This is a genomic window from Streptomyces sp. Wb2n-11, from assembly GCF_001049855.1.
Classification (GTDB): Bacteria; Actinomycetota; Actinomycetes; order Streptomycetales; family Streptomycetaceae; genus Streptomyces; species Streptomyces altiplanensis.
On sequence record NZ_CVPB01000001.1, the window covers coordinates 674,428 to 732,098 of the forward strand.

At 71.9% G+C, this 57,671-nt stretch carries 43 protein-coding genes, 4 pseudogenes and 1 riboswitch (1 of these 48 running past the window's edge); of the genes and pseudogenes, 23 read left to right on the forward strand and 24 right to left on the reverse strand.

Features of this window, described 5'->3' with window-relative positions:
• The 4 genes in view from BN1555_RS02950 to BN1555_RS02965 are tightly spaced (at most 44 nt apart) and all read left to right on the forward strand, a layout consistent with a single transcriptional unit that may run on beyond the window.
• A protein-coding gene (locus BN1555_RS02950) for a YndJ family protein (RefSeq protein WP_093797587.1) crosses the window boundary here: on the forward strand, positions 1–110 show its end. It extends 733 nt beyond the left edge of the window; 110 of the gene's 843 nt are visible here — the last part of the coding sequence; its start codon lies beyond the left edge, outside the window; the stop codon is at positions 108–110.
• Positions 107–637 carry a DUF1990 domain-containing protein gene (locus BN1555_RS02955; protein WP_093797589.1) on the forward strand — a complete coding sequence of 177 codons (531 nt, stop codon included), beginning with the start codon at positions 107–109 and terminating at the stop codon, positions 635–637. The genes BN1555_RS02950 and BN1555_RS02955 overlap by 4 nt, the downstream gene beginning before the upstream one ends.
• Positions 637–2,058 carry a lipase maturation factor family protein gene (locus BN1555_RS02960; protein ID WP_093803133.1) on the forward strand — a complete coding sequence of 474 codons (1,422 nt, stop codon included), beginning with the start codon at positions 637–639 and terminating at the stop codon, positions 2,056–2,058. Before BN1555_RS02955 ends, BN1555_RS02960 begins: the two co-directional genes overlap by 1 nt.
• 44 nt (positions 2,059–2,102) lie before the next feature.
• The gene (locus tag BN1555_RS02965; RefSeq protein ID WP_093797591.1) at positions 2,103–2,576 is read left to right on the forward strand and encodes a hypothetical protein; all 474 of its coding nucleotides are present in this window, start codon (positions 2,103–2,105) and stop codon (positions 2,574–2,576) included.
• 224 nt (positions 2,577–2,800) lie between these two features.
• Here BN1555_RS02965 and BN1555_RS38810 read toward each other — a convergent pair whose 3' ends face one another.
• From BN1555_RS38810 to BN1555_RS02985, 5 genes are all read right to left on the reverse strand, one after another.
• On the reverse strand, positions 2,801–2,986 hold the full coding sequence (locus tag BN1555_RS38810) for a hypothetical protein (RefSeq protein ID WP_176709932.1): 186 nt from the start codon (positions 2,984–2,986) through the stop codon (positions 2,801–2,803).
• A gap of 365 nt (positions 2,987–3,351) precedes the next feature.
• A complete protein-coding gene (locus BN1555_RS02970; protein ID WP_093797593.1) occupies positions 3,352–4,848 on the reverse strand; it encodes an SDR family oxidoreductase in 1,497 nt (498 codons plus the stop codon).
• Positions 4,849–5,014: 166 nt separating this feature from the next.
• Positions 5,015–6,232 carry a glucose-1-phosphate adenylyltransferase gene (gene glgC, locus BN1555_RS02975; protein ID WP_093797595.1) on the reverse strand — a complete coding sequence of 406 codons (1,218 nt, stop codon included), beginning with the start codon at positions 6,230–6,232 and terminating at the stop codon, positions 5,015–5,017.
• Positions 6,233–6,252: 20 nt separating this feature from the next.
• Complete coding sequence (glgA, locus tag BN1555_RS02980; RefSeq protein WP_093797597.1) at positions 6,253–7,452, reverse strand: glycogen synthase; 1,200 nt, start codon at positions 7,450–7,452, stop codon at positions 6,253–6,255.
• Positions 7,453–7,504: 52 nt separating this feature from the next.
• Positions 7,505–8,227, reverse strand: a complete 723-nt coding sequence (locus tag BN1555_RS02985) for a (2Fe-2S)-binding protein (protein WP_093797599.1) — start codon at positions 8,225–8,227, stop codon at positions 7,505–7,507.
• Between the two features lie 167 nt (positions 8,228–8,394).
• Here BN1555_RS02985 and BN1555_RS02990 point away from each other — a divergent pair, with 167 nt between their 5' ends.
• The gene (locus BN1555_RS02990; protein ID WP_176709933.1) at positions 8,395–9,348 is read left to right on the forward strand and encodes a DMT family transporter; all 954 of its coding nucleotides are present in this window, start codon (positions 8,395–8,397) and stop codon (positions 9,346–9,348) included.
• Here the strand turns inward: BN1555_RS02990 and BN1555_RS02995 are convergent.
• Positions 9,318–10,517 carry a transglycosylase family protein gene (locus BN1555_RS02995; RefSeq protein WP_093797601.1) on the reverse strand — a complete coding sequence of 400 codons (1,200 nt, stop codon included), beginning with the start codon at positions 10,515–10,517 and terminating at the stop codon, positions 9,318–9,320. The two genes, BN1555_RS02990 and BN1555_RS02995, sit on opposite strands and share 31 nt — an antisense overlap.
• Positions 10,518–11,872: 1,355 nt before the next feature.
• Here BN1555_RS02995 and BN1555_RS03005 point away from each other — a divergent pair.
• From BN1555_RS03005 to BN1555_RS38410, 3 genes and pseudogenes are all read left to right on the forward strand, one after another.
• The gene (locus BN1555_RS03005; RefSeq protein WP_093797605.1) at positions 11,873–12,580 is read left to right on the forward strand and encodes a DUF4232 domain-containing protein; all 708 of its coding nucleotides are present in this window, start codon (positions 11,873–11,875) and stop codon (positions 12,578–12,580) included.
• Positions 12,581–12,647: 67 nt separating this feature from the next.
• Positions 12,648–12,791: pseudogene (locus tag BN1555_RS40035) on the forward strand (ABC transporter ATP-binding protein); the annotation flags it as partial.
• Between the two features lie 296 nt (positions 12,792–13,087).
• Positions 13,088–13,315 (forward strand): hypothetical protein, encoded by a 228-nt coding sequence (locus tag BN1555_RS38410; RefSeq protein WP_141662803.1) that lies wholly within the window; start codon positions 13,088–13,090, stop codon positions 13,313–13,315.
• An 81-nt stretch (positions 13,316–13,396) separates the two neighbouring features.
• Here BN1555_RS38410 and BN1555_RS40040 read toward each other — a convergent pair whose 3' ends face one another.
• The gene (locus BN1555_RS40040; RefSeq protein ID WP_255305845.1) at positions 13,397–13,522 is read right to left on the reverse strand and encodes a hypothetical protein; all 126 of its coding nucleotides are present in this window, start codon (positions 13,520–13,522) and stop codon (positions 13,397–13,399) included.
• A 149-nt stretch (positions 13,523–13,671) separates the two neighbouring features.
• Here BN1555_RS40040 and BN1555_RS03015 point away from each other — a divergent pair, with 149 nt between their 5' ends.
• Positions 13,672–14,538 (forward strand): AraC family transcriptional regulator, encoded by an 867-nt coding sequence (locus BN1555_RS03015; RefSeq protein ID WP_093797609.1) that lies wholly within the window; start codon positions 13,672–13,674, stop codon positions 14,536–14,538.
• 68 nt (positions 14,539–14,606) lie between these two features.
• Positions 14,607–14,947, forward strand: a pseudogene (locus BN1555_RS40045) (hypothetical protein); the annotation flags it as partial.
• Between the two features lie 330 nt (positions 14,948–15,277).
• Here the strand turns inward: BN1555_RS40045 and BN1555_RS03030 are convergent.
• Complete coding sequence (locus tag BN1555_RS03030; RefSeq protein ID WP_093797613.1) at positions 15,278–15,943, reverse strand: arylsulfatase; 666 nt, start codon at positions 15,941–15,943, stop codon at positions 15,278–15,280.
• Positions 15,944–17,188: 1,245 nt separating this feature from the next.
• Positions 17,189–17,349, forward strand: a riboswitch (cyclic di-AMP (ydaO/yuaA leader).
• 2 nt (positions 17,350–17,351) lie between these two features.
• Here BN1555_RS03030 and BN1555_RS03040 point away from each other — a divergent pair.
• Entirely contained in the window at positions 17,352–18,113 is a 762-nt protein-coding gene (locus BN1555_RS03040; protein WP_093797617.1) for a transglycosylase SLT domain-containing protein, read from the forward strand.
• 772 nt (positions 18,114–18,885) lie between these two features.
• Here BN1555_RS03040 and BN1555_RS03045 read toward each other — a convergent pair.
• Both BN1555_RS03045 and BN1555_RS03050 read right to left on the reverse strand, forming a co-directional pair.
• On the reverse strand, positions 18,886–19,869 hold the full coding sequence (locus tag BN1555_RS03045) for a pectate lyase family protein (RefSeq protein WP_093797619.1): 984 nt from the start codon (positions 19,867–19,869) through the stop codon (positions 18,886–18,888).
• 113 nt (positions 19,870–19,982) lie between these two features.
• Positions 19,983–20,906, reverse strand: coding sequence for an arabinan endo-1,5-alpha-L-arabinosidase (locus BN1555_RS03050; protein ID WP_093803134.1), 924 nt, complete (start codon positions 20,904–20,906; stop codon positions 19,983–19,985).
• Positions 20,907–21,479: 573 nt separating this feature from the next.
• Between BN1555_RS03050 and BN1555_RS03055 the strand changes: the two genes are divergently transcribed.
• Positions 21,480–22,277 carry a pectate lyase gene (locus BN1555_RS03055; protein ID WP_218058172.1) on the forward strand — a complete coding sequence of 266 codons (798 nt, stop codon included), beginning with the start codon at positions 21,480–21,482 and terminating at the stop codon, positions 22,275–22,277.
• 43 nt (positions 22,278–22,320) lie between these two features.
• A complete protein-coding gene (locus BN1555_RS03060) occupies positions 22,321–22,641 on the forward strand; it encodes a hypothetical protein (protein ID WP_093797623.1) in 321 nt (106 codons plus the stop codon).
• Positions 22,642–22,727: 86 nt separating this feature from the next.
• On the opposite strand, the gene BN1555_RS03065 is transcribed toward BN1555_RS03060, so the two are convergent.
• From BN1555_RS03065 to BN1555_RS40050, 4 genes are all read right to left on the reverse strand, one after another.
• On the reverse strand, positions 22,728–24,653 hold the full coding sequence (locus tag BN1555_RS03065; RefSeq protein ID WP_176709934.1) for a rhamnogalacturonan lyase: 1,926 nt from the start codon (positions 24,651–24,653) through the stop codon (positions 22,728–22,730).
• 427 nt (positions 24,654–25,080) lie between these two features.
• Positions 25,081–25,608, reverse strand: a complete 528-nt coding sequence (locus tag BN1555_RS03070; RefSeq protein ID WP_093797627.1) for a DoxX family protein — start codon at positions 25,606–25,608, stop codon at positions 25,081–25,083.
• 113 nt (positions 25,609–25,721) lie between these two features.
• Positions 25,722–26,510 (reverse strand): sulfite exporter TauE/SafE family protein, encoded by a 789-nt coding sequence (locus BN1555_RS03075; RefSeq protein WP_093797629.1) that lies wholly within the window; start codon positions 26,508–26,510, stop codon positions 25,722–25,724.
• 13 nt (positions 26,511–26,523) lie between these two features.
• Positions 26,524–27,186 carry a recombinase family protein gene (locus tag BN1555_RS40050; RefSeq protein ID WP_255305846.1) on the reverse strand — a complete coding sequence of 221 codons (663 nt, stop codon included), beginning with the start codon at positions 27,184–27,186 and terminating at the stop codon, positions 26,524–26,526.
• A 733-nt stretch (positions 27,187–27,919) separates the two neighbouring features.
• Between BN1555_RS40050 and BN1555_RS03090 the strand changes: the two genes are divergently transcribed.
• From BN1555_RS03090 to BN1555_RS03115, 5 genes and pseudogenes are all read left to right on the forward strand, one after another.
• A complete protein-coding gene (locus tag BN1555_RS03090) occupies positions 27,920–29,947 on the forward strand; it encodes a HelD family protein (RefSeq protein WP_176709935.1) in 2,028 nt (675 codons plus the stop codon).
• A gap of 566 nt (positions 29,948–30,513) precedes the next feature.
• Positions 30,514–32,357 (forward strand): annotated as a pseudogene (locus BN1555_RS03100) (S8 family serine peptidase).
• A gap of 178 nt (positions 32,358–32,535) precedes the next feature.
• A complete protein-coding gene (locus tag BN1555_RS03105; protein WP_255305847.1) occupies positions 32,536–35,499 on the forward strand; it encodes a helix-turn-helix transcriptional regulator in 2,964 nt (987 codons plus the stop codon).
• 31 nt (positions 35,500–35,530) lie between these two features.
• Entirely contained in the window at positions 35,531–38,092 is a 2,562-nt protein-coding gene (locus BN1555_RS03110; protein WP_093797634.1) for a SpoIIE family protein phosphatase, read from the forward strand.
• Positions 38,089–40,554 (forward strand): SpoIIE family protein phosphatase, encoded by a 2,466-nt coding sequence (locus BN1555_RS03115; RefSeq protein WP_093797636.1) that lies wholly within the window; start codon positions 38,089–38,091, stop codon positions 40,552–40,554. Before BN1555_RS03110 ends, BN1555_RS03115 begins: the two co-directional genes overlap by 4 nt.
• A 499-nt stretch (positions 40,555–41,053) precedes the next feature.
• On the opposite strand, the gene BN1555_RS03120 is transcribed toward BN1555_RS03115, so the two are convergent.
• Positions 41,054–42,589, reverse strand: a complete 1,536-nt coding sequence (locus tag BN1555_RS03120; RefSeq protein WP_093797638.1) for an alanine/glycine:cation symporter family protein — start codon at positions 42,587–42,589, stop codon at positions 41,054–41,056.
• Positions 42,590–43,005: 416 nt separating this feature from the next.
• Between BN1555_RS03120 and BN1555_RS41530 the strand changes: the two genes are divergently transcribed.
• Together BN1555_RS41530 and BN1555_RS03130 are read left to right on the forward strand one after the other, a co-directional pair.
• Positions 43,006–43,638 (forward strand): Na+/H+ antiporter NhaA, encoded by a 633-nt coding sequence (locus tag BN1555_RS41530; RefSeq protein WP_369688935.1) that lies wholly within the window; start codon positions 43,006–43,008, stop codon positions 43,636–43,638.
• Positions 43,639–43,737: 99 nt separating this feature from the next.
• Complete coding sequence (locus BN1555_RS03130) at positions 43,738–44,316, forward strand: Dps family protein (RefSeq protein ID WP_093797640.1); 579 nt, start codon at positions 43,738–43,740, stop codon at positions 44,314–44,316.
• Between the two features lie 296 nt (positions 44,317–44,612).
• Here the strand turns inward: BN1555_RS03130 and BN1555_RS03135 are convergent, their stop codons facing one another.
• The 7 genes and pseudogenes from BN1555_RS03135 to BN1555_RS03165 all read right to left on the reverse strand — a co-directional run bounded on the left by BN1555_RS03135 (position 44,613) and on the right by BN1555_RS03165 (position 52,403).
• Complete coding sequence (locus tag BN1555_RS03135; protein WP_093797642.1) at positions 44,613–44,870, reverse strand: HU family DNA-binding protein; 258 nt, start codon at positions 44,868–44,870, stop codon at positions 44,613–44,615.
• A gap of 389 nt (positions 44,871–45,259) precedes the next feature.
• Positions 45,260–46,533 (reverse strand): annotated as a pseudogene (locus BN1555_RS03140) (cation:proton antiporter).
• 371 nt (positions 46,534–46,904) lie between these two features.
• Entirely contained in the window at positions 46,905–47,909 is a 1,005-nt protein-coding gene (locus BN1555_RS03145) for an acyl-ACP desaturase (RefSeq protein WP_093797644.1), read from the reverse strand.
• 107 nt (positions 47,910–48,016) lie between these two features.
• Positions 48,017–49,207, reverse strand: coding sequence for an acyl-CoA dehydrogenase family protein (locus BN1555_RS03150; protein WP_093797646.1), 1,191 nt, complete (start codon positions 49,205–49,207; stop codon positions 48,017–48,019).
• Positions 49,204–50,106, reverse strand: coding sequence for an acyl-CoA dehydrogenase family protein (locus tag BN1555_RS03155; protein ID WP_176709936.1), 903 nt, complete (start codon positions 50,104–50,106; stop codon positions 49,204–49,206). The genes BN1555_RS03150 and BN1555_RS03155 overlap by 4 nt, the downstream gene beginning before the upstream one ends.
• A gap of 113 nt (positions 50,107–50,219) precedes the next feature.
• Positions 50,220–51,227 carry an NAD-dependent epimerase/dehydratase family protein gene (locus BN1555_RS03160; protein WP_093797650.1) on the reverse strand — a complete coding sequence of 336 codons (1,008 nt, stop codon included), beginning with the start codon at positions 51,225–51,227 and terminating at the stop codon, positions 50,220–50,222.
• Positions 51,228–51,236: 9 nt separating this feature from the next.
• Positions 51,237–52,403, reverse strand: coding sequence for a GNAT family N-acetyltransferase (locus tag BN1555_RS03165; protein ID WP_218058173.1), 1,167 nt, complete (start codon positions 52,401–52,403; stop codon positions 51,237–51,239).
• 114 nt (positions 52,404–52,517) lie between these two features.
• Here BN1555_RS03165 and BN1555_RS03170 point away from each other — a divergent pair, with 114 nt between their 5' ends.
• The 3 genes from BN1555_RS03170 (at position 52,518) to BN1555_RS03180 (ending at position 55,947) form a co-directional block, all read left to right on the forward strand.
• Entirely contained in the window at positions 52,518–54,335 is a 1,818-nt protein-coding gene (locus BN1555_RS03170; RefSeq protein ID WP_093797652.1) for an AMP-binding protein, read from the forward strand.
• Between the two features lie 107 nt (positions 54,336–54,442).
• Complete coding sequence (locus BN1555_RS03175) at positions 54,443–54,757, forward strand: acyl carrier protein (RefSeq protein WP_176709937.1); 315 nt, start codon at positions 54,443–54,445, stop codon at positions 54,755–54,757.
• Positions 54,754–55,947, forward strand: a complete 1,194-nt coding sequence (locus BN1555_RS03180) for an aminotransferase class I/II-fold pyridoxal phosphate-dependent enzyme (RefSeq protein WP_141662804.1) — start codon at positions 54,754–54,756, stop codon at positions 55,945–55,947. Before BN1555_RS03175 ends, BN1555_RS03180 begins: the two co-directional genes overlap by 4 nt.
• A 79-nt stretch (positions 55,948–56,026) precedes the next feature.
• On the opposite strand, the gene BN1555_RS03185 is transcribed toward BN1555_RS03180, so the two are convergent.
• Both BN1555_RS03185 and BN1555_RS03190 read right to left on the reverse strand, forming a co-directional pair.
• On the reverse strand, positions 56,027–57,253 hold the full coding sequence (locus tag BN1555_RS03185; protein WP_093797658.1) for a beta-ketoacyl-[acyl-carrier-protein] synthase family protein: 1,227 nt from the start codon (positions 57,251–57,253) through the stop codon (positions 56,027–56,029).
• On the reverse strand, positions 57,246–57,581 hold the full coding sequence (locus tag BN1555_RS03190) for an acyl carrier protein (RefSeq protein WP_093797660.1): 336 nt from the start codon (positions 57,579–57,581) through the stop codon (positions 57,246–57,248). The genes BN1555_RS03185 and BN1555_RS03190 overlap by 8 nt, the downstream gene beginning before the upstream one ends.
• Between the last annotated feature and the right edge of the window lie 90 nt (positions 57,582–57,671).

Sequence of the window (57,671 nt, forward strand, 5' to 3'; positions counted from 1 at the left end):
TGGCCGCCACCCACGGCCTCGGCAACGCGCTGGGCTTCGCGCTCTGCGCGGTGCTGGCCTGGCGACGAATCCAACGACTCGAACGACTCGATGAGGGGACCACCGCATGAGCACCTTCACCTACCCCGAGGTCGGCGCCACCCGGCAGGACGCCCTGCCCCCCGGCTACCACCATCTCCGCCACCGCATGCCCGTCGGCACGGGCCGCGCCGCCTTCGACGCGGCGGGCGCCGCGGTGACCACCTGGCGGCTGCACCGGAAGTCGGGCGTACGGGTACGGACGGACGCGGCGCGGGCCGAGCCCGGCGCGGCCGTCGAGTGCGCGATCGGCGTCGGACCGCTGCGGGTGGCCGCGCCGTGCGAGGTGGTCTGGACGGCATACGAGAAGGACAGGACCGGTTTCGCGTACGGCACGACCGGCCGGCACCCGGAGTGCGGCGAGGAGTCGTTCGTCGTGGAGCTGGCGGACGACGGGACCGTGTGGTTCGCCGTCACCGCCTTCAGCCGCCCGGCCCGCTGGTACACCCGGCTCGCCGGGCCCGTCGTGCCCGTCTGCCAGCTCTGGTACGCCCGCCACCTCGGCAGGACCCTCCGGCGGATCGCCACCGGGGCGCGCCCGCGCCGACAATGGGTGTGATGGAGTGGTTCACCGCACCCGACTACTGGCTGAGCCGACTGGTCTTCCAGCGGGCTCTGGCCGCCGTCTACCTGGTCGCCTTCCTCGGGGCGGCGCTGCAGTTCCGTGCGCTGATCGGCTCCCGCGGCATGCTGCCGGTGCCCGCGTACCTGCGGCGCGTACCGTGGCGTCACTCGCCCACCCTCTTCCGGCTCCACTACTCGGACCGCTTCTTCGCGGGGTGCGCCTGGGCGGGCGCCGCGCTCGCGGCGGCGCTGGCCGCGGGCGCCGCCGACCGGCTGCCGCTGTGGGCCGCGATGCTGATGTGGGCGGCGCTGTGGGTGCTGTACCTGTCGATCGTCAACGTCGGGCAGATCTGGTACGGCTTCGGCTGGGAGTCCCTGCTCCTGGAGGCCGGTTTCCTCGCGGTCTTCCTCGGCAACGAGCGCACCGCCCCGCCCGTGCTGGTGCTGTGGCTGCTGCGCTGGGTGCTCTTCCGGGTGGAGTTCGGCGCCGGGCTGATCAAACTCCGCGGCGACCTGTGCTGGCGGAAGCTGACCTGCCTGGACTTCCACCACGAGACGCAGCCGATGCCGGGCCCGCTGAGCTGGTTCTTCCACCACCTCCCGAAGCCGCTGCACCGGGTGGAGGTGGCGGCCAACCACGTGACCCAGCTCCTGGTTCCCGTGCTGCTCCTCACCCCGCAGCCGGTCGCGGGCGCGGCCGCCGGCGTGATGGTCCTGACCCAGCTGTGGCTGGTGCTCTCCGGCAATTTCGCCTGGCTGAACTGGCTGACGATCGCCCTCGCGCTGTCGGTGATCGACTTCTCGCCCTGGGTCACCGCGCCCGCCCTGCCCGCTCCCCCGCTCTGGTACGAGGTGCTGGTCGTCGCCGTCACCGCGCTGCTGCTGGCCCTCAGCTACCGGCCCGCGCGCAACCTGTTCTCACGGCGCCAGGCGATGAACCGTTCGTACGACCCGCTCCATCTGGTCAACGCGTACGGCGCGTTCGGGAGCATCAGCCGCGTCCGCCAGGAGATCGTCGTCGAGGGGACGGACGAACCCGTGGTGCACCGGGGCACGGTGTGGCGCGCGTACGAGTTCAAGGGCAAGCCCGGTGACCCGCGGAGACTGCCGCGCCAGTTCGCGCCGTACCACCTGCGCCTCGACTGGATGATGTGGTTCGCGGCGCTCTCCCCCGCCTACGCGCGCGCCTGGTTCGACCCGTTCGTCGAGCGGCTGCTCACCGGCGACCCGGCGACGCTGCGGCTGCTGCGCGTCAATCCCTTCCCCGACGCCCCGCCCATCCACGTCCGGGCCCGCGTCTACCGCTACCGCTTCACCACCTGGCGCGAACTGCGGGCCACGCACGCCTGGTGGCACCGTACGCTCGTGCGCGACTTCCGGCCGCCGACGGCCCTCGCCCGCAGAGCCTCGCCCTGACAGAATCGGCCGTCCGGAATGCTGGACGGCGGAGGGCGGGGACGATGGCGGTGGGAACGTTCGAGGCGGCCACCGGTGACGGGCCCGCACCGGCCGGGCCGGACGGGCGGCGGGCCGCCGAGGTACGGGTCGCGTTCGAGGGACTGATGCAGATCAGGCGCCTGACGAACACGGAGGCCGACGATCCCGGGGCCGCCCCCGCCGCCTGGGAGGTCAACCAGGCCGTGCGGTCGGTGGCCCTGGCCCTGGAGGCGGCGGGCATCGCCCCCTCCGCCGTCGACGAGGCCGGTGCGCGCACCGCGACCGGCTACCGCGTCGGCCCCGGCGAGCGTCCGGGGACGGTCCGGGTGGAATGGCTCGGCCCGCCGGGCAGCGGCGCCGCCCAGGAGGAGCAGGAGGCACTGACCGGGTGCGCCGCCGAGCTCGGCCGCCTCGGCTGGACGGCCCTGCTGTACCGGGGGCCGCGGCGGCGGCGCTTCCTCGAGGTCGAGCCCCCGGCCGCCGGCCGCCCGCGCTGAGCCGCCCGGCCGACGGCCGGAGCGGGCAGAGCAGCGGGGGAACACGTGATCATCCGGGGGAACGGCGACTTCGGGAACGGAACGACGACGTTCGACGGCGAGCTGCCCTCATGACAGCCGACCGACGAGGTGCCGGCGCACGTCGCCGGTGCGGGGTCCGCGCGCCGACAACCGCCGTACCCCTGCCGGGCCGGCTTGGGCCCGGCAGGGGGACGGCGTACCGCTCAGTCGATTCCCGGGAGGATGTGCGGCTCCGCCAGGTCCTCCTCGTACCCCGCCAGCCTGATCGGGGCCGACCGGGACCACACTTCGAGGCTGCCGAGTTCGTCGGGCCGGCGGCGTCGGACCTGACCGGCCCCTTCGCCACGTTCGTGCAGACGTTTTTCCTGCTTTGTCATCTCTGGTGTCACCGCGCACTCCTTTGTGTCGCGTAACCCGTCGGACGTAGTGCCACGGCCTCGGCCGGGCGGCTACCGGTGACGACCGGACGCCCGACGGGTCAGGAAAATTGGGGCAGTTCGGTCGCGGTGGCGCCGGTTGTTCACACTGGAGTGGCCTTGGTGGGGCTGTCCGTGACCAACAGAGTACCCATATGAGCGCGCTTCCGCTCGATGGATTCCGCCACCTTTGGGCCTGTCGCCCCGCCGCACGGGCGGGCCGGGGCCGGCGGCCGGTACCGGAGAAGGCGGCCCCGACGCGGAAGTCCGGTGGGCGAAGGCGCACATGACGCGCCATCACCCACCGGACCTCCGGGCACCGGGCCGCTGCCCGCTTCCTACCAGTTGGCGGGGGCGTAGTCCTTGAGGAAGACGCCGAAGAGGTCTTCGCGGTCCTCGCCCCGTACGATCGGGTCGTAGACGCGGGCCGCGCCGTCGATCAGGTCGAGCGGGGCGTGGAAGCCCTCCTGGGCGAGCCGCATCTTGTCCGGGTGCGGGCGCTCGTCGGTGATCCAGCCGGTGTCGACGGCGGTCATCAGGATGCCGTCGGCCTCCAGCATCTCCTGGGCGCTGGTGCGGGTGAGCATGTTCAGCGCGGCCTTGGCCATGTTGGTGTGCGGGTGGCCGGCACCCTTGTAGCCGCGGCTGAAGACGCCCTCCATCGCGGAGACGTTCACGACGTACTTGCGCCGGGCGGCGGACGCGGCCATCGCCGGGCGCAGCCGGCTGATCAGGATGAACGGCGCCGTCGAGTTGCACAGCTGCACTTCGAGCAGCTCGACCGGGTCGACCTCGGAAACTGTCTGGATCCAGCTGTTGGTGTCGTCCAGGTCGGGTACGAGCCCGCCCGCGTCGATCGCCGTGCCCGCCTCGATCCGGGCGAGGGACGTCGAGCCCGTGACCAGCGCCAGGTCGGTGACCTGCTGGGCCGTGAGCCCCTCGGGGCGGGCCGTGGGCAGGGAGAGCTGGGCACCGGAGCCGAAGGCGCCGATGACCTGGGAGGCGGGCAGCTCACCGGCGGGCAGCGGGGCGGACTCGGCGCCGATCAGCTCGCTGTACGCGCGCGGGGAGCGGCGTACCGTCTGCGCGGCGTTGTTGATCAGGATGTCGAGCGGGCCCTCGGCCGCGACCGAGTCGGCGAGCGCCACGACCTGGGCCGGGTCGCGCAGGTCGATGCCGACGATCTTGAGGCGGTGGATCCACTCGTCGCTGTCCGGCATCGCCTTGAAGCGGCGGATCGCGTCGTTGGGGAAGCGCGTGGTGATGGTGGTGTGCGCGCCGTCGCGCAGCAGCCGCAGCGCGATGTACATGCCGATCTTGGCGCGGCCGCCGGTGAGCAGGGCGCGCCGCCCGGTCAGGTCGGTGCGGGCGTCGCGGCGGGCGCGGTTCTCGGCGGCGCACTTCTGGCACAGCTGGTGGTAGAAGGCGTCGACCTCGACGTACCGGGTCTTGCAGATGTAGCAGGACCTGGGGCGCTGGAGTATGCCCGCGATCTCGGCGGTGGCCGAGGAGGACGGCAGGAGCCCCTGCGTCTCGTCGTCGATGCGCTCGGCGGAGCCGGTGGCGGTGGCGTGGGTGACGGCCCGGTCGTGGGCGGTCTTGGCGGCGCGGCGCTCCTGGCGGCGGCGCTGCTTCACGGTCCGGTAGATGCCGGCGGTGGCGCGGCGTACCGCGATGGCGTCGGGGTGGTCGACGTCCAGCTTGTCGAGCTCGTCGAGCACGCTCAGACAGACGGCCATACGGTCCGGGTCGATGCCGGGGCCGAACACCGGGCTGTCCTGGTCGCCGTCCGGGGTGTCGCCGAACGCCGCCGGACTGTCCTCTGTCACCGTCATCGCCGCTGCTGTCCTCGTGTCGCTCGTGCTGGGAAGTACAAAATCCGAACTTTACGTAAGCGCGGTGCCCGGCGCCAAACCCTCCGCCCCCGCAGAGGGCGCGCAGCGACGTATCTCACACACCGGGGGCGGGGGCGGAGAGGAGGGGCGCGGGGGGCCGGTCCGGCTACGACACCGCCTGTCCCTTGCCGAGCGCGATGACGCCGTTCCTGGAGACGGTGTAGAGCTGCTGGTCACGCTCGGGGTTGACGCCGATCGTCGCCCCGGGCGGCACGTCGACGTTCTTGTCGAGTATCGCGCCCCTGACAACCGCTCCCCGGCCGACGCGGACGTTGTCGTGCAGCACGGAGCCCTGCACCACGGCACCCTCCTCCACCACCACGCCCGGCGACAGCACGGAGCGGGTGACCTGGCCGCGGATGAGGCACCCCGCGCTGACGATCGACTCGCCCGCTATGCCGCCGGCCACGAAGCGGGCGGGCGGCAGCTGGCCGGGGTGGGTGTAGACGGGCCAGCGGCGGTTGTGCAGGCTGAACTGCGGCTGCTCCGAGATGAGGTCCATGTGGGCGTCGTAGTACGTGTCGAGAGTGCCGACGTCACGCCAGTAGCCGTGCTCGTGCGGCGTCTCCCCGGGAACGTGGTTGTCGTCGAAGTCGTACACCTGGGCCACGCCGCGCTCGGTGAGCATGGGCACGATGGATCCGCCCATGTCGTGCACCGAGCTTTCGTCCTCGGCGTCCCGGTGCAGGGCGTCGACGAGCACCTTGGCGGTGAACATGTAGTTGCCCATGGAAGCGAAGACACGGCCCGGGTCGCCCGGCAGGCCGGGCGGGTCGGCGGGCTTCTCCAGGAACCGTTCGATCCTGGTCCCGTCGGACGCGGGCGTGATGACGCCGAAGGACGACGCCTGGCCGCGCGGTACGCGGATCCCCGCGACGGTGACGCCCGCGCCGCTCTCGATATGGTGCTGCAGCATCTGCCGGGGGTCCATGCGGTAGACGTGGTCGGCCCCGAACACCGCGATGTAGTCGGGCTGTTCGTCGTGCACGAGGTTGAGCGACTGGAGGATCGCGTCGGCGCTCCCCAGGTACCAGCGCGGACCGAGCCGCTGCTGGGCGGGGACCGGGGTGACGTAGTTGCCGAGGAGGCTGGACATCCGCCAGGTGGTGGTCACATGCCGGTCCAACGAGTGCGACTTGTACTGCGTCAGGACGCAGTTGCGCAGGATGTCGCCGTTCACCAGGTTCGACAGGACGAAGTCGACGAGCCGGTACGTGCCGCCGAACGTCACCGCCGGTTTGGCCCGGTCGGCGGTCAGCGGCATCAGCCGTTTGCCCTCCCCGCCCGCCAGGACGATCCCGAGCACCGAAGGTCCACCACGCATCTGCCGCCTCCTGCTCGCCGCTATCCGGACTTGAGAATCTCCTCGTACACCTCGGCCGTGCGACGTGCCACGGCCTCCCAGCCGAACTCCCTCACGGCCCGCCGGCGGCCCTCCTCACCCATCCGCAGCGCTGTCCGCCGCTCGCCGGTCAGCCGGTTGATGCCGTCGGCCAGGCCCGCCTCGAAGGCCTCGGGGTCCGGCTCCGCGTACGGGACGAGAAGCCCGGTGCCGCCGTCCTCGACGACCTCGGGGATGCCGCCGACCGCCGAGGCGACGACGGGTGTGCCGCACGCCATCGCCTCCAGGTTGACGATGCCCAGCGGCTCGTACACCGAGGGGCAGACGAACACCGCGGCATGGGTGAGGAGTTGGACCACGTCCGGGCGCGGCAGCATCTCGGGGATCCAGTGCACGCCGTCGCGGGTGCGGCGCAGCTCGTCGACGAGCTCGCGGAACTCCCGCTCGATCTCCGGGGTGTCGGGGGCTCCGGCGCACAGGACGAGCTGTGTCGACGGATCCAGGAGCCGGGCCGCGCGCAGCAGGTGCGGGACGCCCTTCTGGCGGGTGATGCGGCCGACGAAGAGGACGTACGGGCGCTGCCGGTCGATCCCGGTGCGCCGCAGTACGTCCGTGGCGGGGTCGGGGCGGTAGAGCGAGGTGTCGATGCCGTTGTGCACGACCCGTACGCGGGCCGGGTCGAGCGCCGGATAGCTGCGGAGGATGTCGGCGCGCATGCCGTGCGAGACGGCGACGACGGCGTCGGCCGACTCGATCGCGGTGCGCTCGGCCCAGCCGGACAGGGCGTAGCCGCCGCCCAGCTGCTCGGCCTTCCAGGGGCGCAGGGGCTCCAGCGAGTGCGCGGTCATGACGTGCGGGATGCCGTGCAGCAGCTTCCCGAAGTGGCCCGCGAGGTTGGCGTACCAGGTGTGGGAGTGGACCAGGTCGCACCCTTCCAGGGCCGCCGCCATCGACAGGTCGACGGAGAAGGTGCGCAGTGCGTCGTTCGCACGGTCCAGGGCGGGGTCGGGGCGGTGGCGCAGTACGCCGTCGTCTTCCGCGGTGCCGGTGCCGGTGCCTGTACCTGTACCGGTGCTTGTGCCCCAGCAGTGCACTTCCACGTCGACGAGGGACCGTAACTCGCGGGCCAGGAACTCCACATGGACCCCGGCTCCGCCGTAGACGTCCGGCGGATACTCACGGGTGAGCAGTCCCACCTTCACCGCGGCCCCCCGTCCTCGCCCTCCCCGATGGTCACTCGGGTGCCCTCGATGGTCACTCAGAAACGAGCCGTGCGGAAGACCGCCTCGGAGGGCGGTCGAACACGCAGTCGCCGCACAGGCCGCCGGACGGGCAGCGGTAGTAGAGGCAGCAGCTGCGGCGGCGGAAGGACGCGTCGTCCCGGGACAGGGCGCCGGCGGTCCGCAGGCCGGGGTGGCGGAAGAGCTCGGCGGTCAGCGCCAGGGCCCGCTCCCCCGCTTCGGGGCGCCCGTTCTTCCGCGCCCAGGCGTGGAGTTCGCGGGCGGCACCGGCCAGCGCCGATCCCGCGTTGCCCCACAGCAGCGGGGACGAGATGCTGCCGCCTCGGCGCAGCGCGGCCGCGAGCGGTACGAGATGTCCGTACTGGACCACCTCGCGGATGCGGTCGGCGGTGGCGGGCAGCATGCGCGGCGGCTCCGCCAGCCACAGGTCGTCCGGCGACGACAGGCCGGCGTCCCACCGCAGTGCGTCCGGCGGGAGGTCGGGGAACTCGCCGTACAGCGCGGCCGGGCCCAGGGCGAGCGACCACAGCCGGGCGGCGAGGCCGAGGTGCGCGATCGAGGCGGCGACTCTGCGCTCGGGGGCGCGCAGCCGCGCGGCGACCCTGTCGACGCGGAACGTCAGCGGGGCCGCCTCGCCCGCGTAGATCCGCGCGAGCGGGACGTGGCCGCCGCCGTCCGGTGCCCGGGTGCGCAACGCGAAGAACCCTCCTATCGACGCCACTTCCGCAAGATCCATGTCCCCGCTCCTGTGTGTTCGTACGGATGGACGGCTTCCACCCCGCGGCATGCCGGACACCCCCGGGAGGAGGACCTTGGGCGTACGCCCGTACTACGTGAGCAGTACGTACGAATGCCTGCTCAAGGACGACGACACGAACGCTCCGGGAAGACATCGTGGAGTCCATGAGTGCTCTCGCGCTGTCCGTGCTCCTGGCGCTGGTCTCCGCTGTCGCCTATGCGGCAGGGGCCATTGTCCAGGAACGCGTCGCGTCCACGGCCCCGGCCCGTCCGTACGCCCCGCTGCGCCACGGCGGGTGGTGGGCCGCCGTGGCGCTCAACGGGCTCGGCGCGCTGCTGCACGTGGGGGCGCTGGCGTACGGGCCGCTGAGCCTGGTCCAGCCGCTGGGCGCGCTGACCATCGTCTTCGCGCTGCCGATGGCGGCCGTGTTCGTGGGACGCCGGGCGGGCGCCGTCGCCTGGCGCGGCGCGATCATGGCGTCGGCCGGTCTGGCGGGGCTCCTGTCGCTGACCGGCACGGCCGACGCGCAGTCGCTGGACGGCGGCGAACGGCTGATGACGGCGCTGGTGACGTTCGGCGGGGTGGTGGTGGTGTTCCTCGTCGCACAGCGGGTGCACCATGCGGTCGTGCGCAGCGTCCTGCTGGCGACGGCGGCGGGCACCGCGTTCGGTATCGCCTCGGTGTTCACCAAGACGGTGGCCGTCGACTGGACGGCATCGGACGGACTGGACGGACTGGACGGACTGCTGCCGAGCCTGCTGGCCGTCGCGGGGCTCGCGGCCGCGGGCATGCTGCTCTCCCAGGCCGCCTACCGGGGCGCCGGGCTGGCCGCCCCGCTCGCCACGGTCACCGTGGTCAACCCGGTGGTCTCGGCCGCGGTGGGCATCGCGCTCTTCGGCGAGCACTTCAGGTACGGTGCGACCGGCACCGCCCTGGCGCTGGGCTGCGGGGTCGTCGCGGCGGGCGGGCTGATACTGCTGACGACGGAGCGGCTCGGGGGCCGCACCGGCACGACACACGGGCGCCCGCCGGCCGCAGGGCCGCAGGTACGTGTTCCGAGGCAGCGGTCGCGGACCCGGGAGGCGGCTCAGACGGTGACACCGCCCGCCCTGAGGTAGGCCAGCGGGTCGATGTCCGAGCCGTAGCCCGGCCCGGTACGCACCTCGAAGTGGAGGTGCGGGCCCGTGCTGTTGCCGGTGGAACCGGAGCGGCCGATGCGCTGGCCGACGCCCACCTTCTGGCCCTCGCGCACGGTGAGCGCCGAGAGGTGCCCGTACTGGCTGTACTTGCCGTCGGTGTGCTGGACGACGACCTGGTAGCCGTACGCACCGCCCCAGCCGGCCGAGACGACCCTGCCGGAAGCGACGGACTTCACGGCGGTGCCGGTGGGCACCGGGAAGTCGACCCCGGTGTGGTAGCCCTTGGACCAGGAGGAACCGGCCGCGCGGTAGGGCGTACTGGGGCCGGTGTCCACCGGGGCGGAGAGCCCCGATGTCCTGCCGGCCCTGCTCACCTTGCTGTCCTTCTTCTCCTGGCCGGCCTTGCTGTCCCGCTTGGGTGGTGCGGTGGCCGGGGCGCGCTCGGCTTCGGCCCGTCCGCCGGTTCCCGTGCCCGTGCCCGGCGCGGCTTTCTGCGCACCGCGCAGGACCAGCCGCTGCCCCGGATGGATCAGGTCGGGGTCGCTGCCGACGACCTTGCGGTTCGCGGCGTACAGACCCTCCCAACCGCCCTTGACGTTCTCGGTGTCCGCGATGGTCGAGAGGGTGTCACCGTGGTCGACGGTGTACGTCCTGTCCTTCGCCGAGCCCTTCGTTTCGGGCGCGTTGGGGGCCGACGTCTTCCTGGCCTCCGTCCTGGACCGCTCGGGCTTTTCCGTCTTCGGCCCCGTGCTGATGTCCGGCGCGCCGCCGCCGCGGGTCAGGCCCGCCCGCACCGAGCACAGCGGCCAGGCCGTCGGCCCCTGCCCCTTGAGCACCTTCTCCGCGACGGCGATCTGCTGGTCCTTGGTCGCGAGGTCGGCGCGCGGGGCGTAGGCCGTACCGCCGTACGCCTGCCAGGTGGACTGCTTGAACTGAAGCCCGCCGTAATAGCCGTTGCCCGTGTTGATCTTCCAGTTGTCGGTCGACTCGCAGGCCGCGACCTTCTCCCAGACGTCCACCGACGCCGCCTCCGCCGATGCCGGTGCGACCAGCGGCAGGGCTATCCCGGCTCCGCCGGCCGTGACCGTCAGCGACGCACGGTTGATACGGCTCGGCTGGTACCGGCGGTGTCGACCGGATGCGGCCATGGCTCAGTTCCCCCCACTCACACGACGGACACGTGGCAATCGGCAAAAGTACGGCCCCCCGTGGGCCGTGACAAGGGCCAGTAAGCCGAACTCTCCCCTGCCGGTGGCATATTGACCACCCCTCTGCCGGTCTGCCGCCAGCTTCCCACCACGCCGGGCAGGAGCGGGCCGGAATCCGGAAACCGCCGCGCGGCTCGAAGAACCGCGGACAGCCGCGTCTGCCGATACGTACATACCTCCACGGACGCGGACGCAGGCGTTCCAGGAGCTCGCGCAGGAGTGGAAGGCCCAGGCCGGTGCAACGGGGCTGGCGGCCGACGGGCACGGGGGGCGTGGTCCGGCGAGCACGGCACGCGCAGCATGGCTCACACGGGTCACCGCCGGGCCCGGTAGAGGCCGGGAGTGTTTCAGGGAAGCCACAGCGTTTGACCGGTACCACCTGTCGCAGGTCGGGTCGTCGGCGAACGCGACGAGGAGTTCGACGCCTTCGGCGCGGTGTCTGTCCAGCTCCGCCAGGGCACGGGCGGCTACGACACGGGCGTCCCCCGGCGGGGCGGGGTCTGCGGCGAACGCAGTGGGGAGGGCCGCCGAGCCTCGCTCTCCGGGTTTGGCCAGGGCCGCGGCCGCCGGCGTCCGGACCCAGCCGTCCACGGGGGTGTCGTCGGCGAAGGGGACGAGGAGGGCGATGCCCTCCTCACGGTGCCCGTCCAGCGAGGCCGGCTCCTGAGCGGCTTCCACACGATGGTTCGTGTCCATGGTGGTGTCCGCCGCCAGTGCGGTGAGCGTCTCGACGGCCTCGTCCCGGCGCGCGGCGGAGCGTGCCAGGGCTGTCAGCGCGCGCACGCGGTCGTCACCTCCGAAGCCGCCGGTGAGGGCGGCGGGCAGGACATGTTGCCGTTCGCCGGCCTGACCGAGATCCCGACTGACCCGGTCGGCACCGGCGTTGGAGCGGTAAGCGGCGCTCCTGTCCCGTTGTCCGCACCTGCCGGGTTCCGGCACCGGCCGGGTCCGGGCTGGTACGCCACCACGACCAGTCCCGCCACCGGGCCGAGCACCACTCCGGCCGTCGCCCGCACGGTGAACAGACCCGCCCATGGCCTTCGTCCCCCCTCTCTCGTCCCTCGTCGCTCGCTCCACCTGTGCGACGAGCACGAAGACGGAGAGGTCCAGTCGCAGGGCGCGCTGTGCCGAACCGTACGAAGGAGCCGGGCTTCGTTTGTCACAGCGTCGTGACGAGGGTGTCTTGATCAGGTCCATGATCGAACCTGTCGGCGGAGCGAGCCGTCGTACTGGTGGAGAACGCGCAACCGCAGAACACGCTGCGGTCCGCTCACCGACCGGGAGGAACACCCGTCATGAACCGCCGCCTGCGCACCGCCCTCGCCGTCTCCGCCGCCCTGAGCGCCGGACTGTTCATGACCGCCTGCGGAGGCGGTTCGACCGAGGCCGCCGACAAGACCGGGACGGCCTCCTCCGGCACTCCCGCAGCCACGGCCACCGCTGCCACGAGCACGCCGAGCGCCGCACAGGACGGCGGCAACGGCGACAAGGACAACAGCGCCGCGAGGACCAGCCTGTCGACGGCCGGCAACGGCGGCAGGACCAAGGACAAGTCCTCGTCGTCCGCGGGCGGCTCCGGCACCGGCGACAAGTCCGGCTACGGCCAGAGCTGCGGCACCAACGACCTCCAGTGGTCCGCCAAGCCCATGACCCAGGCCGGCGGCTACTACCAGGTCAGCGTCAAGGCCAAGTCCGGCATCACCTGTGTGCTGCCCGCCGGTCTGCCCGTCTTCGCCTTCGGCTCCGGCGGCACCCAGGCCGGCCCCGCCGAGCAGGTCGCGGGCGAGGAGATCACCCTCACCGGCGGCAAGACGGTGTACGCGGGTGTCACACCGAAGAGCACCAACAGCGACACCGGCACGGAGTACGGCACGATCATCGCCTCCGTCAGCGAGGCCGACCCCAACCCCATCTCTCTGAAGGTCGGCAGCATCCTCGTCGACAAGCCCCTCACGACCAACTGGCACACCAACCCGGCCGACGCCGTCCCGTTCACCTCCTGAACCGTGACGGCACCGATGCCCGCCCTGCACACGATGCGGGCGGGCGGGCAGGCGGCAAGGAGAGACCGTGGACAACGACAGGCACTCCGGGGAGCCGGTGACCGAGGCGTACGGCCTCCGCGGGAAGCACCGGCGGGGGCAGGCGCTGCGTGACTGCTCGCCGCGGCTGCCGGCCGGCCGGACATGCGGGCCGACCGGCCCGAACGGCTCTCACTGTCACCCTCGGCCGGGTACCGGGCCCCAGTGGTGACAACGGCCGTGGAGCCGCCCGGCCGAAACGGGCGGCCGAACGGGCCGAGAACAGCGCGTCGTCGCGCAGGACGTCGGGCCGGTGCAGGTCGTGCAGCGCCTGGCGCACGGTCTCGTCGCACTCCTCCCGGTCGATCTCCTTGAAGTACGGCTCCATCGGCCCGTAGCGCTTGAGGTGGGTGAGCGCCCTGATCGCGCCCACCGTCTCCGCCTCGGGGCGGACTTGGCGCGTTCGAGCAGGCAGTGGCCGGTGCGGACGTGCACGCACTCGTCGTGGTCCAGGACCTCACCGACCCGACCGTGCGGGGACGGGCCCTGCCTTCCGTACTGGCTGAACGGCGGCTCCCGCAGCCACTCGCACATCCCGGCGGCCCGGTCGTCGCCTACCACTTCGCCCAGCAGGATCTCGGTCGTCGTCAGGGCGCGGGACACGGTCTCCAGGACCGACCGACGGCCCTGGGGGCAGTTCACCGACGAGCGCGGTGAGCGGGGTGGCGATCACGTCGGGGCCGGGTACCCACTGCGCGGTGTCCGGCGAACCCGGTGGTTCGGCGGAGGCCGCCAGGTTCAGGGCGAGCGAGTGGGACGCGCGCGGCGATCCGGGGGAGAGAGCTCGCCGTCGGCGAGCAGCGTGAAGACCTGGGCCGGGCCGGCGTGCGGCCCGGCGCGGAAGGCGTCGAGTGCATTGATCACGGCGCCCGTGTCCCTCGTCGTGGTGGACGCGGGTGTGGGGTGCGCGGGCCGTCGGGGGCCGGCGTACCCGACCGGGCCGGGCACAGGATGTCGGGTCCGGCAGGGTGGGTCCTTCCTAGCGTGAGTGACCGGGAGGGAAGGAGGCCGGGGTGCTGGAGCGGCTGAACCAGGCCATGGAGCACATCGAGTGCCACCTTGATCAGCGGATCGAGGTGGCCGACCTGGCGCGGATCGCGGTGACGTCGGAGTACCACTTCCGGCGGCTGTTCTCCGCGCTGGCGGGGATCCCGCTCTCGGAGTACGTCCGGCGCAGGCGGCTGACGGTCGCGGGTGCCGAGGTGCTGGGCGGGGAGCGGACGCTGCTGGAGGTCGCGGTGCGTTACGGCTACACCTCGGGGGAGGCGTTCGCGCGTGCGTTCCGCGTCATGCACGGCGTCGGTCCCGGCGAGGCCAGGCGGACCGGTGCGCGCCTGCAGTCCCAGCCACGGATGTCCTTCCGCCTCATCGTCGAAGGGAGCAGCAGCATGCAGTACAAGATCGTGGAGAAGGACGAGTTCCGTGTGGTCGGCAGGAAGGCGCGTGTCCCGCTCGTGCATGAGGGGGCGAACCCTGCCATCGCCGCCTTCATCCGGGGGATCGGCCAGGAGACGCTGCGGCGCATCGAGAGTCTGTCCGACCAGGAGCCGGAGGGGATCATCTCGGTGAGCGACGACCTGGACGAGAGCCGCGCCGAGGGAACCGAACTCGACTACTACCACGGCGTGGTGACGCGCGCCGCGGTGCCCGAGGACATGGACGCGCTCACCGTCCCGGCCGGGACGTGGGCCGTCTTCGAAAGCTCCGGGCCGTTTCCGCGGACGCTCCAGTACCTGTGGCGGGACGTGTTCACGCAGTGGTTCCCGTCCAATCCCTACCGGAGCCGGCCGGGGCCCGAGATCCTGCGGACCCGGCTGTCGCGGGACGGGACACAGGCGGACGCGGAGCTGTGGATCCCCGTGGAGCGGACAGCGGCCTGAGCCACGGCGCACGGCGGTCCTGGGCCGCCACGTACTGGAGACGCCGATCGGACTGGCGCGCGGACCGCGTCGTCCGGGCGGTGTCCCCGACCGGATCAGGGCCGCGTACGACGCCGGACCCGGCCCGCCGAGCCTGCTCTCCGACCAGGGGTTCACCGAGGGGACCGGTGCCGCGCAGGGCGGCCGGCGCGTGGTGGCGGCGCGCCCGCCGGGTGTGCCGGCGCGGGGCTTCCCGGCGGCCCCGGCGTACTACGACGCGCTGCGCGCGGAGCGGCTGCCCGCGGCCCTCACCCAGGGGCAGTGCGACTTCTCCGGCGCGCACGCCTGCCGGCGCACCGACCGCGAGGGTTCGTTCCACACCCTCAGGACCCTCGGGGACGGTGTCCGGCCGGAAGCGCCCGCCCGCTGATCAGACCCCCGTGGGTCCCGGGGCCGGCTCGGGATCGGGTACGGGCTCGGGCCCCGGGGGCTTCGGGATCGGATCGGGCCCCGGCTCCGGCGGAACCGGCACCGGGCCGGGTCCCGGGCCCGGCAGGGGGCCCGGATCGGGGCCGGGCGGGCCGGGGGAAGGGATCGGCGACGGCGGTACGGGGTCCGGGTACGGATGGGTCATGGCTGGCCTCCTGCCTGTCGTGCGACGGGGTCAAGACCCACTTTCTCCCTGTGCGGCTGCCCCCGCCCGCCGGGGTCACACATCCGGGTACGGGCAAACCGGAGTAACTGGTACCGGCGGGCGCCGTCACCCCTGCCGGACGGTCGCCGCCGCCGCGCGCAGGCCGGGCCCCGGGCTGGAGAGCACGGGCACGGCGGTGCGGCCGTCGCGGGTGCGGGCGGCCGCGTCCGCCATGGACGCCTGGGCCAGCACCACCACGTCCACCCCGGTGACCGCGTCGACGGCCCGGGCGACGAGGTCCAGGTAGCCGTCCCGGTCGCCGTCCTCGAAGCGCTTCCACGCGCCTTCGGCCCGCACGGTACGGATGTCGGCCCGCCGCTCCGCCGCGTCCGCCTCCTCCCTGATCAGGTCGCACGTGGGACCGAAAGTACTGTCCACCGAGGCGACCACCGCTATGCGGACCGTGTCGCGCTCCGGCGCGGCGGCGACGGCGGCGGCCGCCATCGGGCGGTCCACCCGCAGCACGGGGACGCCGAGCCGCGCACCGTACGCCTCCGCCGTCGCGCCGATGGTGGAGCACGTGCAGAGTACGGCCGTGGTCCTGCCCTCACCGACGGCCGCGGCGAGCACCGCGGCGATCGCGGAGTCAGCGGCGCCGGGCCCGCCGGAGCGGGCCTTCGCCAGCAGTTCCTCGTGCACCACGTGGCGCATTTCGAGGCCGGGGTGTTCACGGTCGCGCAACGCGTCGAAGACGGGGACGTGGACGGGCGAGGTGTGCAGCAGTGTGAGCATGCTCGTGATGCTAGGGCGTGACCAGGACGTTTCCCCGGCTCGGAGCGGTCTGCGGGCCCGTACGCATGCCGGGTTCGACGGCCGCGCCCTGACCCAGGTGCTCCTCGAGGAGGCGATCCCGTATCAGGACCTGCCGATGCGGGAGGAGCGCGGGGGGCCGGACGGCTTCTTCTCCACCGGCGTACCGGACCTCTCGGACGGCGAACTCCCCTTCCAGGAGCGGGTCGTCGCCGCCCACCCGGATCTGGAGGAGCTGAGGCGTCGGCCGCCGCCCGGTGCGGGCGTGCCCGCACGACCGAGCGCGTGCAGGCGGACGAGGCCGGCAAGGAGTGGCCGCGGGACTGCCACCTCGCCAGCACCGAATCGCCTGCACCGAAGGGAATCCCGCCGTGCTCAAGGGACCTGACGATCCGTTGCTGGAGCCTCTGGACGCCTGCCTCGACTCCCCGCTCCCCTCCCCGTGACTGCCCAGTCCTTCCGGGTTGATCGCCGCGGCGGACCTGCGGCTGCTGCCGAGCGACGGCTTCGCCGCACTCGGGGAGCATCTGGCCGCCGACAGCGGCCGGGCACCGGGCTGGGTGCGGCACCCCCGCGCGCTCGGCGCCGCACCTGTTGGAGGGACGCGTCAAGGCGTGGACCGGCTGGAAGCCGGTCCACTTCGAGGCGGCGGCAGCCGAACTGGGCGAGTCGGAGCCGGTGTTGCGCACGGACCGCCGCGTCTCCCCGTCCAGACGTCGAGGCGTCGAGGCATCAGGGCGTCGAGGCGTCGAGGCATCAGGGCGTCGACGCCCGGCCCGCTGCCCCCGGCCGGGGAAGCCGGTCGGCATACATCTGGCGACGGTGCCCTCCGGCCCACCGCCCACGCTTTCCCGCGTACACGGGAGGGCCGTAACGGCTGGAGCCGACCGGAAAGGGCCTCGAACCTCCGCATTTCCATATCGGACTAAATACCCCCATGACATGCCATGTCGTATGCATGCAGAGGCGGTTGCGTGCCCGCTCCTGACCGGCGGTGCATCCCAAGTGATATGAGTCACGGCCCTCGACGGCATGATCGAAGCGGCGGAGGGCACAGTTCCGGCCCACAGAAAGAAAGTTGAGTTCTCACTCAAGGCGCGCGACGGAATTTCCTCCGTCCGGAACCGCGACATGGATCTTGCGGAGCAATTTCAGAGCTTGTTCCGCCCGGCCTCTCTCGCTTACGGTCACCGTCAATCCGGGTGGACCGCCGAATCCTGCCGCCGTCCGGAAACCACACCTACTCACGTACGGCAGGAGCGGGGGACCCAGGTAAGCCGCCGATCCGGAATTCCGGAACGGCTTGGGGTGAAGTCGCATTCACATGCGGCCGGGCATCTCCAGCCCGAACCCGACAGCTCACCTCGCAGGCGACGGAGAGGAAATCACCATGCCCGCAAAGGGTAAGCACCGTCGTTCCAGGTACGGCTCACTCACTCGGGGCTTCATCGCCGCGGGTACGGGAGGCGCCGCACTCGTCCTCCCGCTCATCGGCGCGACCTCCGCCGGCGCGGCGCCGCAGGCCGCCGCTGCCGAGAAGGCCGACTCCGTCATCTACGCCGTGATGTCGGGCGACTCGCTCTCCAAGATCGCCGGTGACCACTCCGTGGCCGGCGGCTGGAAGAAGCTGTACCAGGACAACCGGGAGGCCGTCGGCGCCAACCCCTCGCTGATCCGTCCCGGCCTCGAGCTGACGATCGCCAGGGGGGCCGAGGCCAAGACCGAGGCCGAGGCCGAGACGCCGGCGTCCTCCGAGCGGGCCGACCGTTCCGAGCGGAAGACCGCACCGGCCGCCGAAAGCGACGCCCCCGCCGTGGAAACCGCGTCCTATTCCAACGACCTCGACGGCTGGATCAAGGAATCGCTGGCCGTCATGGCCAAGCACGGTATTCCCGGCACGTATGAGGGAATTCACAGGAACATCATGCGTGAGTCCTCGGGCAACCCGCGGGCCATCAACAACTGGGACTCCAACGCTGTCGCCGGCACTCCGTCCAAGGGCCTTCTCCAGGTGATCCAGCCGACGTTCCAGGCCTATCACGTGCCCGGTACGTCGACGGACAGTTACGACCCGGTCGCCAATATCACCGCCGCGTGCAACTACGCCGCCGACCGGTACGGCTCGATCGACAATGTGAACGGCCCCTACTAGAAGGCCCGCGTCCTCGGCCCCGCTCCCCCAGCCGTTCAGGCGGCGGAGCGGGGCCGTCGGCGTTGTCCGTCCGGGCCCGTGAGCCGGGAGGTTCCCGTCGAGCGGCCGCAGCGGCCGCGCACGGGCCTTCTACGCCGCGTTCCCGACCTCGCGGTCCCCCTCCCCTCGCAGGGCGGCCCTCCGCCTCGGTGAACGACATCTCCGGCGGCGGGTCTCGGGGCATGGCGGAACATGCGGGTGAGGTGGACCACACCGAGCCCCAGCCGGACGAGGCCCAGGGTGAACGCCTCGCCGCCGAGGCCGTACAGCGGGCAAGGATCCGCCACCGCACCGGTCCCGGATGCGACGACGTACGACAGCGGGCCCGGGCCGCCTCCGTCGCGGCGCCGGCGCGCGCAGGTGACGGGGGACCGCGACATTGACGAACGTGAAGGCGACGGTCCACCCCGGAGCGGCACGCCGGGGAACCGTGCCTGCGGGTACGCCCCACCGATGAGCCGGATGGTCATCGGGAGGAAGAGGTAGCCGAGCCGGGGCGCCGTGACAGATCGCGAGTCCGGTCCGCCCGGTGCCGCGGACGTCGAAGACCACGAACCGGCCCCTCGGGCCGTAGGACTCGCTGGGCAGCCGCTTTCCCGTCCTTCCCCGCCGTGTCATGCGCCTCAGGACTTCCGCTCACGTCCCGGTCACCGCGACCGTGGCGCGGCCGCCGCCCGCTGCCCGCGGGGGGCGGCCGCTGTGCGCCGGCCGCTCCCCGGCGGCCGGCGGCCGGTCAGCCGATCCGGCCGGTACCCGCGCCCGCCGTCACCGAGGCGACGACGGAGGAGGCCGGCTCCGCCGTGTAGCTGTACGGCGGGTTCGTGAAGGAGCCCGTACGGGATATCTCAGTCGCGGCGCCTCCGAGGTCGTTGCCGCGCAGCACCGCGTACCCGTCGACGTCACTGCTGCGGCTGGTGGTCACGGCGAGCTTCGTCGTACGGAAGACGTTGTTCTCGACGAGCATCTGCGCGCCCATGCGGGAGTGCACGGCGGTGTCGGCGCCCTGTACGTAGTTGTCGTAGAAGTGGCCGGTGCCGAAGCGCAGACTGGGGATGCGCGAGAAGACGTTGCTGAAGTGGTTGTGGTGGTACGTCACACGCAAGTGCCCGGTGTCCTCGGCCGCGTTGTTGTCGCTGTGGCCGACGAGGCTGCCCTTGAAGTGGTCCTTGAAGGTGTTCCAGGACACGGTGACGGAGTCGGACGCGTGCGTGATGTCCAGAAGTCCGTCGTAGTAGTCCTTGTCGCCCTGGTTGCGGTCGGCGGAGAAGGCGTTGTGGTCGATCCACACCTTCGTGGACTTCTGGACGGTGATGCCGTCGGCGGGGGCCACGGGCTTGCTGATGTTCAGGTTGCGGACGACGACATTCGTCTTCTCCTTGATCCGCAGCCCGCCACCGGTGAAGCCGGAGGACGAACCGACGCCCAGGACGGTGGTGTTGGATCCGATGTCGACCTGTCCGGACAGCGGGATGAGCCCGGACACCTTCACGACCTTGGCCGAATCGCTCGCGACGGCGGTCTTGAAGGCGGCGAGCGTGGAGACGGTGGTGGCAGGTGCGTTGCCACCGCCCGTGGTGCCGGCGCCGAAGCCGATGGGCGCGGCTTCGGCGGCGCCCGCCGAGTCGGGGGCCAGCGTGGTGAGAGCGAAGGCGGCCGCGCAGCCGGCGGCGAGTGCGGCGAGACGCCGCGGGGTGGTGAGGGTACGGAGATCGCTCATGAGGGGGGTCCTTCCCTGGGTGGGGGGATGAGCGGGTGACGTGAGCCGGGCTCGCGGAGGACCGCGCGTCCCGGTCCCCGGTGTCCGTGCGTGGTGTTGCCGTCGATCTGCCGTCAGTACGCGGTGGGCCAGCCGCCGTTCCAGCTCAGCAGGTTGAGGCCGAGCTTGGGCGCGCCGGCGTCATTGCCGTCGTAGTAGTGGTAGACGAGCAGGTCGCCGTCGGAGTCGGGCATGATGTCCTGCCCGCCGGGGCCGATCACGGATCCTTGTGACGCCATGACCACGGTGCCGCCGTCGTTGTTCATGGGGACGCCGTTGCGGTCGTAGTACGGCCCGGTGGGGCTGGTGGCCCGGCCGACCTTGATCTTGTACGTGGAGGCGGTGCCGCTGCAGCAGGTGTCGTACGAGGCGAAGAGGTAGTAGTACCCGTTCCGCTTGACCACGGTCGGGCCCTCCACCGCCCTCGCCCCCGTGGGGCGCGAGGCGAGCGAGTGGCGGGTGGTGTCCCCCGCGTACTGCTTGCCGGTCCCGGGGTCGAGGCGGATCATCTTGATCCCGCTCCAGTGGGAGCCGAAGGCCAGCCACCACTTGCCGTCGCCGTCGACGAACAGGTCCGGGTCGATGGCGTTGTAGTCACTGCTGGAGGTGGAGGAGTAGACGATGCCCTGATCGCTCCAGCTGCCCGGCAGGCCGGTCGAGGAGGTGGCGAGGCCGATGGCGGAGGTGTTGGAGCCGAAGCTCGAAACGGAGTAGTACATCAGGTACCGGCCGCCGTGGTACGAGATGTCGGGTGCCCACGGGTCGTTCGCGGACGAGTAGCGCGACCACCAACCGGGCGGTGAGGAAAGGGCGTTGCCGTTGCGGCTGAAGGCGGTGCGGTCGGTGGAGGTACGGGACTCCAGGTAGCCGTGGGTGGAGTAGAGCAGGTACCGGCCGTCCGACTTGCGGAGCATGGTCGGGTCGTGGACGACCACGTCCCCCGTAACCCTTCCGGGTCCGGGATAGGCGGAGGCGCTCGACGGCATCAGGGCCAGCATGACGGCGGCGGGCAGGGCGAGGAACGAAGATCTGCGCAGAGTGCGGCTCACACGCTTCTCCTTCAACTCGGTGGTTCACATGACGCATTGTTCGAAATGTCGAACAATGATCGCGACTTCGGACGTGATACTGAACGGGAAAAACGGGGGCCGCGCACCGGACAGCGATGGTGCGAACGGGAGCGGGGCGACCACTCGGCGCCCTGGAACCGGACGCCGGCAACGGACTCGCGGCGGGGCCCCCCGGGCCGAGAGTGGCACGCCCCCCACCCCCGGGGCAATACCCTTGCACTCCTTCCAGAGTTCACCCGTTCAGACAAAGTTCATGAATAAAAACAATCCTTCCCCCGGCCCGACCCCCCTTCCGGTGCGCACCTTCCCCCTTCCGGGCCTGCTCGCACAGCCCGCACGCCCAGCAGAACCGGAGGCAACAGGGGGTGGTGCGGAGGTGGCCCGCCAGAAACGTCATGTCCACCTGATTGACATGAACCCGTCCTCTCTCTAGTTTCTCGGCAACCGACCGAGTTCATGAACATGAACACGGCGGGCTGTGACTCATCAAGGAGGAGCACCATGGCCCTACGCGACAAAAACCGGCGAGCCATGCCGACATCCCGCGTTCTCCTGTCCGCCCTGGCTCTCGCCCTGCCGGCCGTACTGATCGGCAGCGGTCCCGCCGCGGCGGCCGCCTGGCCCACGCCGGCCGGGCAGAAGGCCGTCCCCACCACGATCAAGGTGAGCGGGGTCGTGGACGGCAAGATGGTCCGTCACTACGGCAGCGGAGACCTCGGTTCCGGCGGTCAGGACGAGGGCCAGGGACCGCTCTTCGAGCTGGCCGACGGCGCCACGCTCAAGAACGTGATCCTCGGCTCCCCGGCCGCCGACGGCATCCACTGCAAGGGCACCTGCACGCTCCAGAACGTCTGGTGGGAGGACGTCGGCGAGGACGCCGCCACCTTCAAGGGCACCTCCGCGTCCCAGACCATGACCATCGACGGCGGCGGCGCCCGCAAGGCGTCCGACAAGGTCTTCCAGCACAACGGCCCCGGCACGATGGTCATCAAGAACTTCCAGGTCAACGACTTCGGGAAGCTCTACCGTTCGTGCGGCAACTGCAGCAAGCAGTACCAGCGCCACGTGGTGATCCAGAACGTGACCGTCACCGCTCCCGGCAAGTCCCTCGCCGGCATCAACTCCAACTACGGCGACACCGCCCGGCTCTCGGCCGTCACCATCGTCGGCGACAGCAGCCGCAACATCGTCCCCTGCGAACGCTACAAGGGCGTCACCAGCGGCGAACCCACCAAGCTCGGCAGCGGACCGGACCCCACGCACTGTCTGTACAGCGCCTCCAGCATCACCTACAAGTAGCCGGCGCCCCCCACACCGAACTCTCCGAGCAGAGGAACCCCCCATGGCAGAACTCCCTCTCCGCAAGAGAAAACCCGGACTTCGCGGCGGCACCGGCCCGGCCGGCAGCAAGGTGGAGCCCCTCGACGCCGGTGGTGCCGCCTGGGACCCCCGCCGGGGAAACACCGGCGGGAACGCCCACTCCTTCGCGCGGACGAGCAGCACGTCCAGCGTGAACCCGGACACGGACGGCTTCCCGCGGGCCCTCGGACGGCGCGGCGAGGCGAGTCCCTCCACGTACCGGTCCAGCGTGCGGGCGGGTGCTGAGGTCTTCACCCGCAAGGGCCGGCCGGACACGAGTTCGTACGCCGCCACCGCCGGGTAGCGCGTCCGCCAGAAGCGGCACGGACACCGGGCCGGCTCCGCCCCCACGGGCGGCGCCGGCCTCGGTGCGTGGCAGGGTGCGGCCGGTCAGCGGGCGTACACCGCCGGCCTCGGCGGAGTCGGCATCCTGTCGCCGATGAAGAAACTCGGGTGGGGCGGCTGGTTGTAGGCCGTGTTCTGCCAGGCGACGGCCTCGCGGTACTGGACGTCGTGCATCAGCGTGGTGATGCGCGTGGTGGTGACCGCGGTCGTGGTGTACACGCGCAGCGCGCTGCTGTCGGTGGTGCGCCAGACGACTTCCTCGCGCCAGTCGCCGAAGAGGTCACCGCTGAGGGCGGGGGTCGCCTTGGTGCCGTTGTTGGAGGCCACCCCGCTGCCGGTCAGCAGACGCGTCTCCCCGCCGGTGCCGTACTTGTCGACGCGGGTGCCGTCGAGCAGTTCCCGTACGGGATCGGCGTCCCACCAGGCCAGGAAGTTCGTCGAGGACGGCTTGCGGCCCACGATCCGCCCGGCCGGGTCGCGTACGCCGTCGCCCCCGGTCGAGGACCAGGACTCGGCGCCCGCGCTGCCCGCCCAGATGTCGGCGGACACTCCTCGGCCGTTGTCGCCGCCCGCCGGGGTCGACCACAGGATCTGACCGGTGCGCGCGTCCGCCATCCAGGAACTCGGCTTGGTGCTGTCCTCGTCGACCTTGAACACCTCCAGGCCGCTCCGGGAGGGGGCGAGGTCGCCGACGTGCAGGGCGTCCCCGTGGCCGTTGCGGGTGTTCCACAGCCCGCGGCCCGTGTCGTCGACGGCCATGGAGCCGTAGACGATCTCGTCGCGGCCGTCGGCGTCCACGTCCGCGACGGAGAGGTTGTGGTTTCCCTGGCCGGCGTACGCGCTGTTGCCGGACGCGCTGGAGTCGAAGGTCCAGCGCTTGGTCAGCCTGCCGTCGCGGAAGTCCCAGGCCGCGATGACACTGCGCGTGTAGTAACCGCGCGCCATGACGATGCTCGGCCGCTGTCCGTCGAGGTAGGCGGTGGCGGCGAGGAAGCGGTCCACGCGGTTGCCGTACGAGTCGCCCCACGAGGAGACGGTCCCGCGGGGCGGGTCGTAGTCGACGGTGGAGAGCGCCGCACCCGTCCGGCCGCTGAACACCGTGAGGAACTCGGGGCCGGTGAGGATGTAGCCCCCGGAGTTGCGGTGATCGGCACCGGCGTTGCCGATGACCGTGCCCCGGCCGTCGCGGGTGCCGTCGGCCGTCTTCATGGCGATCTCGGCGGACCCGTCCCCGTCGTAGTCGTACACCTGGAACTGCGTGTAGTGGGCGCCCGCCCTGATGTTGCGTCCCAGGTCGATGCGCCACAACCGGGTGCCGTCGAGCCGGTAGGCGTCCATCAGGACGTTCCCGGTGTACCCGGACTGGGAGTTGTCCTTGGCGTTGGACGGATCCCACTTCACCACGAACTCGTAGCGCCCGTCGCCGTCGAGGTCGCCGACGCTGACGTCATTGGCGCTGTACGTGAAGCCGTCACCGGCCGGTGGGACCTGGAGCGGCACGTCGCGGTAACCGCTGCCGAAGGCCAGCGCCGGGGCGGACGGCGCCTGCTCCACTCCCCCGACGACGGCGCGCACCGTGTACGTGCTGCCCGCAGCGGCTCCGGAGTCGTAGTGGTTCGTCGACCCGGTGATCGGGGAGGCGTTGACCCTGACCGAGCCCCGGTAGAGGTTGAACGCCACGGTGTCGGGGTCGGTGGCGAGCCAGCGCCAGCTGACGAAGTTCCCGGTGCCCGAGCGGACGCTGACCAGGCCGCGGTCCAGGTCCTCCACCTGCCGCGCGGCGGCCGCCGCGGGCTGCGCCGCTCGCGGGGCGGCGGACTCGGGAAGTACCTGCGCGCCGGCCGTCCGGGAGGCCGCGGGGATCGCGGACGCATGGGTCGCCGCGCCGGCGCCGGACAGGAGCGCCAGCGCCGCACCGGCGCACAACAGCCTCCGGGCCCTGGGGATTCTTTGTGAGACGTGCGGTGTCATCTGGGGGGTCCCTTCTTCGTCGGAGCGGCCCGGTGGTGACGCCGACCAGCTTTAAAACGATTCAAAAGCGGACCGTGCGGGACGCGCGCCGGAATCGGTGTGGGAGCGCTCCCAAGGTCCCTGCTGGAGGACTGCCCGTCAAGATCTGGCGCAGAACTTTCCGTACTCCGTACCGCCCCGGGCCGGCCGGGCCGCGCGCCCGGCACGACACCCGGCGTGGCAGTCGTGTCAGCCGTCGAGGACGGCAAGGACGGCGAGGCCGAGCCTGCGGGGGCGGTCCGGGTCCACGATCACGAGACCGGCGGGGTGGTGTGCGCGGCAGGCACCCCGGGGGGCGCTCAACGGCTCTCCGCATCCGGCCGCGCCGCTGTCCGGCGAGGGCACCGGGGTGAAGCGATTCCTGAAGGAGGCCGCGCCGGCTGCCCCCCTACTCCTCGGTCTGGGCGGCTTCCGCCTGCTCCTTGCTGCGCTTGCCGAGGACCACGGCCGCCGCGAGCGCGCTGCCGGCGAAGGCCAGCGCCACGGTCCATGGCTGGTCGAACCGGTGCCCCGTCGCGTGGTCCACCGAGTAACGGCCCGCTCCGGTGATGCCGATGGCGGCCGCGGTGAAGCCGAGGAACCCGGGGTACTCGTAGCCGCCCGCCTGGGCGAAGAACCCGGCGGGCGCGTGTACGGCGACGGCCCCGGCCATGGCTCCGGCGGCCGCCGCGCCCGCCGCGGGCGTGGCGAGCCCGAGGGCCAGCAGCAGTCCGCCGCCCGCCTCTCCGAGCCCGGCTGCGACGGCGCTCTGCCGGCCGGGCTTGAAGCCCATGTGTTCCATGGCCGTCGCGGTCGCCTCCACTCCTCCGCCACCGAACCAGCCCAGCAGCTTCTGCGTGCCGTGCGCCGCCAGTACCGCGCCGGTGCCCGTACGCAGTACGAGCAGGCCGAGGTCGCGCCGGTTGATGGATGCCATGGAGGTCTCTCCCGTTCGACAAGGGGACGTGTCTACTGGTCCACCTTCGTCAGGAAACCCTCCGTGCGCACCTCGGAGCCGCCGTCGGGGCCGAGGCCACGGCCGTCGGTCTGTCAGCGCAGCAGCAGCTGAAGGCCGCCCAGTACGGTCGCTCCGATCACCAGCTGTTCGAAGAGCCGCTGGTTGATCCGGTCCACGCATACGCGGCCGAGGTAGGCGCCCGGGACGACGAAGAGCACCAGGGCCGCGTCCAGCAGCAGGGACCGCAGGTCGATCAGGCCGAGGCCGACGCTGAACGGCACCTTCGAGGTGTTGACGATCAGGAAGAACCACGCCGACGTCCCCAGGAAGCCGAGCTTCCGGAAGCCGGCGGAGAGCAGGTAGAGCGACATGACGGGGCCGCCCGCGTTGGCGACCATCGTGGTGAACCCGCCGAGCACACCGTACGAGCGGGCCTTGAGCCGGCCACCGCCCGATGCCGTGTCCGTCGCCGGCGTCGCGGCCGTCGCCGTCGAGGGATCCGCCTCCGGTTCCGGGACTGCGCGGCGGCGCCACAGTGTCACCCCCGCCATCAGCAGCAGGATGGCGCCGATCGACATGCGTACGGCGTCGTCGTCGGCCCACAGCATGAACACCGCGCCGACCACCACACCCGCCGCGACCGCCGGGAACAACCGCAGCAGGGTCGGCCAGTGGGCGTGCCGACGGTAGACGAGGACCGCGATCAGGTCTCCGGCGATCAGGATGGGCAGCAGTACCCCGGTCGATTCCCGGGCCGGCAGCACGGCGGCGAAGACCGCGAGGCTGATCGTGTTGGCCCCGCTGACGGCGGTCTTCGAGAAGCCCACCAGGGCCGAAGCGGCGGCCAGTGCCGCGAATTGCCAAAACGTGATGGTGTCCATGCCAGGACTGACGCTACAGCCCGGCCGGTCCGGACCCTCCCCCGTCCCCGGGCATCTCAGTCCGTGGAACCCGGTCGGCGTGCGTGTACGGCGACCGGTCCGGCCACGGGCGCGGACGACGGGAGCCGGGCGGGTTCGGCTCCGCGCGGGCGTAGTCGGCGAGGGCCGGTTCGAGCAGTCCGAACGCGCGGGTGGCCTCCTCTGCGAGGACCGCGGCGATCTCGGGGTGGGTACGGCCGGCGAGGGTGCGCTCCTGAATGCGGCGGAACAGGACGCGATGCACTCCTCCGAGCAGGGCCGCGGCCGTGCGCGGGGTGATGTCGTCGCCAGGGGCGCCGGTGGCCCCGGCGAGGACGTCGGCCAGGGCATTCTCGCGTGGGTCGTGCAGTCCGCGCAGGCACGCCGAGAGGGGGCCCTCGGTGATCACGCGGGTGAACTCCGGGCCGGTGAAGCCGACGGGCCCTGCGCGGTCGCGGTGCAGGACATCGAGCACGTGGAGGATGTGCCCGGTACCGCGCACCAGGCGGAACACCTCGGAGAGGTGCACAGCGTCGCCCGGCCGCGCGTACCCGAGCAGCTCGCCGGACTTCGGCCGCTCCAGCGGGTGAAGGCGGCCGGAGGTCCCGGCCTGCTCCCCGAAGACGGCCGGGGCCTCGATCCCGGCCTCGTCCAGCACCAGGTTCTGGCGGTCGGCCGACCTGGTCGGCCGACACCCGCTGGCAGACCAGGTCGGCCGTGCCGCTCCCCGTTGTGGTGGTCGCATTCGACGCCGGCCGTCAGCAAACCCTGTTGTCAACCGTCATCGGATCTGATGGGATCTGCGCCGCCGACAGGCCCCGGAAATCCCGGGTTCATCGGATACCCGCCGCGCCTGTCTTCATTCGTTCCTTTGACGATGTCAAAGACGCGTAGACCGAAGACCGGCGGATCCAGTTGGGCGGGGCCGGGTCGGACGGTCCGGGCACAGACGGACCTGCCGCCGGGCGTCGCGGCAGCGAATGGGACAAGAGTTCACCGATCCGTACCCATTCTGTGCTCGTCTCCTCGGTCGGGTCGCCAGACGAAGCGACCAGATGCCCCCTGGCAGTGAGCGCGATGGCGCCGGTCGCCTCACCGGATCTTCCCCCTTTTCCCGAGCGCGGAAAAACATCGCCGGCATCCAAGGGCGGGCTCGCCATAAGGCAGGCGGGCATCGGGAGCGCGATCAGCGATATACGGAACGGCGGAATGCATGGTACGCCATACGGTCAACCGTCATGGATTCAGCCGTAGGGCCATGGCTCACCCAGTAAGTCAAGGCTTATCTTCCGGGAACTTTGACCGTATGGTGTGGCCCGAATCGAAGGAGCCCCCTGTTGTCGAAAATCAATGATCCCGCTGTACGTGCGGTTGAATTGGAGCGGGATTATGTGTCCTCCTTATATGAGTTGCTCACCGAGCGGCTTTCCGAGGCGCGAGCACACCGAGCGAGTGTGCTGAAGGCTCCGGCGGAAAGCGCCGGTGAGGCATATGAGAGAGAAATCGCCGCCGAGCGTCTGGCCAAGGAAATCGGCCGGCTGGAGGGCGCCGAAAAGGGGCTGGTCTTCGGGCGCATCGACTGGACGGATGGCGCGGCCCTGCGCATCGGGCGGATCGGACTGCATACGGAGGAGGACGACCTGCCTCTGCTCGTGGACTGGCGCGCGAACGCGGCACGGCCCTTCTACGAGGCGACACCGGTCCACCCGATGGACCTGCGGCGGCGCCGGCACCTGCGCCTCGAGGAGCGCACGGTCATCTCGGTGAGCGACGAACTGCTGGACGGGACCGCCCCGACCGAAGAGGACGTCGTGGGGGACGGCCCGTTGACCGAGGCCCTGTCGGCACGGCGTACGGGCAGGATGCACGCGGCTGTCGCGACGCTGCAGGCCGAGCAGGACGAGATCGTCCGCTCCGCCCACCGCGGGGTGACCGTGGTGCAGGGCGGGCCCGGCACCGGCAAGACGGTGGTCGCCCTGCACCGGGCGGCCTACGTCCTGTACGCGTTCCCGCGCGCCGCGGAGGAGGGCGTCCTGGTGGTGGGCCCGAACGCCCGGTTCCTCGACTACGTCTCCCAGGTCCTTCCCTCGCTCGGAGAGAACGACGTCGTTCTGGCGACCTGCCGGGAACTGGCCGGAGTGTCCACGGACACGGTGGACCCGTTCGACACGGCCCGTCTCAAGGGCAGCTCCGACCTCGCCGACGCCTTGGCCGGCCTGCTGCGCGCCCACCAGGCCCCCGCCGGTGACTTCGCCGTGCGGGTCGGACGGGAACTGGTCCACCTGTCCGGGGCGGAAGTCGCCACGGCACGCGACGCCGCCGTGGCAGCCGTACCGGGGCACAACCCCGCGCGCCAGGTGCTCAAAGAGCTCTTGGTCGACGCCGTCACCGGCGCGATGCAACGAGACATGGGCGACCTGCTGGAGCAGATCGACACCGATGCCGAAAGGATGACGGGCATGAACCTCGACCGGTTCACGGGAGCCGCCCAGCACCGTGCCGAAGGTGCGGCCGACCCGGGTCCGGCCCACGAGCTGGACCTGGACGCCGTCCGAGCCGAACTCCTCGACGACGCCGGCGTCGACCGAGCGGTCGAGGTGGTGTGGCCGCGGCTGGTACCCGGTGATCTCGTGAAGGCGCTCCTGACGAACGCCGGCGCTCTCGCCGAGCACCTGCCCCGCCTGACCGCGCAGGAGCGGTCCCTGCTGCTGCGCGGTCCGGACGACCCGTGGACCGATGCCGATGCGCCGTTGCTGGACGAGGCGGCGAGCCTGGTCGACGGCCCCCCTGAGCGGACGTACGGGCACGTCGTCGTCGACGAGGCGCAGGAACTGACCGCCATGCAGTGGCGGATGATCGTCCGCCGCTGCCCGGCAAGGGCGATGACGCTGGTGGGCGACTTCGCCCAGGCAGGCCCGGTCGCGACGGCACGCGACTGGAAGGAGGCACTGAGCCCCCACGTCGGACCGCGGTTCAGACTGCACGACCTGACCGTCGGCTACCGCACCACGCAGGAGATCCTGGAGAGCGTCCGGGACCTGCTCACGCGGATCGCTCCGGACCAGAAGCCCGCACGGTCCCTGCGAAGCGGTGAGAGCCCCCGCACCGTGACCACACCTCCGGACGGGTTGGTCACCGCCGTCGTCCGGGAACTCCGCGCCCAGAGCACCGCGCACCCGGGCGAGCTTCTGGGAGTGATCTGCGCGGACACCAGGGTGGGCGAGCTGACGGCCCGAGGCATCGCTCACCACGCGCGCATCGTGCCGGCGTCCGAAGCACGCGGCCTGGAATTCGACGGGGTCGTCGTCATGAACCCCGAGGAGATCATCACGGCCCGCCCCGGTGGGGAGAGGGACTTGTACGTAGCCCTGACCCGGGCCACCAAGCGCCTCTGCACCATCACCGTCCAGCCCGCCTGACGACTCGGCGCCCGCGTCGTCGTCGCGGGCGCACCCGGCGCGGTACAGACACCCTCGGAGCGGTGTGCCTTGAGTGAGGGATGCCGGATCCCGGCCCTCTGGATCAGCCAGAAGGCCCCGAAGCCCGGCTGGTGCGGGGAACGCAACCGCACACCTGGCTCGGCACGACCCCCGCGGGCGCCCGCCGCACCGCGTGGGCGGGCCCGGGAACAGCTCTGGTTGCCGCTCCGGCGGGTCAGGTGCCCGCCGTGCGGTCGCGGCGCGGTGTTCCCGGCACCAGGGCGCCGCCCCGCCCCTCCCCGGCCCCCTCACGGGGGTGACAAGGGTTTTCCCCGTATCGGGTTCATCCCGCCGTTCCCTACTGTCTGCCGAACCAGCGCATCCCGTTCCCCGACTCTTGCCTGTCAGGTGCATGTAAAGGGTGGGGTACGCCGGGGACGGCCTTGACCCAGGGTCGTAGCGCCGGCGGCGGCGCACGGGCTCACCCGGCCCAGGAACCGCGCACCCGTGGCCCCCACGTCACGCGTGGCTCCCGCGCCGCCCGCCAGGCGCTCCGCACGTACGTCATGAAAGGGAACACCTTGAACGGTTCCAGGCGGAGACTCATATCCGTCGTGGCCGCGACCGCCACGATCGCCGGCGTCGTTGCCACCTCCACCGTGGCGTCCGCCGCCGCCGCGGGCCCCTCCCCGAAGCCCGCCCCGGCTTCGCAGGCCGTGACCGGACTGCCGGCCGCCCCGGTCGAGAAGGTCATCGTCACCTACAAGTCGGAGGCAGCCGAGGCCGGCTCCAACGCCGCTGCCAGGAACGACGCGGCCGCCAAGGGCAAGAAGACCGGTGAGAGCCTGTCGTTCGAACGCCGCCTCGCCGGCGGAGCCGCCCTGGTCGACCTGGGCGGCGAGGCCTCCGAGAAGGGCCTCACCGAGGTCATGGACGCCTTCCGCGCCGACTCCTCCGTCGCGTCCGTGGAGCCCGACATCCGCGCCTACGCGATGGCGGCCACCCCCAACGACACCGACTACGCCAAGCAGTGGGACCTGTTCGAGGCCACCGGCGGCATGAACGTACCCGGCGCCTGGGACAAGACCACCGGCAGCGGCGTCACCGTCGCCGTCATCGACACCGGTTACGCCGCCCACACCGACCTGGCCGGCAATGTCGTCTCCGGTTACGACTTCATCTCCTCGTCCGCCGACGCCCGCGACGGCAACGGCCGTGACAACGACGCCAGGGACGAGGGCGACTGGAACGCCACCGACGGCGAGTGCGGCACCGGCTCCAGGGCGAGCAGTTCCTCCTGGCACGGCACGCACGTGGCCGGCACCATCGGCGCCACGACCAACAACACCAAGGGCATCGCGGGCATCGCGTACGGCGCGAAGATCCAGCCCGTGCGCGTGCTCGGCAAGTGCGGCGGCTCCTCCTCCGACATCGCCGACGCCATCACCTGGGCGTCCGGCGGTACGGTCCCGGGCGCCCCGGCCAACCCGACCCCGGCCAAGGTCGTCAACCTGAGCCTCGGCGGCGCCAGTTCCACCTGCCCCAGCGTCTACCAGACCGCCATCAACGGTGCCGTGTCGCGCGGCACCACCGTGGTCGTCGCGGCGGGCAACAGCAACGCCAACGCCTCCGGCTTCACGCCCGCCAACTGCTCCGGCGTCATCAACGTGGCGTCGACCAGCCGCGAGGGCAACCGTTCGTACTACTCGAACTACGGCGCCGGCATCGACGTCTCGGCGCCCGGCGGCGAGACCCGCCGCGCCACCGACACGCCCGGCACCGTCACCACCCCGAGAACGGCATCCTCTCCACGCTGAACTCCGGCACCACCACCCAGTCCACCGAGAACTACAAGCCCTACCAGGGCACTTCGATGGCCGCCCCGCACATCGCCGGGCTCGCCGCGCTGCTGAAGTCCGTCAAGAGCACGCTCACCCCGGCCGACATCGAGTCCGCGATCAAGAGCAACGCCCGTCCGCTGCCCGGCACCTGCACCGGCGGCTGCGGCACCGGCATCGCCGACGCGGCGAAGACCGTGAACGCCGTCACCGGCATCACGCCCGGCGGGACGGTCTTCACCAACGCGGCGAACGTCACGGTCAACGACAACGCGACGGTCACCTCCTCGATCGCCGTGACCGGCCGCACCGGCAACGCCCCCGCCGCCCTCAAGGTCGACGTGGACATCAAGCACACCTGGCGCGGCGACCTGGTCGTCGACCTCGTCGCTCCGGACGGCACCGTGCGCAACCTGAAGACCTCGTCGTCCTCCGACGGCGCCGACAACGTCCTCGCGACGTACACGGTCGACGCGTCGAGCGAGGTCGCCAACGGGACCTGGAAGCTCCAGGTCCGCGACGTGGCATCGGGTGACACCGGCTACATCGACAGCTGGAGTCTCACCTTCTGAGACATCGGAAGTACAGCATCAACGCTGTTCAGGGGCGTGTCCGCAGCGTGCTGCGGACACGCCCCTCCTCAGGTCTGTCCGTATGCCGGACACCGGATCTGGACGGTGGCGGCCGACTCCGTATTCTCTGCTCGCACGGGCAGAGGGCCCGCGCGCACCGGAAGGCGGGGGTGGGTACGTGACGACGTCGGCGGTGTACCGGCCCGCGCCGGTCGGGCGGACCGAACTCCTCGCGCGGCTCGAACGAGTCCTGGAGACCCGCGGACGCGCCCTGCTCACGGGCCCTGCCGGAGTCGGCAAGACGGAGCTCGCCCTGGCCGCCGCCGCGCGCGCCGAGTCCCGGGGCGAGACCGTGCTCTGGCTCGCCACGCTCCCCGCCGACCGGAACATACCGGGTGCGTCCGCCGCCGCCCTCGTGGCGTCCGTGTCGGCCTGCGCGTCCTGGCCCGGTCCCGGGACCGCCCACAGCGGTCCGGGCGGGGCCGACGGATCCCACGGCCCGGACCGCCCGGGCGGAGCCGGCGGGCCCGGGACGTACGACGTCCTCGAAGGGCTGCCCGGCCCGCAGCGGACCGCCGTCGCCATGCTGTGCCGCGAGGCACCCGTCCCGGCCGACGGCTGGGACCCCATCGCCCTGCGGCTCGCCCTCGCCCAGATCCTGCGGACCCTCACCGCCGCGCGCGGCCCCGTCCTGCTGGTCGTCGACGGCGTCCAGCGCATCGACGACACCAGCGCCGACCTCCTGCGTTTCGCCCTCCACCTGGCCCCGTCCGCACTGCGGGTGGTCAGCGTGGAGACCCCCGCGGCGTACGCCCCGGACACACTCCGCGGCGGCATGCCGGGGCCGGGCGGGGCCGGCCCCGAGCCCCTGTGGGTACCGTCCGAGGCCGACGTCCTGGCCGTACCGCCGTTGCAGGCCGACCAGATCGCCGAACTCCTCATCCACCACCGGCTGCCGTCCCGGATGGCCGGCCGCATCCACCGGGCCAGCGGCGGCAACCCGCGTCTCGCGCTCGCCGTCGGCCGGTCCCTCGCCGACGCGCGGACCCCCGTGCACCACGCCGAGGCGCTGTCCCTGTCCGGGCGCGCCCGCGACCTCGCCCGCCAGCTCCTGGGCGCCGCCTCGCCCGCCGTGCGCTCCACGCTCCTGCTGGCGGCGCTGGCACTGCGTCCGACGGCGTCGCTGATCCGCCGCGCGGGCCGCCCCACCGCCGAGGCCGACCTCGCCGCCGCCGAGCGGGCGAACCTGATCTCCCTCGGCGAGGACGGGACGGTCGGCTTCACGGCCGGCGTCCTGCCGTCGACGCTCGTGCACGACTCCTGCTGGACCGAGCGCAGCGCCGGTCACGCGGCGCTCGCGCGGGTCGTGGACGATCCCGTCGAGGCGGTACGCCACCGGGCGCTGGCCACGGACGTCCCCGACGGGAAGCTGGCCGCGGAGGTCGCGGCGTCCGCCGACGCCGCGCGGCGCCGGGGGAACAGCGCCCTGGCCGCGGAACTGGCCCTGCTGGCCGCCGAGTCCACGCCCGTGCGGCACGGCTCGCAGCGGATCGCCCGGCTGGTGGACGCCGCCGAGGAGGCGGCCCGCGCCGCCCGCGCCGACCTGGCCATGCGTGCGGCCACCGATCTGCTGGCCCGGGACGCCGCACCGGCCGACCGCGTCCGCGCGCGGCTCGCGGTGCTGGACACTGCGGGCCAGGGGCTGAGCGACCTCGACGAGATCTACGTCCACGCCATGGAGGACTCCGAGGGCGACACGGCGCTGCGGGCGGCCGTCCAGCTCCGGCTGGCGGTGAAGTACGTCCTGGCCGACGGCGATCCCGTGCGCTCGCGGGCCGCCGCCGTCGAATCCGCCGCGCTCGCCGGCTCGGTGGGCGACCGCAGGACCGCCGCGAAAGCGCTGACCGTACAGGCGCGCATGGACCGCGTCCTCGGCTCGCCGGACGCGGAGCGGGTGCTGGCCGAGGCTCGGGCCCTGGAAGTCTTCGAGCGTCCGCTCGGTGTCCGCAACGCCGCACAGATACTGACGATCCGCCACGCGTTGTTCGACGACCGGCTCACCGACGCCCGCGACCAGCTCGGCGCCCTGCTGCCGCTGGTCGAGCGCCGCGGCCCGGTGGAGGACGCCATCGAACTGCTCCGTACGCTCGCGGAGACCGAGGCCCGGCAGGGGCAGTGCGCGGCGGCGCTCGCGCACGCCGGCCGCTCGCTCGCCCTCACGCTGGAGGCCGGACTCTCCCCCGGCCCCGCCTGGTACGCGCTGGCCCTCGCGGAGACCGCCGGCGGCAGCTTCGCGCGGGCCACGAGCTACGCCCGGCGCAGTGTGCGGGCCTCCGAGGAGGAGGGCGACCACGTCTTCCTCTCCCGCAGCCTGTACGCGCTGGGCCGGGTCCAGCTGATCGACGGGGACGTGGCGACGGCCCTGGAGACCCTGCGCCGGGTCAAGGCCGGCGAACGCGCCCAGTCGACCGTCGACCCCTCCATGCTGCGCTGGCACGAGGAACTGGCCGAGGCGCTGCTGGCGAACGACGCCCCCGAGGAGGCCGCGGCCCTGCTCGCCGGCGTGCGTCCGGTCGCGGAGCGTCTCGGCCGCACGACGGTGCTGCTCGGCTGCGACCGGGCGTACGCCCTGTACCTGGCGGCGAGCGGCAGACCGGACGAGGCCGTGGAGCTGCTGTCGCACACCGCCGGGCGGTTCGCCGCGGCGGGTCTGCCGCTGGAGCACGGCCGGGCGCTGATCGCGCTCGCCCGCGTGGAGCGCCGCCGCCGCAGACGGTCGGCCGCCCAGAGCGCGCTGCAGGCCGCGGCCGCGGTCTTCGAACGGGCCGGGGCCCTGCCGTGGCTCGGGCTGACCAGGGAGACGTCTTCCCGTACGGCCGAACCGGCGCCGTCCCGTGGAAGCACCACCCTGTCGTCCCTCACGGACGCGGAGCTGCGGCTCGCGCTGATGGTCGGCCAGGGGGCCAGCAACCAGGAGGCGGCGGCGAAGCTGTACCTGAGCGTGAAGACGGTCGAGGCCCGTCTGACCCGTATTTACCAGAAGCTGGACGTCCGGTCGCGCGCCCAGCTGGCGGCCGCCCTGACCGCCCTGCCGGGCCACCGGCCGACGGCGGCCGCCACGGAAAACCCGGCCGCGGGCTGACCGCGCCACGCGCGGCGCACGGTCCGCGAAGATGCGCGCCACCGCAGCCGGGGAGCATCCTGGCTGTGTGACCTGGTACGACGCGGCCGGGCACGCCCCGCCGGGCGAAAGCGGGGCGACGACCGGGAGACCGAACAGCAACGGCCGAGTTCCGGACGAACTGGTCCTGGTGCTCGCCCAAGCCGCAGTAAACGCGATCGAGTCTGCCGGCGGATACGCCGGCGGCATCTATTTGCGTTCCCGGAGGCCGGGACTGCTGCGACTGGCCGTGCTCTCCGGGCTGCCGGGACGGCTGTTCCGGCCCTGGTGGAACATGCACGTGAACCGTCCGTTCCCGGTGGCGGAGGCCCACCGCTCGGGCCGGGCCGTCCACCTCGCCGACGCCGAGGAGGCCATGCGGCTGTTCCCGCAGCTCATGGCGGGACTGCCGTTCCCGTTCGGTTCGATGTACGTGCCCGTCGCCAGCGACCGCGAGAAGTTCGGGGTGCTGGTGGTACTGCGCGCGGCCACGCCCGGGGTCCCGGTCGGCCACACCGACCGCCGCCGGGTGGAGCACGCCGCGGACCGGCTCGCCGCCGCACTCGGCGGGCTGAGCGCGAACGGGGAGCCCGTCGCGTGGGAGGGCGAGCCGGTATGCGTCCAGCTGCCCTCGGTCACCACACCGCCCGTGCGGATCGGGTACTTCGACTGGGACCTCGACGACGGCGCCGTGAACGCCGACGCGGAGCTGTGCGCCATCCTCGGCACCTCCCCCGCGGACTTCCCCGGCACCGTCGACGCGCTGGTGGCGGGGCTGGCGCCGGAGGACGTGTACGGGCTGTGGACGGTGGCCCGGCAGACGGCGGCCTCGGGCGGTCCGGTCGCGCGCAGGATGCGGCTGCGCGGGCCGGACGGGCGGGCGCACCTGCTCGAACTCTCCGCCCGCCCCCACCCGCCCGGAGGCGGCTCGGCGGGCCACCTGACCGGCTTTCTGCTGGACTTCGGATCCGGGCCGGTCGCCGCGGAGACCACCGACCGGCTCCCGGACGCCGTCTTCTCGCTCGACCGGCTCGGGCGGATCACCTATCTGAACCACAGCGCGGAGAGCCTGCTCGGTCACGCGCGGTCCGAACTGGTCGGCAATGTCCTGTGGGAGGTCCTTCCGTGGTTCGGGCACCCCGCGCACGAGGAGTACTTCCGGGCCGCGCTGATGTCCGACGAGGCCGTCCACTTCCTGGCCCGGCGCGAGTCCGCACCGGACGAGTGGCTCTCGGTCTCCCTCCATCCGGGCCACGACGGCCTGACCGCCACGCTGACCCCGGCGCCGCAGCCCGCGTACGCGCCCGGATCGGTCGCCAGGCCGGGCGCCGGACTCGGCTCCCCGGCCGACCGCGCGTCGGCGCTGTACCGCCCGGTCGCCCTGGCCATCGCGCTGACGGAGGCCGTCACGGCGCGCCAGGTGTCCGCCGTGGTCACGGACGAGCTGCTGCCCGCCTTCGGCGGCCGTCAGCTGGCGATCTACCTGCTGACGGAGGGCCATCTCTACCTGGCCTGGGAGACCGGCTTCCCGCAGGGCTTCCTCGACCGCTTCGAGGGGATCGGCCTCAACGCCCGGCTGCCCGGTGTGGAGACGCTGGTCTCCGGCCGCCCCATCTTCTTCGAGTCCATGGAGCACCTGGCCGCCGCCTACCCCGGCATCCCCCTCGACACCGATGTCGGCGCCCGGGCCTTCCTGCCGCTCATCGCCTCCGGGCGGCCCGTCGGCTCCTGCATCCTCGGCTTCGACCAGCCGCGCGGCTTCAGCCCCGAGGAGCGCACGGTCCTCACCGCCCTGGCCGGGCTCATCGCGCAGGCGCTCCAGAGGGCGCAGCGTTACGACACCGAGGCCGCCCTCGCCCGCGGCCTGCAGAACGCGCTGCTGCCGCACCGGCTGCCCGCGGTCGAGAACGTCGACACCGTCGCGCGGTACCTGCCCGGCACCCAGGGCATGGATGTGGGAGGCGACTGGTACGACGTCGTCGACACCGGACGGGGACTGGCCCTGGTGGTGGGCGACGTACAGGGCCACGGCGTCGCCGCCGCCGCCACCATGGGCCAGCTGCGCAGCGCCGTACGCGCCTTCGCACTCGCCGGGCAGAACCCGCAGGAGGTCATGTGCGACACCAACCGGCTGCTCATCGACATCGACCCCGGTCAGTTCGCCACCTGCTGCTACATCGTTCTGGACCCGGCGTCCGGCTCCGCGCAGGCCGTGCGGGCCGGGCACCCGCAACCGCTGCTGCGCCACCCCGACGGCTCGACGGAAGTCCTGGACCTGGACGGCGGCATCGTACTGGGCGTCGACAGCGAGGCGACGTACCCCGTCACCGAACTGCGGCTCGCGCCGGGCGCCGTCCTGGCCCTGTTCACCGACGGTCTGGTGGAGCAGCCGGGCGTCGACATCGACCTGGGCGTCGAGCGGCTGCGCGGCACACTGGCGGACGTCGGCTCGTCCCCCCTCGCCGAGACGGCGGACCGTCTGATCCGCGAGGCCCGGCAGACCGTCGACCGGCCCGACGACATTGCGCTTCTGCTCGCCGCCCGCTGGGCGGAACCGACAAGGCAGGTGACATGAGCGCGGTAAACGCAGCCGGGGACGCCGACTTCCGCGGCCCCCTCGACGTCTCCAGAGCGGCCACGGCCGTGCTGGACACCGACGGCACGGTCGTCGGCTGGAGCCCCGCGGCGCAGACGCTGCTGGGATACCCGCCGCACGAGGTGCTCGGGCGTCCGGTCGCCACCTTCGTCGTGGGCGGGACGGACGGGACGGACGGGGCCCGGGCGGCCACGCACCTGCCGGACACGGAACGCTTCCAGCGCCAGGTCCTCCGCATGCGTCACCGCGACGGCCACGTCGTCCGCGTGGTCACGGCCATGCTCGCGCTCTCCCCCGCGGGCACGGGCCCCGCCCGGCTCCTGACGGTGGCCGACGCCGAGGAGACGGAGCAGTGGGAGGTCCTGCAGGCGATGCTCCGGGGACTCGCCACGCAGTCCCCGGTGGGTCTGGCCATCTACGACACGGACCTGCGGGTGGTGTGGACGAACGCCGCCCTCTTCCAGGAGATGGGGACCATGCAGTACGCCGGTCTCGGCCCGGACGAGATGGTGGCCGACGGCAAGGTGCTGTCCGAGCGGTACCCGCCGACCCTGGAGGAGACGATGCGGCAGGTGCTCGTCACCGGCGAGCCCGTGATCGAGCTCCAGTACAGCGGCCGCCCGCCCTCGGACCCGGAGCGCGACCACATCTGGTCGTGTTCCTACTACTGGCTGCGTGACGCCGCGGGAGTCTCGCTGGGAGTGTGCGAGGAGACGTTCGACGTCACCGACCGCTACCTCGCACAGCAGCGGCTGGATCTCCTGGTGCGGGCCGGCGGACATGTGGGTACGACCCTGGACATGGCCCGCACCGCCCAGGAGCTCTGCACGGTCACCGTCCCGCAGTTCGCCGACGAGGTCACCGTCGACCTTCTGGAAGCCGTACTGGAAGGCGAGCAGCCCGTCCCCGGGACCGCGTCCGCCGGCCATGTGGTCCGGGTGTGGGGAGGGGCGGGGGACGGGGCCGCGGCCCCGTCGGAAGGCCGGCCCGCGGGGCGGCGGATCGACTACCCACCGGATTCGCCCCAGGCACGCAGCCTGGCCTCGGGCCGCTCGGTGCGGGAGCGCCCGGACCGAGCGGGAGCGGACGACACGGCCGGGCCGCCGCGCGCGCGGCTGGTGGTGCCCCTGCGCGCCGAAGGCGTCACGCTGGGCGTGGTCACGTTCGCGTGGGACCGCCGCCGCGACCCGTTCGACGCCGGCGAGCTGGCGGTGGCGGACGAACTGGTCGCACGGACGGCCGTATCCATCGACAACGCCCGCCGCTACACCCGTGAGCACACCGCGGCCCTCATGCTCCAGCACAGCCTGCTCCCCCGGGGGCTCCCCCGGCTGACCGCCGTCGAGCTGGCGTACCGCTACCTGCCGACGGACAACAAGGCCGGTGTCGGCGGCGACTGGTTCGACGTCATCGCCCTGTCGGGCACGCGGGTGGGCCTGGTCGTGGGTGATGTGGTCGGTCACGGTCTGCGCGCGTCCGCCACCATGGGCCGGCTGCGCACGAGCGTGCGCGCGCTCGCCCGGCTGGACTTCGCGCCCGACGAACTCCTCGCCCGACTGGACGACCTGGTCACGCAGGCGGCCAACGAGGGAGCGGCCCTCCCCGCCGAAGGCCAGGAGACGCCCTACGACGAAGCGCTGGGCGTGACGTGCCTGTACGCCGTGTACGACCCGGTGTCCGGCCTGTGCGGAATGGCGCGGGCCGGCCACCCTCCCCCCGCGCTGGTCGACCCCGCGACCGGCTCCGTCACCTTCCCCGACCTCCCGGCGGGCCCGCCGCTCGGCCTGGGGGGCCTGCCCTTCGAGACCACGGAGCTTGCACTCCCGGAAGGCACCATCGTCGCCCTGTTCACCGACGGCCTCGTCCGGAACCGCGACCGGGACCTCGACGACCAGCTCGACGGACTCGGCGGCGTCCTCACCGAGCACCACCGCCCCCTGGACGAGCTGTGCGACCGGGCGGTCGCGAAGTTGCTGTCCGGCCCCGTGGACGACGACGCCGCGCTGCTCCTCGTACGTACGCACAAGCTGGGCGGGCATCAGGTGGCCGTGTGGGACCTGACCGCCGATCCGGAGGCGGTCGGTCTCGCCCGCACCGTGGCTGCCCGGCAGGTCGGGGAGTGGGGACTGGACGAACTGGTCTTCACCACCGAACTGGTGGTGAGCGAACTCGTCACCAACGCGATCCGCCACGCCGCCGCCGGCCCGATCCAGCTGCGGCTCATCCGCGACCGGAACCTGATCTGCGAGGTCTCCGACACCGGCCACACCTCGCCCCATCTGCGCCATGCCGGCAGCGACGACGAAGGGGGCCGGGGCCTCTTCCTCGTCGCGCAGATGACCCAGCAGTGGGGAACGCGCTACACGTCCACCGGCAAGACGATCTGGGCCGAGCAGGCGCTCGTACGGGGCGGAGGGGGCGAGGAGGACACCGAGGGGTGACGACGGGCCTCACACCCGGGGCCGGGACCCGGGCACGCTCCCCGGTCCCGGCGCGGACGACCGGTCCGGCCTTCGCGGCGGGCGTTTCGCCGTCCGCATGGCCGCCGGCCCCCGCACCGGGTCCGGGCAGTGCTTCCGCAGCCCGGCACGCTCACCGGCCGAGCTGGCGCGTGGAACCTCGGCGACGTCCTGACCGGCAGGGAAGACGTCCTCGTGCTCAGCTCCACCGAGAACGCCCTCAGCCCTCCCCGCCCGGTACTCGCTCCCCTGACGGGGCGCGGACGTTCCGACGCGGAGCTGCTGACGCGGCCGGCCGCCGTGATCGACGACCACCGGGCGGCAGCCGCCCCCGGTCCGCTCACCGACCGGATCGCTGCCGTCGAGACGGCCGTCCACCGCGCCGGGAAGTGCGGCGCGGTGGACGCAAAGGTGAGCGGGCCCGTACACACCAAGGCGCGAAGTGTGTACGGGCCCGCTCGGGAGCCGGGCCGCGGTGCGGTCAGACGGTGGTCTTCACCGGCTCCTGGCCTTCGTCGGCGTCGCCGCTCTCGCCGGCCTTGCGGGCACGGACGAACTCCAGGAAGGAGTCCAGTTCGCGCTTGACGACCGGGGCGAGCAGGTACAGGCCGATGATGTTGATGACGGCGAGCGTGAAGAGCACGGCGTCGGCCATGTCGATCAGGGTCTGCAGCGTCAGCAGCGAGCCCGCGACGGCGAACAGGGTGTAGATCACCTTGTAGGTCAGTTCGCTGGTCCTGCTGCGGCCGAAGAGGTACGTCCACGCCTTGAGGCCGTAGTAGCCCCAGGTGAGCACGGTGGAGATGGCGAAGAGCGTCACCGCGACGGTGAGGACGTACGGGAACCAGGGCATGACCGTGGCGAAGGCGTCGGACGTGATCGTGACGCCGACGGGGGACCCGTCCCTACGCGCTTCGGCCCAGCTGGCGGGGTTGGCGATGACGATGGTCAGCGCGGTCATCGTGCAGATGACGACGGTGTCGATGAACGGCTCCAGCAGGGCGACCAGGCCCTCGCTGGCGGGGTGCTTGGTCTTGACCGCGGAGTGGGCGATCGGCGCGGAGCCGAGGCCGGCCTCGTTGGAGAACGCCGCCCGCTTGAAGCCGACGATCAGCGCGCCGAGCACACCTCCGGCGACACCCTGCGGGTTGAAGGCACGTTCGACGATCTCGCCGATCGCGGCCGGGACTGCGGTGACGTTGACCAGGATGACGACCAGGCAGCCGGCGATGTAGAGACCCGCCATGGCCGGGACGAGCCTGCTGGTGACCGAGGCGATGGAGCGGATACCGCCCAGGAGCACGACGCCGACGAGCGCGGCGACCAGGATGCCGAAGAACAGCGCACCCGTGGAGGAGCCCATGAGGCCCTCCTCGCCGCCGGTGACGGAGACGAGCTGCGCGTAGCTCTGGTTGACCTGGAAGAGGTTGCCGCCGAAGAGGCCGAAGAAGAGGATCATGGCGGAGGCGAGGACCGCGAGGACCTTGCCGAAGGTCTTGCCCCGGGCGCCGAAGCGGTCGGCGAGGCCCTTGGGCAGGTAGTACATGGGACCGCCGGAGACGGTGCCGTCGGCGTGCACCTCGCGGTACTTCACACCGAGGGTGACCTCGACGAACTTGGTGGCCATGCCGAGCAGGCCGCACAGGATCATCCAGAAGGTGGCGCCCGCGCCACCGATGGAGACGGCTACGGCGACACCCGCGATGTTGCCGAGGCCGACCGTGCCGGAGACGGCCGCGGTCAGGGCCTGGAAGTGGTTGACCTCTCCGGCCGACCCCTCCTCGTCGTACTTCCCGCGCACCACGTCCACGGCGAGGCGGAACTTGCGCAACTGGACGAATCCGAACCAGCCGGTGAACACCAGACCGGCGACCACGAGCCAGACGACGATGAGGGGCAGATCGGTGCCGCCGACGGGGAGGGCGTAGAAGACGACTTCCCCGAGCCAGCTGGCTATGGGCTCGAAGAAGCCGCTGACGGCTTCGTCGACGGACTTGGTGATGGAGTCGAGTGACACGGTGGCTACCTCGATGGCGCAGGGCCGGGCACGGGATGAGTGCGCCGGTGGGGTGCGGGCTTTGAGCGAACGCCGTTGTCCGATCGGCGACCCTGGGTGGGACGTCCGTGGACTTCGGACGGTGATCACCCTGGTCGTACTGCCGGTGCGTGCCGGCACTCCGCATCGCGGCGAGGGGTGGGGCCACCTGCGAAGTTGCGTAGTTCTACCATGCCTTTACGAAAATTTTAGTGATTCACGTCACACAACGGTCAGTGACATGGGAAAGTCCCAGCGAACGAAACAAGACCGTTATCCGAAAATGAGCCTCCGTTGAGCGAACAGGCCGCTTCCGCGCCGACGTGACGCGGGTGTGCCGGGAAGCCTGGTCGACGCCCAAGGGTCGCGCGCCCGGAAGCCGGTGCTCCAAAGGCCCCTTGTCCCATGGCCGGTGCCCCGCGCGACCGTTCCGCCTCCCCCGGCCTGCCCCCCTGCCGGAACACACGGCGGTCACCGCCACCCTGCGGACAGAGACAGCCGGCGGGCTCGCACTGCTCGCCGCCGCCCTGGTCGCCCTGGTCTGGGCGAACACCCCGTGGAGCGACGCCTGCGAGCACATACGCCACCTCCCTTTCGGCATCCCCTCTCCCGGACCGGACCTTTCCCTCCAGCACTGGACGGCGGACGGACCGCTCACCCTCGCCGTCGTCGACGGCCTCGGCGCCGTCCCGATCATCGCCGTCTCCTCCACCGGCGATCTCCACCTCGCGGCACCCGCCGGAGCCTTCGCGGGGCTGCCCGTCCTCTCCCTGCTCCAGCGATACCCCGTCACCCGCTGGTGGTGGAACGGCCGTTACCGGGGGCGCCCGTCCGGCGAGTGGGCGGGGAACGTTCAAGCCGCCCGATCCGGGGTGGGAGACGTAGTGGGCGAGTCGCCGGAGGGCCCGCCCGAACCCTCCGGAGTCCACCGGCGCCCGCGCCGGACCCGCCTGCGTGCGGAAGGGGTGCGAACCGGATCACCCCACCACTTCAGGAGCACTGGTGCACCCGCCTCTGCTCCGCACCGGTGAAAAGACCCGGCAGGCTGCGCGCGGCCGCCCGGCCGAATCGGTTCGGACTGATTGCCTGAACGCTTCCGCACTGCCGGACACCACGCTAGGAGTGCCACCATGCCGTCACAGCATCCGGACATCTCGTACACCGTGCCGGGGATGAGCACACAGGAAAGCGGGCAGATCATCGCGTTGCTGCAGATGCGCCTGCACTCCCTCAACGATCTCGCCCTCACCCTCAAGCACGTTCACTGGAACGTCGTCGGCCCGCACTTCATCGCCGTGCACGAAATGATCGACCCGCAGGTCGAACAGGTCCGCTCCATGACCGACGACCTGGCCGAGCGGATCTCCACCCTCGGTGGCGAACCGAACGGCACACCGGGCGCGTTGGTCGACGCACGCACCTGGAACGACTACTCGATCGGCCGGGCCGAAGCCATCGAGCACCTCGGCGCCCTCGACCTCGTCTACACCTCGATCATCAAGGACCACCGCCAGGCCATGCAGGCCACCGAGGAGAGCGACCCGGTCACGCAGGACATGCTCATCGAGCAACTGCGCGGCCTGGAGCTCTTCCAGTGGTTCGTCCGTGCCCACCTCGAGTCCAGTGGCGGCAAACTCAGCACTCGGGGCGCCACAACCGAGACCGGCGCCGCCGGCCAGGCCGCCGACCAGGCACGCAACCAGCCCTGACCGACGCGAGCGGAAAGCCTGGCCCCGGCCGGGGGCGCCGAATGCCATGGGCAAGCGGCGCCCGGTATGCCGGGGGCCGGGCGCCGGAAGCGGCGCGTGCTCGAAGCGGACAGCAGCGGCGATCCGACCGCGCACGTCCGTACCGGCTCCGCGAGCGGCCCGGCCCGCACAGCGGCCGTCCGAACGCGACCGGAGAGCCGGCGCTCGCGGCCGCCCGGCCAGGCCGCGGCCCGGAGATCAGGCTCTCGCGCCCCGGTACCCCCGGGACGCGGGCGTCCGCCGGGAAGGGGCCGCTTTCAGCGGACGGTGCCGTTGACGTACTCGTTCAGCGCCTGGCCCGGACGCAGCGTGGGACGGGAGTCCTCCAGGTGGAAATCGCCGAACCCGATCACGGTGACCGTCTCACCACGCTTGAGCCCTTCGGCGATCGCGCCGGCGGACTCCACGGTGCCGAACAGCGCGTCGATCACCCGCTCCACCTCCTCCGACGCCAGCTGCGTGCCCGTCTCAGCCGTCTTTCGCACGGCCGCTTCCACCAGCGCGGTCTTGTTCATGATGATCCTTCCGGTCTCCGCTGCCCGAATACGGCGGCCGCCTCGCGTCCACCGCGGTCGCGACCCGTAATGACACCTCGCCCGCCCCACACCTGCGGGGCGGGCGAGCGAGAGAGGACCGAAGTCGCCGGAACCACCCCGCCACGGCGCACCCGGCTCGTTGCAGCAGTGTCGCGAGCCCGGCATGAGACGCAGGTGCCCACAGATATAGCAGGCAAATAGTCGCAAAGCGGCCACTTTTCAACGTGTCTCAGCACGCGGTCATCCGGAATCAGCGGTGTGAGTCGCCCGCCGTTCACCACTCACCACTCACCGGCAGGTGGCCACGTGGCCGGGGAGCCTTCCCGCCGCCCGGCCCAGGTCTCCCGCGATCGGCTGGCCGCAGGCGCTCAGCAGGTGTCCGACTGCCGCGGGGAGGCGGCGGTCCGCAGCCGGTCGAGCCTGGCCACCACCGGTCCCGCCGTGACACCGTGCAGCACGACCGAGGCCAGCACGGTGAAGGTCACCACCGCCCACAGTTCCCGCGCCGGCACCGGGAAGTCGTGCTGTCCCAGCGCGTAGGCGAGGTAGTACAAGGAGCCGATGCCCCGGATGCCGTAGGCCGCGACCACCCAGCGCTCCCGGCCCCGCAGGCGGCTCCCGAGCAGCCCGGCCCATCCGGACAGCGGCCGGACGACCAGCAGCACCACCAGTGCGGTGACGGCGCCCTGCCAGGTCAGAGGGGCGAGGCCACCCAGCGCGATGAAGGCGCCCAGCAGAAACAGCACCGCCGCGGTGAGCAGGCGCTCGATCTGCTCTATGAAGTCGTGCAGGACGTTGTGGAAGCCGTGGGCGTGCTCGGCCGCCCGGATCGTGCACGCGGTGGTGAACACCGCGAGGAAGCCGTAGCCCCCAGCAGTTCGGTCACCCCGTACGACAGGAACGTGGCGCCCAGCGCGACGAAGCCCTCCCGGTGTTCGGAGAGCCGCAGCACCGACGAGCGGGGCCGGAAGAACAACCAGCCCAGCACCCGGCCTGCCAACAGCCCGCTCAGCACCCCGACGGTGCACTTGAACACGACGTCCTCCACCGCCCACGCGCCGGTCCAGTCGGCCGACCAGCCACTGCCCGCGGCGACGGCCAGCGCCACAGCCGCGTACGTCAGGGGGAAGGCGAGCCCGTCGTTGAGGCCCGCCTCGCTGGTGAGAGCGAACCGCACCTCGTCCTCGTCGTGCTCGTCCTCGGTGGGCTCCCCCACCCGCACCTCCGAGGCGAGCACCGGATCGGTCGGCGCGAGAACGGCGGCCAGCAGCAGAGCGACGGCCGGAGGCCAGTCCAGCAGCCACCACGCCACGAGGGCCGTGACCACGACGGTCAACGGCATCGTGAGGCCCAGCAACCGCCAGGTCGTGGCCCATCGGCGACGGCCGACGGGCCGATTGAGCGCCAGCCCGGCGCCCATCAGCGCGATGATCACGACGATCTCGGTGATGTGCTCCGTCAGCAGCCGGTCGTTCACCGGATCGATCTCCGGCAGCGGCAGGGGCAGCAGGTACACCCCGATACCGCCCACCAGGAAGACCAGTGGCAGCGAAAGCGGCCGTCCGGCCACCACTCGGGGCAGCACTGCCGCGAGCAGCGCTCCCACTCCCAACCACGCGAACACCGCATCGGCGATCGTCACTGCGCTGTGCCTGTCCTTCCACCCCGCCGCCGAGCGGTCCGCACGCCGGCCGCACGCAACTGCGGCAGGCTGTCTCCGGAGAGCCACATGCCCGCAGGTGGTCGACGCGGGCGAGTGCGGCCGGTTCGGTCGGCTGCTCCGTCATGGTTGTGGCGCTCTCCGCATTCCAGGAATGCCCGAGTGCCCCGTTCGAGTGAATTCATGCGGGCCCGAAGGCGTGGCGCTCCGTGCCCACGGGGCTCGGCGGGGGGAAAGGTTCCTGCCCCGCGGCCTGCCCGGCCGTCAAAGTACCGGCTCCCAGGCGCTGTTCCTTCTGGCCGCAGCCGGAGGAGACGTCCGGGATCTCGTGTTGCGGTGCGATGCGGCGGCTGTCAGGGAGTCCGCGTCGGCTGACCCGCTTCCCGGCCTGGCCATGCCTGGTCCCGGACGGCCGGGGCCGCCTTCACGCCTCGGTCGGCACGCCATCGGGCGGACCGTTCGATCATGGTCTTCTGCCGCTCGAGGTGCTGCCCGAGTCTTTCGCGGCTGCTCTCCCCTTCGCCCGTCAGGTCGGTGCGCTCGAACACCCGCAGCGATCGAAGAAGCGGCTGAAGGATTTCAGTGACCAGTACGTTCCGGTCGAGGATGCCGGAGACGGCGATGCTTCGGGCCGCCGACCGCAGGGTGGGAGCGCTGTGCCCCGGCATCCGGAAGGAACGGACCACGTCCCTCATGGCGTGCATGGTCCGGTCCGGATACCGGTCGAAGGCCGCGGCCAGGAGGTCGCGGTAGAACACCATGTGGAGGTTCTCGTCCGCCGCGATCCGTGACAGCAGCCGCTCGCACACCGGGTCGCCGCTGATCCTTCCGGTGTTGCGGTGCGCCACCCGGGTGGCCTGTTCCTGCACCATGACATAGGCGATGCCATGGATGACCGACCCCGGGTACTCGCGGGTGTAGCCGGTGCGCATGTGCTGCATCCTGTGGCGCTCCAGGGCCACTGGGTCCACTGCACGTGTGACGTGCAGGTAATCCCGCAGGGCGGTGCTGTGCCGGTCTTCCTCGGCCGTCCATTGACGGGTCCATTCGCCCCAGGCTCCGTCGCGGCCGAGCTCGGTGATCAGTTCCGTGTGGTAGCTCGGCAGGTTGTCTTCCGTGAGCAGGCTGAGAACGAGGGCGGAACGTGCGTGCGCAGGCAGTGCCGACTGCTCGGGCTCCCAGGGCCGGCCCTGCAGCGGTCCGTCGAAGTCCTGACCGCGGCTCCACGGCACGTACTGGTGGGGAAACCACTCCTGGGCCATCGAAAGGTGCCGGTCCAGGTGGGTGGCGACGACGGACTCGAGCTCCCGGAGTACGGACTCGTCGTCCTGTGAAGGGTCACCAACGGGACGTTGCATGGATTCTCCTGGTGGGGACGGCGTGTGGCAGAGACCACGGGCCCGAAGTGACGGGGCGTCGACGGGTGGCCCGCGGGAGCGGTGCGGTGCGGGAGCGGGCCGTGCATCTACGCATGCCGGCTCCCGGCCGGCACGAGGGGGGCGGTCCGCCGGCGGGCGGCAGCACCTCGCAGGATCTCCGCGGCGGCGCTGTCCCTGACCGTTTCGCAGCTCCCCCCGAAGACGCTCAGGACCCGGACGTCCCGCAGCGCCGGGAGCAGACTGCTCCCGGCGCCCGCGGCGCTGAAAGCGTCGGGACCGATGAGCCGGGCGCATCCGTTGACGACCCGCTGGGCGAGCCGTGCGCTCATGGTCTTGGCGAGGTCCGCATCGAGACGGTCGCCCGCGCCGTCGTCGAAGCGCTCTACGGCAGCGTCCAGAAACGCTTCTGCGGCCTCCACCTCCACGAGCCATCCGGCGAGTTCGGCACGGGCTCGTTGTGAGGTGGCCACCGCCGAAAGCGCGGCAGTACGCTCCACACAGCACCGTGCGCACTCCAGCACACCGGCGGAGATCGCGAGCCGCTCCTCCCCGAGGACCTGAGCCAGGTACGCCATGGCCAGGCCGGGCCGGCCGAGCACGGCTTCCGCCGGCAGTTCGCAGCCTGTGAACCGGATGCGGCCGGTGCGTGAACTGCGCAGCCCCACGGTTCCCAGCTGCTGCACCTGAACACCGGGGAGATCGGCCGGCACCAGGAAGAACGTCATTCCGAGAGCGCCGGCTCCGGCGTCGGTGCGAGCCAGCACGAACAGGCAGTCGGCGAGCGGCGCGTTGGTGATGAAGGTCTTCTCGCCGTCGAGAAGCCATCCCCGGCCAGTGGGAACCGCCCGGGTGGCTGTGCTGTTGACAAGGTCCGACCCTCCGGTGGGCTCGGTGATCGCCACAGCGGTGATCACACGGCCCCTCAGGACCGGTTGCAGCCAGGTCTGCTTCTGTTCCTCGCTGCCGTGCCCCAGCAGCAGGGGCACGGTGACGTGCGTCTGCACGCACAAACTCGTGCAGACCCCGCCGGCGGCGTAGCGGCTGACGGCCCGGATGAAGGCGATGCCGTGCGCGAGCCCCAGACCCAGACCACCGTCGCGGACCGGAACGGGTACGCCGAACACCCCGGCGCGACCGGCGACGTCGAACAGCCGGCGGGTGGCCCCGCCGTTCGTCTCCCAATCCATCAGGTGCGGCGCGAGGTGGTGCCTCACCAGAGTGCGCGCCGAGGCGTGGAACGCGGCCATCGAGTCTGCACGGAGCGAGGGGACGGTCATTCGGCGGCCGCTTCCACGGTGACGGGGAAGGGCAGTCCGGCGGCCCGTTCCAGCCGATCCAGGCCGCCCAGCAGGACGGGAGCGAAAACGGAGTCCTGGTAGGCCCGGGCGATCCACTGCTCTTCGAGGAAGCCGTAGCCTCCGTGGAGCTGGCAGGAGGCCTCCACGGCCTGCGGGACGGCAAGTGCCACGTAGGCCGCCGCGCGCAGTGCGGCGTCGCGGGAGGACCATGCGGCCGGCGCCGCCGGCTCCCCCTCCGTCCAGGGTTCTCGCTGTGCCGAGGTCGTACGCGAGCGGGTGCCGACCCGTGCCAGGTATGCCTCGCACATCCTCACCCGCGCCGTCGCCTCCACCAGAGCGTGGCGCACCACCTGCTTGTCCACGAGATGAGCGCCGCCGAACGGCCGTCGGACCACGTGGTCGATGAGCGCCTCGACAGCGTCCGCGGCGAGTTCGGTGACCAAGTGCGCCAACCTCAGCCGGGTCGCGGCGACCGTCTCGTACAGCATGTGCACATCGGCGGGGCCCAGTCGGACGACGGCCGTGGCCGGGACGGACACCGAGTCCAGCCGCACGGAACCGAATGACGCCCCGGGGAGCGGGGACGGCCGGTGCTCGCCGCGCTCGGCCCCCCAGGCGTCGGCCGGCAGCAGAACGAGCACCGTGTCACCTCTCGCACCGGTGGCCTCCACCAGCGTTCCGTCGGCCTCCGGCAGTCCGAGTACATGGTCGGCACGGCCATCGGCGAGCCATCCACCGGGCGCTCTCCGGAGGTCGATCTCGCATCGGGTGCCCAGCAGACCGTCGCTGGTGGAGTGCCGTAGCGCCGTGCACAGGCGGGCGTGGTCCGCAGACGGGGGCAGCAGACGGGCGAGCACCGACGTCAGTCCCTCGGCCACGGCCCCGGCCACCTGCTCGCCCAGGCGGCGCTTCGGTGGCCCGGCTCGGTCCGGGCCGGAAGAGGAGTTCCTTCTGTCCGGTCCGCACGTGCCGTCCGGGACGGCCTGGGGGGTCAGCATCCCGCCCGCCCGCGGCCACCGTCGTCGAACATCGCCGCGAGGCCGGCCTCCAGCCGCACCGCAGAGGTGAAACCGAGCTCGCGGGCCGCCTTGTCCGTGGAACAGGTCCACCCCGGACAACGCCCCTCCACCGCCTTGTCCCGGTTGGCGGCCGGGAACGCCCCGGGGCCGCGCAGCCGGGCGGCCGTCTCCAGCAGCCAGGCCACACCGTGTACGGCCGGGGCCGGGACCGGCACCACCAGCGGGGGCCTGCGGCCCATCGCACGGGCCACTGCGGCACACAGGCCGCCCCACGAATGTTCCACCCCGTCGGAGACCGTGTACACGCCGGCCGCCGGATCATCCCGGGACAGGGTCCCGCCGCGTTCCATCACCGCCTCCAGCGCGGCACACACGTCGTCGACGTGTACGAGGGAGTACCGGCAGGTGCCCCTGCCCGGACGAGGTGCGACGCCCGCCCGGACCATCGCCGCCAGCGCGGGGACGAAGGCCGGGTCGCCCGGCCCGTAGACGATCGGCGGGCGGATGACGACGGTCCCCAGGTCCGGCGCCAGCTCCCGGAGAGCCTGCTCCCCGGCGAGCTTGCTGCGGCCGTACCGGGAGACGGGGGCCGGAGGGTCCTCCTCCCGCCGGGGCCGGCCCGGAGCCGACGGGCCGGCGGCGGCGAGCGAGGAACACAGGATCATGCGGGGCGGGGAGGAGAGCGCGGCGAGGTGCTCACCGAGCCGACGGGTACCCGTCGCGTTGACCCGGTCGAAACCCTCCGCGCGCGGTGCCTTGACCACTCCGGCCAAGTGCAGCACGCACTCCGCGTCCCTGGCTGCCTCAGCCAGGCCCTTTCCGTCGGCCAGGTCTCCTTGCACCAGGCGCACCTTCCGCGGGAGGACGCCGAGACAGGAGGTGGAGCGCACGATCGCCGTCACCTCGTGGTCGCGCGCCACGAGACGGCGGGCGAGCCGTCGGCCGATGAATCCCGTGGCGCCGGTGACCAGAACACGCATGGGCCGTCCTCAGTGGTTTCGCAGGGCTTGCTCGTACGATCCGTGCCGCAGCTCGCGCCGGTAGATCCGGTACGTCTTGGTGCGGCGGCAGCCGGCCGCCCGCAGCGATCGGAGCGCCGGCTTGTTGCTGTCCAGGACCCAGGAGATCTCGACAGCCTCGTAGCCCAGGCGGCGGGCGGCCCGCTCGGTCTCCGCCAGGAGCACGGGAAGCACTCCTGAGTTCCGGAACTCCTCGACGACGCCCAGCGCCATCAGCCGGCCGCGCCGGACCTGGCGCGACGCGCGCAGCATCCGGGCCAGCCCCGTGGGCACGCCCCACCGGTGCAGACGTCCTCCGGCGGCCCGGAAGGCCGGGGCCAGGTCCGGGAGGGTGAGGGAGAAACCCGCCGGCTCGCCCGCGACCTCGGCGACGAGAGCCAGTTCGGGGCGCAGCGCCGGACGCAACTGGTCCGCCAGGTGCTGGAACTCACGGCCCGTCATGGGGACGAAGCCCCAGTTGTCCTGCCAGGCGCGGTGGTAGAGGTCGCGGATCCGCCGCATTTCGGCCGCGTAGTCGAGGACGTCGACGGTCCGGACGGTGATGTCGCCCCTCCGTACCGCCGCCGCCGCGACACGGCCGAGTGCCTCGGGCTGTTCGGGCACGCATGCCCACTCCCAGGCGTGAAGGTCCTGGACGGCCGTGAAACCGCAGCTCTCGATCAACACGGGGGTGAACGGCGGGTTCCACGGCATGAGCAGGGCCGCCGGCAGGTCGAACCCGTCGACGAGGGCCCCGCACTCGTAGTTCGTCGAGAAGTTCACCGGACCCACCATCGAGGTCATGTTCCGCCCGATGAGCCAGGAGCCGGCTGCCTGGAACAGCCGGCGGGCGACGTCGGGGTCGTCGACGCAGGCGAAGAGGCCGAAGAATCCGTCACGGGTTCCGTGGTGCCGGTTGAAGCGGGGGTCGTGCACGGCGGCGATGCGCCCCACCACCTTGCCGCCGCGGCGGGCGAGGTACAGCGCCACCTCGCCGAACGACAGGAACGGGTTCCGGGTGCGGGACAGCAGTCGGTACCGGTCCCGGCGCAGTGGTGGGACCCAGCAGGCGTCCGCGCGGTGCAACGCGTACTCGCACTCGACGAAGGCCTTCCGTTGCGCCCGGTTGCGCACCGGAGACACCGTCACAATATCCACGAAACTGGACAATAGCAGACATAAGCCTGGCTAAATGGGTGCTCAGTCCGGACGCTCCCCGTCACGGTCGCCGACGTCGATCCCCCTCGCACCCGAGCGTGAAGAGGTCACACCATGCCCGACATCGACAGCCTCCCTCACAGCACCCTGATCGAGGCGGTGTACGCCCACGCCCGCGACGGGATCGCCGGCGAGTTGTGCGCGGCAGACCATGGCGCGCACGCCGGGGAAGTGATCGACTACCGGACTTTCTGGTACCGGGCGGTGGCATGCGCCCTCGGTCTGCGACAGCGCGGGGTGCGCACCGGTGACCACGTCGCGCTGGTCATGCACACCACGCTCGAAACCATGATCGCGACCGTGGGTGTCCAGGCCGCGGGAGGTGTGCTGGTGCCGCTGCGCGCCGTCGCACGTCCACGGCCCGGCAGCCAGCACGCCCTCCGGGCCCGCGACGCCATGGCCCTGGGCAGGGCGCGCTGGTGCCTGACTCCGCCCGGTGGTACGGACGCGTACGCCGGCCTGGCCCGCGACGCGGGACTGCCCACCACCGCCCTTCCCGTGGGCGAGTTCGTCCCGGCCGCCCCGACACCCGTCTCCGCACCCGTGCCTCCGCCGCCGGTAGCGCTCGACCCGAACGGCGCCGCGCTGCTCCAGTTCAGCTCCGGGAGCACCTCCGCCCCCAAGGGCATCCTGCTCACGCACCGCAATCTCGCCGTCAACCTCACCGCGTTGAACGACAGGGTGGGGTACCACTGCGGGCGCGGGGTGTTCTGGCTTCCCCTGTCGCACGACATGGGCCTGATCGGCTGCTTCGCCAGCAGTCTGTTCTCGGGATCGTCGGTCCGGGCGCTGCCGCCGGAATCCTTCGTCCGTGACCCGCTGCGCTGGATCACGGAGCTGTCCGACTTCCGCGCCACGCACACCGCGGGCCCCCCGTTCGGCTACGAACTGGCGGGACGCAGGGCGAGGGAGCGGTTCACCCGCCCCTCCGCCCTCGACCTGTCGGCCCTTGAGGTGGCCCTCATCGGCGCGGAGCGAATCACCCCCGCCCTGTGCGCGGAATTCGAACGGGCGCTGGCCCCGCAGGGACTCAAGCCCCATGTACTGCTCCCCGCCTACGGCCTCGCCGAGAACTGCGTCGCGGTGGCCGCCCGCAGACCGCTCACTCCCACCACCGTACGGGTCTTCGACCGCCGAGCCCTGGGGGAAGGCCGGCTGGTCGCCTCCGAGGCCCCGCACGGCGCCGCAGGCTCCCCTCCGGTCGGCACCCAGTCGTTGGTGGGCCACGGCACTGCCGTCACGGGGACACGGGTACGCGTCACGGCCCTCGACGGACGGCGCGATGCGCTTCCGGACGGCTGTGTGGGCGAGATCCATGTCGGCGGGGAGGCCGCCACGGCCCGGATGGTGACCGGCGGCCGATGGGAGCCCGTCCATCCCGACGGCTTCGTCCCCACCGGAGACCTCGGGGCGTATGCCGAGGGCGAGCTCTTCGTCGTCGGCAGACTGAAGGAGACGTTCAAGCACGCCGGCATGGTGTACGCGCCCGGTGACCTGGAGGCGGTCGCCCTGGCGGCGTGCCCTCCCTCGGTAACGGCTGCGGTGGTCGTCCCGGTCACGCCGGAGGACGAAGCCGCCGAGAGCGTCGTCCTGTTCCTCGAGATCAGCGGCTCCCCGGTCTCCGCCGCGAGGGGCGCGGGAGACGCGGAGTCCGGCGAGGACACGCCGGGCATCGCCGACACGGTACGCCTTGCCGTGCTGAGGGAATTCGGCATGCCGGTCCGTGATGTCTTCGTCGTCGCCCGGGGCCTGCTGCCACGGACCGCGAGCGGCAAGGTGCAGCGCACACGACTCGCCGCCGCGTACGTCTCGCACGGGGCCGACGGAGTGCCCGGCAGGCGGCAACCGGATTCCCGCGATGTGGCCACATAGCCACGTCACCACTTTCGACGGTCGCCGTGCGTAATATGACGGCCACTCAGAATGAGCCGACGGCGGATCGGCGTACCGTGACCGAGAAACGCACAGGGAGCCCAGCCGTGACGGATGTGCAGCCACTCTCGTCCGCCCTGCAGCCCTCACCTGCCGCGCGCCTCAGCCCGGAAGACCTGGGCGAAGCGATCAAGAACGTCCTCGCGACCAGGATCCGTGTGGCCCCCGACCGGCTGCCGGACTCCCTCACCCTCGAAGACCTGGGGCTGGACTCATTGCTCCTGGCCGAGTCGCTGGTCGCTCTCGAGACCCGGTTCGGGGTCGTCATCGATCCGCTTCGCTTCGCGGAGCGGCTGACGCCCGGCCTGCCCCTCGGCGAGTTGGTCGCCGAACTGGCCGGACACATTGGAGCAGCTCGTTGACCAGTACGGACATGGACTTCGGCCCCGCCCTCAACAGTGTGCTCGACACCGTGGACCGCTGGCAGGAACAGGGGCACTACCCACTGTTCCCCGTCATTTCCGAGCCCCGCGGCACCCGTGCCCGACTGGCCGACGGCCGCATGGTCACGGTCTTCGGCTCATGCGACTACCTGGGGCTCAGCGGACATCCCGCCGTCGTCGGTGCCGCCGTGGACGCCCTCCACCGGTTCGGTACGCACTGCTACGGCACGCAGCCCGTCGGCGGATACACCGAACTTCACCGCAGCCTGGAGCACGCCCTTGCGGAGTTCTTCGGCAAACCCTCTGCGGCACTGTTTCCGACCGGCATGCAGGCCAACATCGGGGTGCTGACGACATTCGCGGGTCCCGGGGACGCGATTCTCTCGGACCAGCTCAACCACGGATCGATCACCATGGGCGGCCGTCTGTCCGGGGCTCAGTTGATGACTTTCCGCCACAACGACCTGGACGACCTGGCGGCAAAACTCGTCGAGGCCACCGGCGCGCGCCGCCGGATCATCGTCGTCGACGGGCTCTTCAGCGCCGACGGCGACTTCGCCCCGCTGGCCGGCATCGCGGATCTCGCGGACCGCCACGAAGCCCTGCTGATCGTCGACGAGGCGCACGCCGGTGGAGCGGTGGGACCACGCGGCCGCGGCGCTGCCGAACTCCTCGGAGTGCTGGACCGTGTCGACGTCATCACCGGAACCATGAGCAAGGCGTTCGCGAGTACAGGGGGATTCGCCTGTGGCAGCGACCGGGCGATGCGCCTCGTACGCCACACGGCCGGGGCGTACCTGCTCTCACTCGGCCTGGCCCCGGCCACGGTCGGCGCCTCCCTCGCGGCGGTGCGGGTGGCCGCGGCGGAAGGCCTCGCCCTGCGTACCCGGAACGCCGCCAACGCGAAGGCGCTGCGCGAACGCCTCCAAGACGCCGGTGTGAACATCGGGGCCTCCAGTGCGCATGTGGTGCTCGTCCACATCGGGCGCGTCGACGACACCGCACGCATCGCCACCCGTCTGCTCGAACAGGGCCTCCTGGTGAACCCCTTGTTCCCCCCTGCCGTACCGATCGGGGGAGCACGTCTGAGGATCGGCGTGACCAGCGCCCACAGCGAGGACGAGATCGCGAAAGCGGCGGAGGCCATCGTCGGCGCGCTGGCCTGCTGACAGGTTCACACCGTGTCGGCCCGGCACGTTTCCCTCGCGGGAGAGGTCAGCAACGAGGCGGCGGCATCGGACGGCTTCGTCACGGCGCCGTCAGGAGAAGCACGGCGTTCTGGCCGCCGAAGCCGAATGCGTTGACGACAGCTGTCCCCACTGGCAGGCGGCGATGCCGCCCCGTCGGAATATCGAGTTCACGACCCGCCTCCTGCTCCGCCAGATTGGCCGTGGGAGGAACGGCCTGGTGTTCCATGGCCAGCAGGGTGAACGCGGTGGCGAGCGCGCCGGCGGCACCCATGGCATGCCCGACAACGCTCTTGGCCGCCGTGACCACCGGTGGCGTGCCGAAGACACGGAGAAGGACGTCGGCCTCCACGGCGTCGCCTCTCCGTGTACCGGTGCCATGCGCACTGACGTGGTCCACGTCGGCGGGCGCGCAACCGGCGTCCGCCAGTGCGCTCCGCAGCGCCTGTTCCGCGCCGCGCCCACCCGGATGAGGCGCGATCGGATGGTACGCATCGGCCGAGGCGCCGTATCCGCGCACGAACGCGCGTACCCGTGCCCCGCGGGCCCGGGCGTGGGCGGCCGACTCCAGGGCGAGGACGGCTGCCCCCTCGCCCAGCACCAGGCCGCCCCGGTCGACGTCGAAGGGCCGCGAGGCCGAGCCGGGGCCCGCGGGGCACTCCCGCGAGAGCGCCTTCATCTGCGTGAGGCACGCCACGTTCATCGGTGCCCGCGGGGACTCGCCGCCACCGGTGAGAACGATGTCGCAAGTACCCGCCCGGATCAGGTCACGAGCCACGCCGATGGCCGTCATGCTGGAGGCACAGGCGCTGGTGGTCACGAAATTGGGACCTCGCGCACCCAGGTCGATGGCCACCTCACCGGCCAGCTGACTGGGGATGCTGCGGGCCAGGGCGAGGGGTGACACGGCGCTCGGGCGGCCCCCGCCGAGTTGCGAGAATTCCTGGGCGTACGTCTGCAGACTGTTGCTGCTCACACCGAGCACCACGCCGACGCGTTCCGCGGCCCACTCGTGCGGAGCGAGGCCGGCATCGCGCACCGCCCGTCGGGCAGCTGCCAGTCCCAGATGTGCGAATCTGTCCAGGCGCCGGCTCATCCGGACGCCCAGTTCCGTGACGGCGTCGAATCCGCTCACCTGGCAGGAGAAGTCGACGGACAGGCCGGCAAGGGCAGGGTCACGGGCTGCCAGCGAACGGCCGGCGCACAGGGTTTCCCAGACTGCCTGCGGGCTGTCGCCCGCGGGGGTCACGAGTCCGAGCCCGGTCACGGCCACTCGCTGATCACTCAACCCGGGCTCCCCCGGGCTGGATCGCCGCATCGGCGCGGGGCACGGCCCGGCCCTCGTGCGGAACCCGTCCATCGGGAAGCACGGCGCCCTCGCCGATCCGCTTGACCGCGTCGGCGATTTCGCTGATCGTCGCGTCGGGGCCGATTCCCACCAGGTCGTCGGGGATTCGGATTCCGGTCTCGCCTTCGATGACGACCACGAGTTCCATCAAGGCGAGGGAGTCCATCTCCAGTTCCTCGAAGGTGGTGTCCGGACGCAGCCTGTCGACGTCGATGTCGAAGTGGTACGACACCAATTCGACGAGAGACCGGCAGGAGAGGTCATGCATGGTGGTGTTCCCTTTCGCCCATGGACAGCGCGCTGTTCTCAAGCGTTGGTGCCGGGACGAGTCTTCTCGTCAATGTGCTGCCATCGCAGG

Excerpts from the sequence above, each read along its gene's own strand:
- BN1555_RS02955 (WP_093797589.1), top strand. The coding sequence starts at position 107 with ATGAGCACCTTCACCTACCCCGAGGTCGGCGCCACCCGGCAGGACGCC.
- BN1555_RS02960 (WP_093803133.1), top strand. The coding sequence starts at position 637 with ATGGAGTGGTTCACCGCACCCGACTACTGGCTGAGCCGACTGGTCTTC.
- BN1555_RS02965 (WP_093797591.1), top strand. The coding sequence starts at position 2,103 with ATGGCGGTGGGAACGTTCGAGGCGGCCACCGGTGACGGGCCCGCACCG.
- BN1555_RS02970 (WP_093797593.1), bottom strand. The coding sequence starts at position 4,848 with ATGACGGTGACAGAGGACAGTCCGGCGGCGTTCGGCGACACCCCGGAC.
- glgC (WP_093797595.1), bottom strand. The coding sequence starts at position 6,232 with ATGCGTGGTGGACCTTCGGTGCTCGGGATCGTCCTGGCGGGCGGGGAG.
- BN1555_RS02985 (WP_093797599.1), bottom strand. The coding sequence starts at position 8,227 with ATGGATCTTGCGGAAGTGGCGTCGATAGGAGGGTTCTTCGCGTTGCGC.
- BN1555_RS02990 (WP_176709933.1), top strand. The coding sequence starts at position 8,395 with ATGAGTGCTCTCGCGCTGTCCGTGCTCCTGGCGCTGGTCTCCGCTGTC.
- BN1555_RS02995 (WP_093797601.1), bottom strand. The coding sequence starts at position 10,517 with ATGGCCGCATCCGGTCGACACCGCCGGTACCAGCCGAGCCGTATCAAC.
- BN1555_RS03005 (WP_093797605.1), top strand. The coding sequence starts at position 11,873 with ATGAACCGCCGCCTGCGCACCGCCCTCGCCGTCTCCGCCGCCCTGAGC.
- BN1555_RS03030 (WP_093797613.1), bottom strand. The coding sequence starts at position 15,943 with ATGCTCACACTGCTGCACACCTCGCCCGTCCACGTCCCCGTCTTCGAC.
- BN1555_RS03040 (WP_093797617.1), top strand. The coding sequence starts at position 17,352 with ATGCCCGCAAAGGGTAAGCACCGTCGTTCCAGGTACGGCTCACTCACT.
- BN1555_RS03045 (WP_093797619.1), bottom strand. The coding sequence starts at position 19,869 with ATGAGCGATCTCCGTACCCTCACCACCCCGCGGCGTCTCGCCGCACTC.
- BN1555_RS03050 (WP_093803134.1), bottom strand. The coding sequence starts at position 20,906 with ATGCTGGCCCTGATGCCGTCGAGCGCCTCCGCCTATCCCGGACCCGGA.
- BN1555_RS03055 (WP_218058172.1), top strand. The coding sequence starts at position 21,480 with ATGGCCCTACGCGACAAAAACCGGCGAGCCATGCCGACATCCCGCGTT.
- BN1555_RS03060 (WP_093797623.1), top strand. The coding sequence starts at position 22,321 with ATGGCAGAACTCCCTCTCCGCAAGAGAAAACCCGGACTTCGCGGCGGC.
- BN1555_RS03065 (WP_176709934.1), bottom strand. The coding sequence starts at position 24,653 with ATGACACCGCACGTCTCACAAAGAATCCCCAGGGCCCGGAGGCTGTTG.
- BN1555_RS03070 (WP_093797627.1), bottom strand. The coding sequence starts at position 25,608 with ATGGCATCCATCAACCGGCGCGACCTCGGCCTGCTCGTACTGCGTACG.
- BN1555_RS03075 (WP_093797629.1), bottom strand. The coding sequence starts at position 26,510 with ATGGACACCATCACGTTTTGGCAATTCGCGGCACTGGCCGCCGCTTCG.
- BN1555_RS03110 (WP_093797634.1), top strand. The coding sequence starts at position 35,531 with ATGCGCGCCACCGCAGCCGGGGAGCATCCTGGCTGTGTGACCTGGTAC.
- BN1555_RS03115 (WP_093797636.1), top strand. The coding sequence starts at position 38,089 with ATGAGCGCGGTAAACGCAGCCGGGGACGCCGACTTCCGCGGCCCCCTC.
- BN1555_RS03130 (WP_093797640.1), top strand. The coding sequence starts at position 43,738 with ATGCCGTCACAGCATCCGGACATCTCGTACACCGTGCCGGGGATGAGC.
- BN1555_RS03135 (WP_093797642.1), bottom strand. The coding sequence starts at position 44,870 with ATGAACAAGACCGCGCTGGTGGAAGCGGCCGTGCGAAAGACGGCTGAG.
- BN1555_RS03145 (WP_093797644.1), bottom strand. The coding sequence starts at position 47,909 with ATGCAACGTCCCGTTGGTGACCCTTCACAGGACGACGAGTCCGTACTC.
- BN1555_RS03150 (WP_093797646.1), bottom strand. The coding sequence starts at position 49,207 with ATGACCGTCCCCTCGCTCCGTGCAGACTCGATGGCCGCGTTCCACGCC.
- BN1555_RS03160 (WP_093797650.1), bottom strand. The coding sequence starts at position 51,227 with ATGCGTGTTCTGGTCACCGGCGCCACGGGATTCATCGGCCGACGGCTC.
- BN1555_RS03170 (WP_093797652.1), top strand. The coding sequence starts at position 52,518 with ATGCCCGACATCGACAGCCTCCCTCACAGCACCCTGATCGAGGCGGTG.
- BN1555_RS03190 (WP_093797660.1), bottom strand. The coding sequence starts at position 57,581 with ATGCATGACCTCTCCTGCCGGTCTCTCGTCGAATTGGTGTCGTACCAC.